Here is a 55,492-nt window from a genome sequence, read left to right as displayed (position 1 = left end):
CTCCTCGCCGCACCCCGGGACGCCGTGATCGAGACGAAGGCCCTGCTGCGCGGGGCCCAGGAGCGGTCGTACGAGGAGCAGCGCTCGGCCGAGCGGGCGTCCCAGGCCCGCAGGCTCCGCGACCTCGCGGGCGTGGGCGAATAGGCCTCCGGCCTCGAACCGGGCCTCCGTCCCCTCTGCTCCCTCTCCCTCCGGCTCTTCGCGCCGCGGGCCGTCCCGCGAGCCCGGGCCTGCCGCCGCACGGCCGCCGCGCGCGCCGGCCCGTGGTGGTCACCGTCCCCTGAGCTCGCGGTCGTCACGTTCCCGGAGAGGGGGCGACCCGGCTCACGGCGGTCACCAGTACCGCCACGGACGGGGTGTCCCGGGCGGCATCGGCGATCGCGGCTCTGACCGCCCGTGCCACGTCGACCGCCCGCTCGTCCCCGGAGACCTCCAGCTCGACGCGGATGTGGCGGCGCGGCAGGGCCGGATCCGAGGCGGGCGCGCTCTCCACGTGGACCGGCCGGCCCAGTACGTCCGTCAGACGGGTGACTCCTGGCACGGCCAGCGCGGCCGCCGCGATCCGGACCCCCTCGGGATCCTTCGGCACGGACGCCGTCCGTACGTCGTCGGCCGCCCCGGCGCCGGCCACGTCCCACGCCCCGGTGGCCGCCCCGCCTCCGGGGCTCTCCCGCAGGCCGTCGGCCGGTGCCGTGGCCCGCTCCCGCGCGCCGTCGGCCGTGACGGTCCCTGTCTCCCGCGGGCCGCCGGTCCCGTGATGCCGCACGTCGGCGGCCGGGACCGCCACGGGCGCACCTCGTTCCCCGTCCGCCGGGTCCGTCGCGGTTGCCCCGTCCTCCTCCAGCAGGTCCGTCACCCGCAGGTCCACTTCCGCGACGTCGAGCCCCAGGAGCCGTGTCGCGGCGGACACCACGCTCAGACGCAGCCGGGCCGCGACGGCCGGTAGGGGTTCGCCCCCGGGGGACACGGGATCCGCCGAGGCCCGGAACTCCGCGGTGACGCGCAGCGGACCGGGCGGCAGCGCGCTGGGCGGGGGCGGCACGGCCGGTGTGCCGGCCCGGTCCGGGTCGGCGAGCGCGATCCGCAGCGCCCCGAGCCGTACCCCCTCCAGGGCCGCCGCCTCCCGTCGCAGTACCGACTCGGCCGCCTCCTCCGTGATCCACGCGCCGTCGAGCGCGAGACCCAGCGGCAGGAGCCTGCCGAGCCCGAGCTGATGCCGTACCACCTGCGTCCACCGGTCCGCCGTCATTGCTCCAGCGTGCCGCATCCACGGCGCGCGACCGCGCGACCCGACCTACTGTGAGCAGAAGAGGACGACCGAAAGGGACGTACGGCGATGACCGACATGACCGAGCGGAACCGGACGGACAGCCCCGACACCGAGAAGGAGCCGCAGCAGACCCGTAAGCCCACCAGGCGCGGCGGCGGCGATCCCGCCACACGGGGACGGACCACGATCGCCGACGGTGTCGTGGAGAAGATCGCCGGGCTCGCCGCCCGGGACGTGGTCGGTGTCCACACGATGGGCAGCGGGCTGAGCCGGACCTTCGGAGCGGTCCGCGACCGGGTGCCGGGCGGTTCGACCAAGTCCGTGACGCGGGGTGTGAAGGCCGAGGTCGGAGAGCACCAGACGGCACTCGACCTGGAGATCGTCGTCGACTACGGCGTGTCGATCTCCGACGTGGCCCATGCCGTGCGCGAGAACGTCATCTCCGCCGTCGAGCGGATGACGGGGCTCGAAGTGGTGGAAGTCAACATCGCGGTGAGTGATGTGAAGCTTCCCGAGGAAGAGGACGAGGAGCCGGAGTCACGACTCCAGTGACCCCCGGGCCGGCGGAAGGCCCCGGACACCGAGGCCACCGCACCATGAGTGATCACGCGGCCACCGACTGCTGAGGAGCGCATCATGAGCTTGGCCGTGATCGGCATGATCGCCGGAATGGCGCTGGGCTTCGCCGGGTACTTCGGCGGCTTCGGCGCCTTCCTCCTGGTGGCCGCCCTGGGGGCCGTCGGGTTCGTCGTCGGACGGCTCCTGGAGGGGGACCTGGACATCGGCGACTTCTTCCGCTCCCGCGACGACCGGCGGCGGTGACGCGTGCCAGGTCATGCCGACCCGCCCGGTGAGAGCCGGCCGGGCCTCGCGGCCGTCCCGTCGCCCGAGCGGGGCGCCACCCGGATCGCCGACCGTGTCGTCGCGAAGATCGCGTCGCAGGCGGCGCGCGAGGCACTGCCCCCGCTGCCAGCCGACGCCGTGCCCCCGCACGCGACGGTCGTCGTGCGGCGGCAGGCCTCGGGCTCCGGGGGGACGGACGGCACCCCTACGCACAGTGCCCGGGTCCGGGTCAGTGTCGAACTCGGCTATCCCACCGACATCGGTGCCCGGTGCGGCGAGGTGCGTCGTCATGTCACCGAGCGGGTAGAGACGTTGGCGGGGATGGAAGTGCCCGAGGTGGCCGTCCAGGTGGAGCGGCTCCATCTGACGCACGAGTCCGGCGCGGTAAAGGGGGGGACGCAATGAGCGAGCCCCAGGGCTCCGAGGACACCCGCAAGACGCCCGTACTGGAGAAGGCGGAGGGCGGGGGCGACGCGGGCGCCCTCGGGCAGTCCGCCTCGGCCGCCGCCTACGAACCGCTGGGCACCGCAGGCGACGAGGACGGCCGCCAGGGCAGGTTCTGGTCCGCGCGCCGCGTTCCCGCGGGCATCCTCGCGTTCCTGCTCCTCGTGGCGGCGGGCGCCTTCCTGTACGACGTCGTGGCCGTGCGCGCCGGACGCTCCGCGCTGCGCTGGCGCACCTGGCTGGCCCGGCAGCTCGCCGAACGGCCGCTCGACGACACCGCGGTCCTCGTCGGCGCGGGCATCGCCGCCGCGATCGGACTCTGGCTGATCGTCCTCGCGGCCACACCGGGACTGCGGGACGTGCTGCCGATGCGGCGCACCCACGCCGACGTCCGGGCCGGACTGCACCGGGGCGCCGCCGCGATGGCGCTGCGCGACCGGGCCATGGAGGTCGCCGGGGTGCAGTCGGTCCGCGTGCGCGTGAAGCGACGGAAGGTGGACGTCCGCGCCAGGTCGCACTTCCGGGAACTCGACGATGTGCGCGCCGACCTCGACACCACGCTCGCCGACGGCATCAAGGGACTGGGACTGGCCCGATCGCCCGCCCTGTCGGTGCATGTCGCGCGCCCCGGACGGAAGGGGTGAGGTCCGTGCTGCGGATCGTCAACCGTGTACTGATCGGCTTCGTCGGGCTCGTACTGCTCGTGCTCGGCGGCTCCGTGCTCGCCGTCGGACTCGGCGTACGGCCGCCGTCGTGGTGGATCCACGACGGGCGGCACGACGTGCTGCTCAGCACCGCCGAACGGACCAAGTGGCGGGACCAGGGCTGGTGGTGGCCCGTGGTCATCGCCGCGCTCGCGGTGCTCCTGCTGCTCGCCCTGTGGTGGCTGGTCGCCGTCGTGCGGCGGCGTCGGCTCGCCGACGTGCTCGTCGACACCGGGGACGGCGCCGGCGCGCTGCTGCGCGGACGGGCCCTGGAGAGTGTGCTGGCGACCGAGACGGCCCGGCTGGCCGGCGTCGACCACGCGAACGTCCGGCTGACCGGCCGGCGCAGTCTGCCCGAGGCGCGGGTGCGGCTCCTGCTGGAACCGCATGTGGACCCTGGGCAGGCGCTGCGGCTGCTGACCGTGGAGGCCCTCGCGCACGCACGGGACTCGGCCGGCCTCGCGTCGCTCCCGGCGGAGGTGAGGCTGCGCGGCGTCAAGCACCGGGCCGAGCGCGTCACCTGACGCCGCGGGGCGGACGGGAACTGTCGGACAGGCCCTGGTGCCGCGGCACTTAGAACCCGCTGCGCATCCCGCCGTCCACCGGGAGCATGATGCCCGTGAGGTACGACGCGGCGGGGGAGAGCAGGAACGCGGCCGTGCGGCCGAACTCCTCCGGATGCCCGTAGCGGCGCAGCGGGATGCGGGCCTCGCCCGCGGCGCGAGTGGCCTCGGGGTCGGCGGACAGGCCGTCCAGGTGGCGGACGCGGTCCGTGTCGATGCGGGACGGCAGCAGTCCGACGACGCGGATGCCGCGCGGGCCCAGCTCGTCGGCGAGGGACTTGGCGAACCCCGCGAGGCCCGGACGCAGACCGTTGGAGATGGTGAGCCCGGGGATCGGCTCGTGCACCGAGCCGGAGAGCACGAAGCCGATGACACCGCCCTCGCCGAGTTCCCCGGCGGCCGCGCGGGCCAGGCGCACCGCACCGAGGAAGACCGACTCGAACGCCACCATCCACTGTTCGTCGGTGTTGTCCGCGGCGAACCCGGGCGGCGGTCCGCCGACGCTGATCAGGATGCCGTCGAAGCCGCCGAAGTGCTCACGGGCGCCGGCGATCAGGCGGGCCGGGGTCTCGGCGGCGCCGTTGTCGGCCGCGATCCCGACCGCGTTCGGGCCGAGAGCGGAGGCGGCGCCGACCGCGCTCCGCTCGTCGCGTCCCGTGACGACCACCTTCGCGCCGTCGGCGACGAGTTCGCGCGCGGCGGCGTTGCCGAGGCCCCGGGTGGCTCCCGTGACGACGTACACACGATCCTTCAGTCCAAGATCCATGGCCTCATCCTCCCTCATCCGGGTGGCATGGCCCCGTCCGCTCCGCCGCTCTCGTCGACGCCGAACAGGCTGAGGGCGGACACCACGAGACCGATGTGGCTGAAGGCCTGCGGGAAGTTGCCGAGCTGGCGGCCCGCGACCGGGTCGTACTCCTCGGACAGCAGTCCCAGGTCGTTGGAGAGGCCGACCAGCCGCTCGAACAGCTCGCGCGCCTCCTGTGTACGGCCCGTCAGATGCAGTGCGTCCGCGAGCCAGAACGAGCAGACGACGAAGGTGCCCTCGTCGCCCGGGAGCCCGTCGACGCCGGTCTCGGCGGCGCTGTAGCGGCGCACCAGGAAGCCGTCAGGTGCGAGTTCCGCGCGGACCGCGTCGACCGTGCCGATCACCCGCGGATCGTCGGGGGGCAGGAAGCCCACACGCGGGATGAGCAGCAGGGAGGCGTCGAGTTCGGTCGATCCGTAGGACTGCGTGAAGGTGTTGCGGGCGGGGTCGAAGCCGCGTTCGCACACCTCACGGTGCACCTCGTCGCGCATCGCCCGCCAGGCCTCGATGTCGCCGTCGAGCGTCGGGTCGTCCTCCAGGGTGCGCACCGCGCGGTCGGCGGCCACCCAGGCCATCACCTTGGAGTACACGAAGTGCCGGCGCGGGCCGCGCACCTCCCAGATCCCCTCGTCCGGCTGCCGCCAGGCCACCCGGAGGAAGTCCATCATGGCGCACTCCACCCGCCACATGTGGGGCCGGGACGGCAGGCCCGAGCGCCGGGCGAGCGACAGCGAGTCGATGACCTCGCCGTACACGTCGAGCTGCAACTGTTCCACGGCGCTGTTGCCGACCCGGACGGGCGAGGAGTCCGCGTAGCCGGACAGCCACGGGATCTCGTACTCCGACAGCCGGCGTTCCCCCGAGAGGCCGTACATGATCTGAAGGGCCGCCGGGTCGCCCGCCACCGCGCGCAGCAGCCAGTCGCGCCAGGCCTCGGCCTCCTCGTGGTAGCCCGCCGACAGGAGCGCGCCGAGGGTGAGGGTGGAGTCGCGCAGCCAGCAGTAGCGGTAGTCCCAGTTGCGGACGCCGCCGAGCACCTCGGGCAGCGAGGTGGTGGGGGCGGCCACGATGCCGCCGGTCGGCGCGTAGGTGAGGGCCTTGAGGGTGATCAGGGAGCGGACGACGGCGTCCCGGTGCGGTCCGTCGTAACGGCAGCGCGCCGCCCACGCCCTCCAGTCCTGGACGCTGGTCTCCAGCGCCTCGAAGGGATCGCACAGGGGCGGCCGGGGCCGGTGGGAGGGGTGCCAGGTCAGGACGAAGGCGACCTTCTCGCCCGCTTCCACGGTGAACTCGGAGTGGGTGCGGAAGTCCTTGCCCCAGGTGTGCACGGGCGGTTCGCTGCGCAGCCACACCGAGTCGGGACCCGCGACCGCGACCCGGTGGCCGTCCGAGCGTCGCATCCACGGCACGACCGAGCCGTAGTCGAACCGCAGCCGCAGCAGACTGCGCATCCGGACCCGGCCGCTGAGGCCTTCGACGACGCGTACGACATCGGGGGCGTGCTCGCGCTGCGGCATCAGGTCGGTCACCATGACCGAGCCCTCGGCGGTGTCCCACTCGGTGTCGAGCACCAGGGTGTCCGGGCGGTAGGCGCGCCGGGAGCACACGTCCGCGCCCTCGGGCGCGATCCGCCAGTGGCCGTTGTCCTCGTCGCCCAGCAGGGCCGCGAAGCAGGCCGCGGAGTCGAAGCGGGGCAGGCACAGCCAGTCGACGGAGCCGTCGCGGCTCACCAGCGCGGCGGTCTGTTCGTCCCCGATGAGCGCGTAGTCCTCGATGTGTCGGTGCACGGTGGACGGGTTCCCGAACGGGGCAACGGCCAATCGGGCCGCCAGAGTGGCGTGATGTCCTCGCCGGGCGGGACGGGGCAGTCGCGGCCCGCGCCGTGTCGCCGTGCGCCTGTCGCCGCGGGCCCAGGCCCCCGCTAGACGCCCGCCGGTTCCGCCTCCGGAGAGGTCTCCGCGGCGGCGGCCTCCGCCCGGTCCCGGCGCTCGCGGCGGACCAGGACCACGAAGCCGACGGGGACGCCCGCGGCGAAGAGCCACCACTGGATCGCGTACGCCATGTGCGGGCCGATGTCGCTGTGCTCGGGGTCAGGGATCAGCTCGGGGGAGCCGCCCTTGGGCGCCGGCGCGGTCTGCTCGACGTAGCCGCCGAGCACCTCCTTGCCGAGCCGCCGTGCCTCCTGGCCGCTGCCGATCAGCATGACCTGACGGTCGGGCAGGCCCCGGACGTTCTTGATGCCGCTGGCGGCGGTCGTCTGGTCGGCCATCAGCCGGCCGGTGACGGTGATCTCGCCCTGGGCGGGGGCCGGGATCTTCGGGAAGGCGGTCTGCGCGCCGTCCGCCGGGACCCAGCCCCGGTTGACCATGAGGACCCGGCCGTCGTCCAGGACGAACGGGGTCAGGACGTGGTAGCCGACCTCGCCGTCGGCGTTGGTGCGGCGGCGGACGACCTCTTCGTGCGCGGTGTCGAAGTGGCCCTTCGCGGTCACCCGGCGGAACAGGTCGGCGTCCCGGATCTGCCTGCCAGGCACGGTGACCGTCTCGGCGGGCACCGGATTCGCGGCGAGCGAGTCGGAGATCACCGTGTTCAGGGCGACCTTGTGCTCGTGCCGGTGGAGCTGCCAGAAGCCCAGCTTGATCATCGTCGGGATGAGGGCGAGGGCCACGAGGGTGAGGATCACCCACTGCCGGGACAACAGGAAGCGGTACACCCCATTCACGGTACTCGGCACGATTCGGCCCCCGACGGGAGGGTCCCGCCGAGGGCCGCGCGATGCCCTGTCCGGGCCGGGCCGGGACTCAGACCTTGTCGACGATCCCCGCCCTCCCCTCCGCGCGGGCGCAGTGCGCGCCGCAGTACCAGTGGCCGTCGACCTCGACACCCTGGCCGATGACCTGGACGCGACAGTGCTCGCAGATCGGGGCCATCCGGTGGATGGCGCAGGAGAAGCAGTCGAATACGTGCACGGCACCCTGTGCGTGCACTTCGAAGGTCATTCCGTAGTCATTGCCGCATACTTCGCATCTCGCCATGCGCCACAGGGTGGGGTGCCCGGGCGGCGCGGGCGAGCGGGCGCGGGGCGAGTCGCCCGTCAATCACCCGTACGCCCGTCACCTTTCCGACGCGGGTTCGACGTCACGCAGGAGCTGTCCGAACGCGGCCTCGTCGACCACCGGTGTCCCGAACTGCCGGGCCTTGACCACCTTCGACGTGCCGGAGTCCGGGTCGTTGGTCACCAGCAGGCTGGTGAGCCGGGACAGGCTCGTCGCGACGTGCAGCCCGGCCTCGACCGCCCGGTCCTCCAGCAGTTCACGGTCGACGGACGTGTCCCCGGAGAACGCGATCCGCATACCCTGTTTGAGAGGTTTGTCCGCCGCGTACCGCCCGGGGTTCGGATGGGGGCACGCGGGACGCTTGCGGGAGGGACGCCAACTCCCCGACGGGTAACCGCCGGACCCGTAGCCCGAGGACTGCCGTCCGATCCGCGGAGCCGCGGCGCTGTCCGACCACTCCTTGAGCGGCAGGCACTCCAGGAGCGGCAGGCGCACCCCGCCGTGCGCGGCGGCCCGCAGACTCGGCCGGAACGCCTCGGCCAGCACGCGCGCGTCGTCCAGCGCGTGGTGCGCCCGCTGCTGTACGACACCGAAGTGCGCGGCCAGCGACTCCAGCTTGTGGTTGGGCAGCGGCAGGCCCAGTTCCTTGGAGAGGGCGATGGTGCACAGGCGCTGGCGCACCGGCGCCTCGCGCTCCGCGCGCGCGTACTCGCGGGCGATCATCGACCAGTCGAAGACCGCGTTGTGCGCGACGAGCACCCGGCCGTCGAGCCGGGCGGCGAACTCCTCGGCGACGTCCCGGAAGAGCGGCGCGCCCTCGAGCATGTCGCTCGTCAGGCCGTGGATCCACACCGGGCCCGGGTCCCGCTCCGGATTGACCATCGTGTACCAGTGGTCCTCGACCTCGCCGCGCGCGTCCAGCCGGTAGACGGCCGCGGAGATTATCCGGTCGTCGCGGGCCAGTCCTGTGGTCTCCACGTCGACGACCGCGTATCCCTGCGGATACGCGGCCGGCCAGGAGGCAGGGGACGCTGCGGTCGTGAGGTCTTCGAGCATGGTCAATGAGGATACGGGCCCCGACCGACATCCCGGCCCCCGCCTTCCCGGATCCGGCGCCCTCGAAGGCCCGCCGCCGGACCGCCCCCGCGCGGACGCCGCAACCAGGCGCGGCGGTCCGGGCGTTGACACGCTCAGCCCAGCGCCGTCACCAGGTCCCCGGCCGTCAGGGCGTCCGGACCGCAGCCGTCGACGGGTCCGGGAAGCAGCGGGTGAACGGATCCGCTCGCTCCCTCGGGGTCGACCTCGCCGTGCACCGGCGCCGGCAGCACACGCCTCTTCGCGACCGCCTCGGCGCCGAACCCCGCCGCGTCCTCGGCCGGGCGGGGCAGCGAGCGGAAGCGGCGCAGCTCGATCAGGTCGGCCTCGCCACCCGACCGGACGTGCGGCAGCCGCAGCGCGTCCGTCGCAGTGGTGAGGTGCGCGGCGAGCGGCAGGCGCACGATGTCGCGCGTGCGCCGGTCCAGCAGGAGGCTGCCGAGCCGCCGGTTCTCGGGGCCACCGAATGGTCCTGTGGCCGGGGTGCCCGGGGTGCATGCCGAGTCGCTCTGTCGCCGTGTCACCGGGCCCGGACGTCCCGCCGGATGCGGTCCGGGGCCGTGTCCGGGTGTCCGGGCCGCCCCGGTCCGGGGCCGTATCCGGGTGTCCGGGCCGCGCACGGCTATGGACCTTTCGGCCGTGTGGTGCAAGCGTGCTGGCGCCCCAGCAGGTAGCGCCTACGAAGGGCGGTACGGACATGGCACGAGTGAGGTACGGCGCGCGGACCGAGGCGGAGATCACCGCGTCGCGCACCGCGAGCTCCGAACTCCCCGACATCTGGTCCACCGGTCTGGTGGCCGTCTGGGAGAGCGACCCGGACGCGGTAGCGGCGGTCCTGCCGCCTCCGCTGAAACCCACCGCACGGCCCCTGGTCCGGGTGAGCATCAGCAAGGTGGATCTGCCCGGATACCCGCTGGGCGCGGGCTCGTTCGCCGTCGCGGCCGCACACGGGGACGTCGAGGGCTGGTATCCGCTGGTCATGCCGATGACCCACGAGCGGGCCCTGATCGGCGGCCGTGAGGTGTTCGGGGAGCCCAAGAAGCTCGGCGAGGTGACCGTCGAGCGCGACGGACTCGTCGTGCGGGGCGTGCTCGCGCGGCACGGCATCGCCTTCGTCGAGGTGCGCGGCGCGGTGAGCGGATCCCTGCCGCTGCCCGAGCCCGCGCAGAAGACCGACTTCTACTTCAAGTTCCTTCCCGCGGTGGACGGTTCGGGGTTCGACGCCGATCCGGTCCTCGTGCACTGCCTGCGTGACGAGAAGGTCCGCAGGCTGGAGCGCGTCACCGGGGACGTCGTCCTGCGCGAGTCAATGTACGACCCGGTCGCCGATCTGCCCGTCCGCGGGCTGGTGGAGATCACCTTCGGCGAGAAGACCTCCGGCCAGCGGGGCAGGGTCGCCGAACGTGTCAGCGCGCAGGCCCTGTTGCCGTACATCCACCAGCGCTACGACGATCCGCGGCAGATCCTCGACGGTCCGCCCGAGGGGAGCGTGTGATGGAGCTGCGCGCGGGGCAGGTCGCGGTCGTCACCGGCGCGGCGAGCGGCATCGGGCTCGCGATGGCCCGGCGGTTCGCGGCCGACGGCCTGAAGGTGGTCCTCGCCGACGTCGAGGAGGGCGCGCTGGAGAAGGCGGCCGGACAACTGCGCGAGGACGGCGCCGACGTCCGCGCGCGCGTGGTCGACGTCTCGGAGCGCTCCGAGGTCCTCGCGCTCGCCGAGGACGCGTACGACACGTACGGCGCGGTGCACGTCCTGTGCAACAACGCCGGTGTCGGCTCCGGCGCCGAGGGCCGCATGTGGGAGCACGACCCGAACGACTGGAAGTGGGCCTTCGCCGTCAACGTGTGGGGCGTCTTCCACGGCATCCAGGCGTTCGTGCCCCGGATGCTCGCCGGGGGAGAGCCGGGCCACGTCGTCAACACCTCCTCAGGCGACGGCGGGATCGCCCCGCTGCCCACCGCCTCCGTGTACGCCGTCACCAAGGCGGCCGTGGTCACGCTGACCGAGTCGCTGTACGCGCATCTGAAGGCGGAACACGCGCGCGTGGGCGCCTCCGTGCTGTTCCCCGGGCCCCACATGCTCCGCACCGGCCTGTGGGAGTCGCACCGCAACCGGCCCGAGCGGTACGCGAAGGAGCGGCCCCGCAGGACCCCGTACCGCAGCCTCGCCCAGTGGGAGGCAGCGATGAACGAGGCGGGCCACGAGGTGCGGTTCACCCCCGTCGAGGAGGTCGCCGACCTCGTCGCCGAGGGGATCCGCGAGGGCCGCTTCTGGCTGCTGCCCGAGAGCGAGCACAGCGACCGGCAGATCCGGGCACGGTCGCGCTCGATGCTCGACCGGGCCGATCCGTCGTACCTGGAAAGCTTCATCCTCGACTGAGGGGGCGCGGTGACCGAACAGGACCCGTATCTGATCATCTCCTCCGACTGCCATGCCGGACTTCCCACCGAGGAGTACCGGCCCTACCTGGACCCCCGGTTCCACCGGGACTTCGACGAGTTCCTCGCGGGCCAGGGCCGGCGCCGCGAGGAGATGAACCGCCTCGGCATCCGCAACGAGGCCTTCGCGGACAAGTGGTTCCACGACAACGAGGAGGGCCTGCGCGGCGGTTGGGACTCCGCGCAGCGGCTCAAGGAGCTGGACGGCGACGGAGTGGCGGCCGAGGTCGTCTTCCCCGACGCGGACGCCGTGGACAGCCGCACCGCGGCCCCCTTCGGCGTGGGCCTCGGCCTCTCCGGCGACCAGGACCCGCAGCTCGGCATGGCGGGGGCGCAGGCCCACAACCGCTGGCTCGCCGACTTCGTCTCCGAGCACCCCGAACGGCACTGCGGGGTCGCCCTGTTGCCGGTGACCGGCGAGACCGACCGGGTGGTCGCCGAGGTGTACCGGGCCAAGGAGTCCGGTCTCGGTGCCCTGATGATCCCCTCCATGTGGGTCGACAAGGAGCCCTACCACGACCGCCGCTACGACCCCGTGTGGGCGGCCGCCGCCGAGTGCTCGATGCCCGTGCTCACCCATTCCGGCGCGGCCCCGCGCCACGAGTACGGCGACCACCTGGGGATCTACGTCTCCGAGGTCACCTGGTGGCCCGCGCGTCCCCTGTGGTTCCTGCTCTGGTCGGGGGTCTTCGAGCGGCACCCCGGACTCCGGTTCGGTGTCGCGGAGTCGGGCTGCTGGTGGCTCCCCAACCTGCTGTGGTTCATGGACCGGCTCTACCTCGGCGCCCACGGCGGCAAGAAGCTGTCGCCCTTCGCCGAGCTGAAACGGCCCCCGCACGAGTACCTGGACCGCCAGGTCTTCGTCTGCGCGACCAACACCAAGCGCCGCGAACTCGCCCAGCGTTACGAGATCGGCGTCGACAACATCCTCTGGGGCAGCGACTTCCCGCACCCCGAGGGCACCTGGCCCGACACCCGGACGTGGCTGGCGAAGACCTTCCACGACATCCCGGTGGCGGAGACCCGCCGCATGCTCGGTCTGGCGGCGGCCGAGGTGTTCGGCTTCGATGTCACCGAACTCGCCCCGCTCGCCCGGAGGATCGGCCCGACCCCGGCCGAACTGGGCCAGGACGAGGACCAGTCGGCGGTCGAGGCGTCCTGGGCGCGCTCGCGAGAGGTGGGCCGCCACTGGCTGACGGACCACGACTTCCCCGTGCTGGGAGTGAGCCCGTGACCGCCGCCGGTGCCGGGGACCGCTACACCGTCATCTCCGCCGACTGCCACGCGGGCGCCGATCTCCTCGACTACAAGCCGTACCTGGAGCGCCGGTACCACGACGACTTCGACGCCTGGGCGGCCGGCTACGTCAACCCGTACGAGGACCTGCTCGCCGACACCGCCGACCGGAACTGGAACTCCGCGCGGCGGATCGCGGAGCTGGAGGAGGACGGCATCGTCGCGGAGGTGGTCTTCCCGAACACCATCCCGCCGTTCTTCCCGTCAGGCTCCCTCATGGCACCGGCCCCGACGGCGGCGGAGTTCGAACACCGCTGGGCGGGGCTGCGGGCCCACAACCGCTGGCTCGCCGACTTCTGCGCGGCGGCGCCCGGCCGACGCGCGGGTGTCTTCCAGATCCTCCTGAACGACGTCGACGCGGCGGTCGAGGAGATCCACCGGGCGGCGGGCGCGGGCCTGAGGGGCGGGCTGCTGCTGCCCGGCACACCCCCCGGCTCGGGTCTGCCCGAGCTGCACGCACGGGCGTACGACCCGATCTGGGCGGCCTGCGCCGAACTGGGCGTCCCGGTGAACCATCACGCGGGCTCCGCCTCGCCGCCGCTCGGGGACGAACCGGCCGCCCGCGCGGTCTACATGGTGGAGACGACCTGGTTCTCGCACCGGGCGCTGTGGCACCTGGTGTTCGGCGGCGCATTCCGCCGGCACCCCGGCCTGAGGCTGGTGCTGACCGAGCAGGGCTCGGGCTGGATCCCCGGGGTGCTCGACATGCTGGACTACTACCACGGCCGGCTGGTCGCGGCGGCGGGCAGGGCGTCGACGGCCGAGTCGAAGTTCGGCGCGGGGCTGGCCGCGACGATGGGCGAACGCCCCTCCGAGGTCTGGCGCGAGCACTGCTTCGTCGGCGCCAGTTTCATGCGCCCCCACGAGGTGCCGCTCCGCGGACGCATCGGCCTCGACAAGATCATGTGGGGCAGCGACTACCCGCACGACGAAGGCACGCACCCCTACACCCGCGAGGGACTGCGGTTCGCCTACGCGGGGCTGCCGCGCGACGAGATCGCCGCCATGGTCGGCGGCAACGCGGCCCGCGTCTACGGCTTCGACCCGGCGTACCTCGACGGGATCGCCGCCAAGGCCGGTCCCACGGTGGCCGAGATCGCCGAACCCCTGGAGACCCCGCCCGCCGACGCGACGAGCCCGGTGTTCGCGAGAGGAGGCTCGGTGCGCGTGTGGTGAGGGGCGCGGGCCGCCTCCGGGATGCGATCCTCCCCGTGTGACGGAACCGACGCACGACGAGGCGGACGGCGAGGCGGACGGCGACGAGGAGAGCGACGCGCACCGCGAAGCCCACGGCGGCGCCCTCGGCTCGCGGCTGAACTGGCTGCGGGCCGCCGTCCTGGGCGCCAACGACGGCATCGTCTCCACCGCGGGCCTCGTCGTCGGCGTGGCCGGCGCCACGGGCGAGCGCACGGCGCTGTTCACCGCGGGCATCGCGGGACTGCTCGCCGGGTCGATGTCCATGGCGGCCGGCGAGTACGTCTCGGTCTCCACCCAGCGGGACTCGGAACTGGCGGCCCTCGCCACCGAGAAGCGGGAACTCAAGGAGCAGCCGGAAGCCGAACTGGAGGAGCTGACCGAACTCCTGGAGCAGCGCGGCCTGTCCCGGGAGGTGGCCCGCGAGGCGGCCGGGCAGCTCACCGAACGCGACGCGCTGCGGGCCCACGCCTCGGTGGAACTCGGCATCAACCCCGACGACCTGACCAACCCGTGGCACGCGGCCTGGGCGAGCTTCCTCGCCTTCACCGCCGGAGCCCTGCTGCCCCTGCTGGCCATCGTGCTGCCGCCCGAGAAGTGGCGGCTCGGCGTCACCGTGGTCTCGGTCCTGGCCGCGCTCGCCCTCACCGGCTGGAGCAGCGCACGGCTGGGCGCGGCGGACCCGAGGCGCGCGGTGCTGCGCAACACGGCCGGGGGAGCGCTCGCCATGGCGGTGACCTACGCGGCCGGAGCCCTGCTCGGAGCCGCCGGCCTCTGACCGTACGGCCCGGACGGGCGGCGGTTCCTGTCGGAGTTCACCAAGAAGCAAGCGCGTACCCCCGGTAATACTTAGTGGTGACAGCCTCTGTACGCGGCCGACCAGCGCATCTACGGTTCACCCATGCCGAACCTGCCCGACGTCGTGCTCCTGTCGATACCCGCCTTCGTCCTCCTCGCCGTGATCGAGATGGTGAGCGTCCGGATCCATCCGGACGACGACGCGGCGGGATACGAGCCGAAGGACGCCGCGACGAGTCTCGGCATGGGACTGGGCAGTCTGCTCTTCGACGCCCTGTGGAAGATCCCGATCGTCCTGGTCTACACGGCGGTCTATTCGCTGACGCCGCTGCGGGTGCCCGTCCTGTGGTGGACGATCCCGCTGATGCTGCTCGCGCAGGACTTCTTCTACTACTGGTCCCACCGCGGCCACCACGTGATCCGCCTCCTGTGGGCCTGTCACGTCGTGCACCACTCCAGCAGGAAGTTCAACCTCACCACCGCGCTGCGCCAGCCCTGGACCGGCTGGACGTCGTGGCCGTTCTACCTGCCGATGGTCGCCCTCGGGGTGCACCCGGCGGCGCTCGCCTTCTGTTCGTCGGTGAGCCTCGTCTACCAGTTCTGGATCCACACCGAGCGCATCGACAAGCTGCCCCGCTGGTTCGAGTTCGCCTTCAACACGCCCTCGCACCACCGTGTCCACCACGCCTCCCAGGGCGGCTATCTGGACCGCAACTTCGGCGGCATCCTCATCGTCTGGGACCGGCTCTTCGGATCGTTCGTCGCGGAGACCGAACGGCCCGTCTACGGGCTCACCAAGAACATCACGACGTACAACCCGCTGCGCGTGGCCACCCACGAGTACACCGCCATCGCCCGGGACCTGCGGGCGGCGGCGAACTGGCGCGAACGAGCCGGGCGGGTCCTCGCCGGCCCCGGCTGGCAGCCCACGCCGACGGACGGCGCGCGGAGCCCGGCCGCGGAGCCCGCCGCGCAGGGCCCCGTCACGGAGCCCGTCGCGCAGACCCCGGTCACGGAGTCCGTCGCGTGAGCCCGCGTTCAGCGCGCGTCCTGCTCGTCTGCTTCGCGCTGGCGGCGGCCGTCGACCTCATCTCGCTGCTCGCCGGAATCGACCCCGCGCACCGGATCGCCAAGGCGCTCCTGATGCCGCTGCTCGCCGCGTACGCCGGTGTGCGCGGCGCACCCCGGCTGCTCCTCGCGGCCCTGCTGCTCGGCTGGTGCGGTGACCTGGCGCTCCTCTCCGACGCCGACCCGGCCTTCCTCGTCGGCATGGCCTGCTTCGCGGCCGGGCACGTGTGCTACCTCATGCTCTTCCGCCGGACGGCACGCGTACGGGACGCACGGCTCGTCCTCGTGTACGCCACGGCCCTCGTCGCGCTCGTCGTCCTGCTGTGGCCCGGACTGCCGGCCGGCCTGCGGATCCCGGTCGCCGGCTACAGCCTGCTCCTGACCGCGATGGCGTACGGGGCCACGCGCCTCGGGCCCGTCGCGGCGCTCGGCGGCGCTCTCTTCATGCTCTCGGACACGCTGATCGCCACCGGCGTCGCCGACTGGCCGCAGCTGCCGAAGGCGGCCTTCTGGATCATGCTCACGTACATCGCGGCCCAGTTTCTGCTGGTCCGAGGTGTGCTCGGCCCCCTCGGCGCGCGACGCGCGCCCGTGGCGGCGTACGGTGAGATGCGCTCAACCACCCCCTGAGCGCATCTCACCCACGCCCCCCACGAGAGGGACCTCGCCATGCGCGCCACCACCATCCACGCTCCGTTCGACATGCGCGTGGAGGACGTTCCCGAGCCCATGGTGCAACTGCCCACCGACGCGATCGTGCGTGTGCTGCGCTCCTGCATCTGCGGCAGCGACCTGTGGGCGTACCGCGGCGAGGCGGCCCGGCAGCCGGGCCAGCGGATCGGGCACGAGTTCCTCGGCATCGTCGAGGAGACGGGCTCCGAGGTGACCGGCGTGCGGCGCGGCGACCTGGTCGTGGCGCCCTTCATGTGGTCCGACGGCGTCTGTGACTACTGCCGGGACGGGCTCACCACGTCCTGCCGCCACGGCGGCTTCTGGGGTGCGGTCGGCTACGACGGCGGCCAGGGCGAGGCCGTCCGCGTCCCCTTCGCCGACGGCACCCTCGTACAGCTGCCCAAGGAGGCGGCCTCCGACGACCACCTGCTGTCGGCGCTGCTGACCCTTTCCGACGTCCTCGGCACCGGCCACCACGCGGCCCTCGGCGCCGGCGTCCGCAAGGGCTCGACCGTCGCCGTCGTGGGCGACGGGGCCGTCGGCCTGTGTGCCGTTCTCGCGGCCAAGCGGCTCGGCGCCGAGCGGATCATCGCGCTCGGCCGCCACCAGGTCCGCACCGACATCGCGCTCCGCTTCGGCGCCACGGACGTCGTCGCCGAGCGCGGCGAAGCGGCCGTCGAGGCCGTCCGCGAGCTGACCGGCGGCCAGGGCGCGCACTGCGTCGTCGAGGCGGTCGGCACCGAGCAGTCCATGAGCACGGCGGTGAACATCACCCGAGACGGCGGTGCCATCGGCTTCGTGGGCGTGCCCCACGGCAGCGGTACGGGCCTCGACCTCGGCGTCATGTTCGACCGGAACATCGCCCTGCGCGGCGGGGTCGCCCCGGTGCGTTCGTACATCCCCGAGCTGCTGCCCGACGTCCTCGACGGCACCATCGACCCGTCGCCGGTCTTCGACATGACCGTCGGCCTGGAGGGCGTGCCCGAGGGCTACAAGGCGATGGACGAGCGAACCGCCCTGAAGGTCCTGGTCACCGGCTGACACGAACTCCGCCCGGCGGCACGGGGAGAGGATCCCCGGGCCGCCGGGCGCCTCGGCCTCTCAGGCCCACCGCGCGGGGTCCGTTCCCCAGCGGCCAGGCGGGCGGGACCAGTCGGTGGGGCCGCCCGCGAAGGAGACCGGGGGCAGGGCGTGGCCGAGGCGGCCGAGAGGGCCGGCCCGCTCGGAAAGCCAGGCGTCGGCGCGGTCGTACGGTTCCCCCGCCGAGGGGTCAGGTACGCCACCAGGTTGGCCCGCCGATGGGGTCGGCACGCTGCCGGGTTGCCTCGCCGAGAGGTCCGGTGCGCCACCGGGTTGCCCCGCGGAGGGGGTCGGCGCGCCGCCAGGTCGGCCCGCCGAGGGATCCGGCGCCGTACGGGGTGAGGTGGTCGGCGCCGCGCCGGGTTCAGCCTTCGAGGGGTCCGGCGTCGCGCCGGGTCCGCCCTTCGAGAGATACGACGTCGCGTCGGGTGCCTTCTGTCGCTCGATACCGGTCGTCAGCCACATAGCCGTGCGCGCCAGCGCCAGCCGTACGACGCGGCCTCGGCCCGACTCCGCCCGCTCGGTCAGTGCCCGCAGGACGGCCGCCGCCAGCAGATACCCGGTGCCGTGGTCGAGCGCCTGTGCCGGCAGGGCGCCCGGCCGCCCGGGCGATCCCTCCGTCACGGCGATCCCGGTGGCCACCTGCACCAGGCTGTCGAAGCCCCGCCGCCCGCCCCAGGGCCCGTACGTCCCCCACGCCGACACCTGGGCCACCACGAGGCCCGGATCACGCTCGGCCAGCGCCTCGGGGGAGAGCCCGAACCGGTCCAGTGCGCCGGGCCGGTAGCCAGTGACGACCACGTCGGCAGACGCCAGCAGTTCGTCGAAGGCGCGCCGGTCGGCCGTCAGGTCCAGCACGGTCGACCGTTTGCCGAAGCCCGTGTCTGCGTGCGCGTCCGGGTCCTCGGGCAGCAGCGGCCCGTCCACCCGCAGCACGTCGGCGCCCAGCAGGGCGAGCGTGCGGGTGGCCACCGGGCCCGCGATGACCCGGGTCAGATCCAGGACGCGTACCCCGGCGGCGGGCAGCAGCGGAGCGCCGGCGGGCAGCGGGGAGAGGACACGAGGGCGCGCACCGGACCCTCCGGCCGGCCCGTCCCACTCGATCAGCGGCCGCCGCGCCAGGGCGAGCCCCTGCTCGTGCGCCGCCCACTCCTGCGGTGTGCGCAGCGCCACGGCGAGCCCGCCTGCGCTGTACACGGTCTCCTCGACCTCCCGCGCGGACCGCCCGGCGAGCAGGGAGGCCACGTCCTCGGCGCTCGCGTCGTCCGCCGCCCCCAGCGCGTCCAGCAGCCTGGACCGGTGATGCGGATAGTTCGCGTGCGTCCGCACCCAGCCGTCCGCCGTCCGCCAGAACCGCGACAGCGGAGCGAAGCCGACCGGCGCGCGCCCGTCGATCCGCAGATGCCGTTCGCTGACGAAGGCCGTGGCGACGGCACCGTCGTCCACGCTCACCCGCGGCGAGCGCGCGAGCCCGGCCCGCCGGGCCCCCAGCTCGGCGGCGGCCAGGGCGCAGGCGCCCACGCAGGCGCGCGCCAGCTCCCGTACGGGCAGGGCGGCTTCCAGCGCGCCCGCCCGCGCCACGGTCGAAACCCCGGGAAGCAGCGCCGGGTCTCCCCCCAGCTCGTCCCACACAGCGGCCATCGGTGCATGCGTCATACCGGCACTATGCAGCGTGGACGCGATCAACATACGAGGCGGCCCGCGGCGGCGTGGCCCCGGCCGTCGCACAGGACGGCCGGGGCCACGAGCCAACAGGACTGCGGTGAGTGTTACTTGACCGCCCGCAAGGCGTTGACGATGCCGAATCCGTAGAAGCCGTTCACGTGCTTGCCGCCCGCGCAGGTCGCGTCGACGACGCCGTCGCCGTTCCCGTCGTAGGGCGCCGTCGGGCAACCCGGGTTGTCGGCCTGGGCCTTGAGGAAGAGCTGGAGCTGAGCGGGCGTCGCCCAGGGGTACTTGGACTTCAGCAGCGCGGCGACGCCCGCGACGTGCGGTGTCGCCATCGAGGTGCCCTGGAGGAAGCCGTACGTGTTGTTCGGCAGCGTGGAGAGGATGCGGCCGTTCTGCGAGGGCGTGTCCGGGATCTGGTAGCGGTCGCCGCCGGGTGCCGCGACGTCGATGACGCCGTCGCCGTAGCTGGAGAAGTAGGACTTGCCGCCCTTGACGCCGGTCGAGGCGACCGTGACGACACCGGGCAACTGGGTCGGGATGTCGAAGCACTTGTGCGGGTCGACGGTCCGGGTGGTGGCGGTCGAGTCGTCGGGGCTGGACGCGTCGGTCAGCGCGTTCGAGTCGAGGTCGTCGTTGGAGTTGCCCGCCGCGGCGACGTTCAGCGTGCCCTTCCGCTGGGCGTACAGCTGGGCGCGGTTGACGGCGTCGACGATGGCCTTCTGGTCCGGGTCGTCGAGGCAGTTGTACAGCCACGGGTCCACGTAGTAGCTGTTGTTGGTGATCTCGACGCCGTGGTCGGCGGCGAACACGAAGGCGCACACGACGCTCTCCGGGTAGAACAGCTGCGTGGAGTCGGGCTCGGCCACCGTGATGCCCGAGACCTTCACACCGGGGGCGACCCCCGCGACGCCGATTCCGTTGCGGGCCGCCGCGATCTCGCCCGCGACGTGCGTGCCGTGGTAGTGGTCGGCGTCCACCGGACGCCAGGAGCCGTACGTCGTGTCGGGCTTGCCGCCCACACAGTTCGCGGACTGCGAGGCGGAGAAGTTCGGCGCGATGTCGGGGTGCGTGTCGTCGACGCCGACGTCGATCACCGCGACGGTCACCTTCTTGCTGCCGGGGTTGATCGCGGCCGCCTTGTCGGCGCCTATCGCGCGCAGATCCCACTGGTCGGCCTCGAGAGGCTCCTGGCCCGCGTCGGCGGTCTTCGCGACCTTGGCGGCCTCGGCCGCGGACAGCACCTGCACCGCGCCCTCGTCCGTCGTGCCCGCGGCCTTCAGCGGCGAGGTGCGGGTGGCACCGGCCGACTGCACCCCGCGTACCGTCCGGATCTGCCGGCCGAAGTCCGGGTTCGCCGAGTGGACGACGATCACGCCGATCTGCTCGTACGCGATCACGACACTGCCGCCGGCCGACGCGATCGCCTTCTTCACCGACGCGATCGTCCGGTGGTCCGTCGTCGTGTTGACCACGTACGAGAGGTTCGGCCCGTCCGCGCTCGTCGCGGCGGGCGCGGCGAGAGGTGTGGCCGACGCGGCGCCCGGCAGGAAGCCGAGCGAGGCGGTGAGCGAGAGAACGACCGGCACGGCGAGCGCGAGACGGTGTCTGGAACGCAGATGAGCCATGGGATCTCCACATCATCCGGAAAACGGAGCTGCCCGAACACGGATGGTGCTCGGGCAGGTACATGACGGAATGGTGCAGGCCGAAGCTATCCCGCCGCCGACCGGGCCAGCAATGACTTGCGGCGACGACTTCCGAAAGAAGCCCGGGACTCGCGACGGCGACTTGCGAAAGAAGCAGGCCGGGTTGAACCGGTCCACGCGTGGCGCCGTGACCTGGGGCAGGGAGCCCGTGGACGATCGAGCCCCCAGTTCGAATCACGGAACGGATGCAATCGATCGCATTCCGTCACGTGACGCACGTCGATGTGAGGCCGAAGTCCCATGCCCGTACCCGAACCGTCCCCGTCCGCGGGCCCCGACCCGCTCCCGTCCACCGTCGCAACCGCACCAGCAACGCGAGGAGACACCGTGGCCACCGACGCACCACCACCCGCGCAAACCGGAGCCCAGCTCCCGTCCACCGAGAAGTTCGTCGAGATGCAGGAGAGTGCCGAGTTCGGTGAACTCCGCAGCTCCCACCGCTCCTTCGCCTTTCCGCTGACCGTCGGATTCATCCTCTGGTACCTGCTGTACGTGCTGCTCTCGAACTACGCGGGCGGCTTCATGGGCACCAAGCTGTTCGGCAACGTCAACGTCGCCCTGGTTCTCGGCCTCGGCCAGTTCCTCACCACCTTCCTCATCGCCTGGTGGTACTCGCGGCACGCGGCCGCTCACCTCGACCCCAAGGCCGACGCCATCAAGTCCCGGATGGAGGGCGGCGCATGAGCCCCGCACGGACCACCGCGCACCAGGCAGTACTGGCCGCGGGCGAGGCGAGCCAGCACCGCCCGCTGATCATCACCCTGTTCGCGGTGTTCGTCGCCGCGACCCTCGTCATCACCGTCTGGGCCGGCCGCCAGACCAAGGACGCCGCCGACTTCTACGCGGGCGGCCGCCAGTTCACCGGCTTCCAGAACGGACTCGCCGTCTCCGGCGACTACATGTCCGCCGCCTCCTTCCTCGGTATCGCCGGCGCGATCGCCCTCTTCGGCTACGACGGCTTCCTCTACTCCATCGGCTTCCTGGTCGCCTGGCTGGTGGCCCTGCTCCTGGTCGCCGAACCGCTGCGCAACTCCGGCCGGTACACGATGGGCGACGTCCTCGCCTACCGCATGCGCCAGCGCCCGGTCCGTACCGCCGCCGGCACCTCCACCATCGTCGTGTCGATCTTCTACCTGCTGGCCCAGATGGCGGGCGCGGGCGTCCTCGTCTCGCTGCTGCTGGGCATCACCAGCGACGGCGGCAAGGTCGGCATCGTCGCGCTCGTCGGCGTCCTGATGATCGTGTACGTCACCATCGGCGGGATGAAGGGCACCACCTGGGTGCAGATGGTCAAGGCGGTCCTGCTCATCGCGGGAGCCGTGCTGCTCACCTTCCTGGTCCTGCTGAAGTTCCACTTCAACATCTCCGACCTGCTCGGCAAGGCGGCCGAGAACAGCGGCAAGGGCTCGCCCTTCCTGGAACCAGGGCTCAAGTACGGCGCCACCTCGACCACCAAGCTGGACTTCATCTCTCTCGGCATGGCACTGGTCCTCGGCACTGCGGGCCTGCCGCACATCCTGATCCGTTTCTACACCGTGCCCACCGCCAGGACCGCGCGGAAGTCCGTCAACTGGGCGATCGGGCTCATCGGCGTCTTCTACCTGATGACCCTCGCCCTCGGCTTCGGCGCCGCCGCGCTCATCAAGCCGGACGAGATCATCGCCTCCAACAAGGCGGGCAACACGGCGGCACCCCTGCTCGCCCTGCACCTCGGCGGAGTGGACTCCAGCTGGGGAGCGATCCTGCTCGCCACCATCTCCGCCGTCGCCTTCGCCACGATCCTCGCGGTCGTCGCGGGACTGACGCTCGCCTCGTCCTCCTCCTTCGCGCACGACATCTATGCGAACGTCATCAAGAGGGGGCAGGCGTCGGAGAAGCAGGAGATGAAGGCCGCCCGGTACGCGACGGTCGGCATCGGCGCCGTGTCCATCCTGCTCGGAGCCCTCGCCCGCGACCTCAACGTCGCCGGTCTGGTCGCCCTCGCCTTCGCGGTCGCGGCCTCCGCCAACCTGCCGACGATCCTCTACAGCCTGTTCTGGAAGAGGTTCACCACCGCGGGCGCGCTCTGGTCGATCTACGGCGGCCTGGTCACGGCGGTCGGACTGGTGCTGTTCTCCCCGGTCGTCTCCGGCAAGCCGTCCTCGATGTTCCCCGACGTCGACTTCCACTGGTTCCCGCTGGAGAACCCGGGCCTCATCTCCATCCCGGTCGGCTTCCTGCTGGGCTGGCTCGGCACCGTCCTCTCCAAGGAGGAACCGGACGCCGGCAAGTACGCAGAGCTGGAGGTCCGCTCCCTGACCGGCACCGGAGCGCATTAGGGCAGGCCCGGAGCCCCGGCATCGCGCGGGCCCGTCGCAGGCCGCCGGTGGATCACCACTGGTAGGTCCCTACGACGGGCCCGCGCCGCGTCTCGTGTGATCGGGCCGCTGTTGTTGTCCGTCCCGTCACGTAGGCTCGCAGGTATCCGGACAACGAGATCGGCGACGAGGGAGGGGGCCCACGTGCTCATCGACACCTACGGCCGAGTGGCCACCGACCTGCGTGTGTCACTGACGGACCGGTGCAACCTCCGCTGCACGTACTGCATGCCCGAAGAGGGCCTGAGCTGGCTCGCCAAGCCCGATCTGCTCACCGACGACGAGATCGTCCGCCTGATAGGGATCGCGGTCACCCGCCTCGGCATCGAGGAGGTCCGCTTCACGGGCGGCGAGCCCCTGCTGCGACCGGGCCTGCCCGGCATCGTCGAGCGGGTCGCGGCCCTCGCCCCCCGCCCCCGGATGTCCCTCACGACCAACGGCATCGGCCTCAAGCGCACCGCGGCCGCCCTGAAGGCCGCCGGACTCGACCGGGTGAACGTCTCCCTCGACACCCTGCGGCCCGACGTCTTCAAGACGCTCACCCGCCGCGACCGGCACAAGGACGTCATCGAGGGCCTCGAAGCCGCCCACGCCGCCGGCCTGACCCCCGTCAAGATCAACTCGGTCCTGATGCCGGGCCTGAACGCCGACGAAGCCCCGGACCTGCTGGCCTGGTCCATGGAGCACGAGTACGAACTCCGCTTCATCGAGCAGATGCCCCTGGACGCCCAGCACGGCTGGAAGCGCGACGGCATGGTCACCGCCGGCGACATCCTCGCCTCGCTGCGCACCCGCTTCAGGCTCACCGGGGAAGGCGCCGACGAGCGGGGTTCCGCCCCCGCCGAGCGCTGGATCGTCGACGACGGCCCGCACCGCGTCGGCGTCATCGCCTCGGTCACCCGCCCGTTCTGCGCGGCCTGCGACCGCACCCGGCTCACCGCCGACGGCCAGATACGCACCTGTCTGTTCGCCACCGAGGAGACCGATCTTCGCGGCGCACTGCGCTCGGGCGCGCCCGACGAGGAGATCGCCGACGCCTGGCGCGCCGCGATGTGGGGCAAGAAGGCGGGGGCGGGCCTGGACGACCCGTCGTTCGTGCAGCCCGACCGCCCGATGTCGGCGATCGGCGGCTGACGGGGGCTGTTCCCCGCCGGACGACGGGACGGTCGTGCGGCCGCTATTCCCCGCCGCGCTCCGCGGGGGACGCCTGATCCGCGGGCCGGGCGGCCTCCCACTCGTCGAGGGTCACGACGTCCTTGAGGAACCCGCGCACCCCGAGGAACTGCGACAGGTGCTCACGGTGTTCGTCGCACGCGAGCCAGGTCTTGCGGCGCTCGGGCGTGTGCAGCTTGGGGTTGTTCCAGGCGAGCACCCACACGGCGGCCGCACGGCAGGCCTTGGCCGAGCAGACGGGGGAGGCGGGTTCGGAGCCGGGGGCGTTCACAATCACTCTGCCGACCCTAGCCGAGGCTTCTCGGCACGCGCTCCGCGCGGTGGACGGACCGTTCGCGGGCCGGGCTCCGAGTGCGCACAAAGGCGACGCCGAGCAGCCACGGGGGGAGCTGCCCGGCGTCGGTCCGTCGCTCCGACGGGGGATGCGGAGCGCGTACGAAGTATGTCACGGGTAACCCGCCGCCCGGCACTGGAACAACATGATTGATCTGAGCTTTTCTTGAGCTTGCCGGCGCGCCGATATTCCGTTTCCGGCGAGGCCGAAGGCGTCCGTCCGGAGCTGAACGGGCCATGTCCCGGGGCGAGTTCGCGAGCGGATCGGCTCCGGTCCGGCCTCAGTCCGAGTCGTGCGGCTCGGCCCCCGGACGCGTCCCGGGACCACTCGCGGCGTCCTCGGGGGACGGCTCCGGCGAGCCGTCCTGCCGGGGCCCCGTGATCATCGGACGCAGCGGGGCGGTGACGAATGTGGAGGGAAGGGAAGGCGCGTTCTCACGTCCGGCGTTGGCGATGACCACGGCGACGTACGGGAGGAGAATCCCGAGGACCAGAGCGACCAGAGCGACGGGCCGTTCGACGTTCCACAGGGTGGCTGCAAGGATCACCGACACCGTGCGGACGGACATCGAGATGACATAGCGGCGCTGCCGGCCGCGCACGTCGTCGTCCAGACTCTGTCTGGCTCCGGTGATCCGGAAGACCTGGACGTTGCTCTGCTTCCTGATCACACTCCACCACCCGCCTGCGTCGGACACTCCCGGCCCGTACCCGGCCCGTACCCGTCGAGGAAGCGGGCCCGGACTGCTTCCACGTTACGCCGCGTCTGCGCCGCCTTCGAGACCGGGGCACATCCGGTCCGGGTGGACATGGTGCGCCGTAGCGCGTACGGCCGCGCCCGACATGCGCCGTATGGCGGACAGCCAGAGACTGGCGGTACCGCTCACGGGGAGCGGTACGAGGAGGCGGACATGGGCTGGCTTTGGGCGATCATCGTCGGGTTCGTGCTGGGCCTGATCGCCAAGGCGATCATTCCGGGCAAGCAGCACAGCCCGCTGTGGCTGACCACCATCTTCGGCATCCTCGGAGCGATCGTCGGCAACGCGATCGCCCGGGGCTTCGGCATCGCCGAGACGAGGGGCATCGACTGGGGACGGCACGCGCTTCAGCTGGCCGCCGCCATCGTCATCGTCTTCCTCGGCGACATGCTCTACATGGCCCTGCGGGGCGACAAGGTGAAGACCTGAGACCGAGAGCCGGCCGCCCGGCCTCCCCGGCAGCGGCGGCACGACGAAGGGGCGGCTCCGTCGCGGAGCCGCCCCTTCGTTCGCGCGTCCGGTGACGCGGGAGGCCTCAGCCGCCCGTGACCTCGACCGCGGCCAGGCTCTTCTTGCCCCTGCGCAGCACCAGCCAGCGCCCGTGCAGCAGGTCCTCCGCGGCCGGCACCGCGTCCTCGGCGGCGACCTTCACGTTGTTCACGTACGCGCCGCCCTCCTTGACCGTGCGGCGTGCGGCGGACTTGCTGGCCACCAGGCCGACCTCCGCGAAGAGGTCCACGACCAGGCCCGCCTCGGCGACCTGGATGTGCGGCACCTCGGACAGGGCCGCGGCGAGCGTCCGCTCGTCGAGCTCGCCCAGCTCGCCCTGCCCGAAGAGGGCCTTGGACGCGGCGATCACGGCGGCCGTCTGGTCGGCGCCGTGCACCAGCGTCGTCAGCTCCTCGGCCAGCGCGCGCTGGGCGGCACGGGCCTGCGGACGCTCCTCGGTCTGCTTCTCCAGCTCCTCCAGCTCCTCGGGGGACCTGAAGGACAGGATGCGCAGGTACGTCGAGACGTCCCGGTCGTCCACGTTCAGCCAGAACTGGTAGAACGCGTACGGCGTCGTCATCTCGGGGTCGAGCCAGACGGCACCGCCCTCGGTCTTGCCGAACTTGGTGCCGTCCGCCTTGACCATCAGCGGCGTCGCCAGCGCGTGCACCTGGGCCCCGGGCTCGAGGCGGTGGATCAGGTCCAGGCCCGCCGTGAGGTTGCCCCACTGGTCGCTGCCGCCCTGCTGGAGGGTGCAGCCGTGGCGTCGGTACAGCTCCAGGAAGTCCATGCCCTGGAGCAGCTGGTAGCTGAACTCCGTGTAGCTGATGCCCTCCTCGGACTCGAGGCGGCGGGCCACGGAGTCCTTGGTGAGCATCTTGTTGACGCGGAAGTGCTTGCCGATGTCCCGCAGGAACTCGATGGCCGACAGTCCGGCCGTCCAGTCGAGGTTGTTCACCATGAGCGCGGCGTTCTCGCCCTCGAAGGACAGGAACGGCTCGATCTGTGAACGCAGGCGCGTCACCCAGTTCGCGACCGTCTCCGGGTCGTTCAGGGTGCGCTCGGCCGTCGGGCGGGGGTCACCGATCTGGCCCGTCGCCCCGCCCACCAGGGCGAGCGGCCGCAGCCCCGCCCGCTGGAGCCGGCGCATCGTGAGCACCTGCACCAGGTGACCGACGTGCAGGCTCGGCGCGGTCGGGTCGAAGCCGCAATAGAACGTGACGGGACCGTCCGCGAGCGCCTTGCGCAAAGCATCTTCGTCGGTGGACAGGGAGAACAGGCCCCGCCACTTCAGCTCGTCGACGATGTCCGTCACGGTTCTCGTATCTCCTTGGGTGGTCTCGTGAATCAGGTACGAGGTTATACGCCCTGGCTGACAGAGCTCATATTGAAGTCCGGTACGCGCAGCGCGGGCATCGCGGCCCGGGTGAACCAGTCGCTCCACTCCCGGGGCAGCGTCTTCTCCGTCCGCCCCGCCTCCGTGACCCGTCCCAGCAGGCCCACCGGCGACTCGTTGAACCGGAAGTTGTTCACCTCGCCCACGACCTCGCCGCCCTCCACGAGGTAGACGCCGTCCCGGGTGAGCCCGGTCAGCAGCAGCGTCGCCGGGTCGACCTCGCGGATATACCACAGGCAGGTCAGCAGCAGACCGCGCTCCGTGGCGGCGACCATCTCCTCCAGGGAGCGGTCCTCACCGCCGTCGAGGACGAGGTTCCCGATCGACGGCGTCACCGGCAGCCCGGTCAGCCCGGCGCTGTGCCGGGTGGTGGACAGATGCCGCAGCTCGCCCTCCCGGATCCAGTCGGTGGCCCCCAGCGGCAGCCCGTTGTCGAACACCGAGGCGTCGTCGCCCGAGGAGTGCGCGAGGACGAAGGGAGCGCACTCCAGGCCCGGCTCGTTCGGGTCGCTGCGCAGCGTCAGCGGCAGTTCGCTGAGGCGCTCACCGATGCGGGTGCCGCCCCCGGGCTTGCTGAAGACGGTCCGGCCCTCGGCCGCGTCCCGGGCGGCCGCCGACCACAGCTGGTAGATCAGCAGGTCCGCGACCGCGGTCGGCGGCAACAGCGTCTCGTAGCGCCCGGCGGGCAGTTCGACACGCCGCTGGGCCCAGCCCAGCCGCACCGCCAGCTCCGCGTCCATCGCGGCCGGGTCGACGTCCTTGAAGTCCCGCGTCGAGCGTCCCGCCCAGGCCGAACGCGTACGGTCCGGTGACTTGGCGTTGAGCTCCAGCGTGCCGTTCGGCTGGTCGTGCCGCAGCCGCAGCCCCGTCGACGTACCGAGGTAGCTGGAGACGAGCTCGTGGTTGGCGAATCCGTACAGCTCGCGGCCGCCCGTACGCGCGCGGGCGAACGACTCTCCGAGCGTCGGCGCGAAGTCGGCGAAGACGGCGGAGGAGGTCTCGGTGGGCGCGTCCGTGAAGTCCGGCGACTCCGGCACGCCCGTCACCAGGGGCCGGCCGTCCTCGGCGGGGCCGGCGCCCCGTGCCGCGGCCTCGGCCGCCCGCACCAGGGGCTCCAGCTCGTCGGCGGTCACGGCCGAGCGCGAGACGACACCGGACGAGGTGCCCTCGCGGCCGTCGACGGTGGCGATCACGGTGAGCGTGCGCCCGCGCGTGACCCCGTTCGTGGTGAGTGCGTTGCCCGCCCAGCGGAGGTTCGCGCTGGACCGCTCGTCGGCGATCACCACACAGCCGTCGGCCCGCGACAGGGCGAGGGCGCGCTCGACGACCTCGTGCGGCTTGCTCGTACGGGCGCTCATCGACCGGCCTCCGACGTGGTGTTGAGGATGTTGACACCCTTGAAGAGGGCGGAAGGACAGCCGTGCGACACCGCCGCGACCTGGCCCGGCTGGGCCTTGCCGCAGTTGAAGGCACCGCCGAGGACGTACGTCTGGGGGCCGCCGACGGCGGCCATCGAACCCCAGAAGTCGGTGGTCGTCGCCTGGTACGCGACATCACGGAGCTGGCCCGTGATCCGGCCGTTCTCGATCCTGAAGAAGCGCTGGCCGGTGAACTGGAAGTTGTAGCGCTGCATGTCGATGGACCAGGACCGGTCGCCGACGACATAGATCCCGCGGTCGACACCCCCGATCAGGTCCTCGGTGGACAGCCCGCCGGGGTCGGGCCTGAGCGAGACGTTGGCCATCCGCTGCACGGGCACATGCCGGGGGGAGTCGGCGTAGGCGCAGCCGTTGGAGCGCTCGAAGCCGGTCAGGTTCGCGATCCGCCGGTCCAGCTGGTAGCCGACGAGCGTGCCCTCCTTCACGAGGTCCCAGGACTGGCCCTCGACGCCCTCGTCGTCGTACCCGATGGTCGCCAGACCGTGCTCGGCGGTGCGGTCACCGGTCACGTTCATCAGATCGGAGCCGTACCTGAGCTTGCCGAGCTGGTCGAAGGTGGCGAACGAGGTCCCGGCGTACGCGGCCTCGTAACCGAGCGCGCGGTCCAGCTCGGTGGCGTGCCCGATGGACTCGTGGATCGTCAGCCAGAGATTGGACGGGTCGACGACGAGGTCGTACACCCCCGCCTCCACGCTCGGCGCCCGCATCTTCTCCGCGAGCAGCCCGGGAATCCGCTCCAGCTCGGCGTCCCAGTCCCAGCCGGTGCCCAGCAGGTACTCCCAGCCGCGCCCGGCCGGCGGCGCGATCGTCCGCATCGAGTCGAACTCGCCGCTGGAATCGTCGACGGCCACCGCGGTGAGCTGCGGGTGCAGCCGAACCCGCTGCTGCGTGGTCACGGTCCCGGCGGTGTCCGCGTAGAACTTGTTCTCGTGCACGGTCAGCAGGGACGCGTCGACGTGGTTGACGCCGTCGGCCGCCAGCAGCCGCGCGCTCCAGTCGGCCAGCAGCCCCGCCTTCTCCTCGTCCGGCACGGAGAAGGGATCGATCTCGTACGACGAGACCCACGTCTTCTCCGCGTGCACCGGCTCGGAGGTCAGCTCGACCCTCTCGTCGGACCCGGCCGCCTTGATGACCTGGGCCGACAGCTTCGCCATCGCCACGGCCTGCGAGGCCACTTTCGCGGCCGCGTCCATCGTCAGGTCGACGCCCGACGCGAACCCCCAGGTCCCGCCGTGCACGACCCGTACCGCGTACCCCAGGTCCGTGGTGTCCGACGATCCGGCAGGCTTGGCGTCGCGCAGCCGCCAGGACGCGCTGCGCACCCGCTCGAACCGGAAGTCCGCGTGATCGGCGCCCAGCGCCCGCGCCCGCGCGAGCGCGGCGTCGGCGAGTGCGCGCAGCGGTAGCGCCGTGAAGGCTTCGTCGATGGAATGAGGCACCGAGGTCTCCCTGCTGTCGTGGCCCGTCGGGTCCGATCATGTCGCGCGGGCGGGTCCGGCGGCCACGCCTTTCCCGTCACCGGGCGCGTCTTTCGGCCGCGGCAGGTCCGCCTTCCGGACGTACGGCCTCGCCTTTCTGTAGGGATCCGACAGCAGTCACCCGAACCCACTGTCGGTGCCCGATTCCCTGGGAGGCCGGGCGGACCGATAGGTTTTCGAGGAAGGCGCCTGTATTGCAGGGGTTTCAGTCCGCTAACGAAAGGGTGATCCGTTGAGCCGCTCGGTTCTCGTCACCGGAGGCAACCGGGGCATCGGCCTCGCCATCGCCCGCGCATTCGCCGACGCAGGCGACAAGGTCGCGATCACGTACCGGTCCGGTGAGCCACCGGCTGGCTTCCTGGCGGTCAAGTGCGACATCACCGACAGCGAGCAGGTGGAGCAGGCCTACAAGGAGATCGAGGCCGAGCACGGCCCGGTCGAGGTCCTGATCGCCAACGCGGGCGTCACCAAGGACCAGCTGCTGATGCGCATGTCCGAGGAGGACTTCACCTCGGTCATCGACACGAACCTCACGGGCACCTTCCGCGTGGTCAAGCGTGCCAACCGCGGCATGCTGCGGGCCAAGAAGGGCCGCGTCGTGCTGATCTCCTCGGTCGTCGGGCTGCTCGGCTCGGCGGGGCAGGCGAACTACGCCGCGTCGAAGGCCGCCCTCGTCGGCTTCGCGCGTTCGCTGGCCCGCGAGCTGGGCTCACGCAACCTCACCTTCAACGTCGTCGCGCCCGGCTTCGTCGACACCGACATGACGCAGGCGCTCACCGACGAGCAGCGCGCGAAGATCGTGTCGCAGGTACCGCTGGGCCGTTACGCGAAGCCCGAGGAGATCGCCGCGACGGTGCGGTTCCTCGCCTCGGACGAAGCCTCGTACATCACTGGAGCCGTCATCCCGGTTGACGGCGGACTGGGAATGGGTCACTGATCACCATGAGTGGAATTCTTGAGGGCAAGCGCGTCCTGATCACCGGTGTGCTGATGGAGTCCTCCATCGCCTTCCACACCGCCAAGCTGGCCCAGGAGCAGGGTGCCGAGATCATCCTGACGGCGTTCCCGCGGCCCACGCTGACCGAGCGCATCGCCAGGAAGCTGCCGAAGCCCACCAAGGTCATCGAGCTCGACGTCACCAACGAGGAGCACCTGGCCCGTCTCGCCGATATCGTCGGCGAGGAGCTGGGCGGCCTCGACGGCGTCGTGCACTCCATCGGGTTCGCGCCGCAGGACGCCCTCGGCGGCAACTTCCTGAACACGCCGTTCGAGTCGGTGGCCACGGCCATGCACGTCTCGGCGTTCTCCCTGAAGTCGCTGACCACGGCCTGCCTGCCGCTGATGCAGAACGGCGGGTCCGTCGTGGGCCTCACCTTCGACGCGCAGTACGCCTGGCCGCAGTACGACTGGATGGGTCCGGCCAAGGCCGCCCTGGAGGCCACCAGCCGCTACATGGCGCGTGACCTCGGCAAGCAGAACATCCGCTGCAACCTCATCTCGGCGGGCCCGATCGGCTCCATGGCCGCCAAGTCCATCCCGGGCTTCAGCGACCTGGCCGCCGTCTGGGACAGCCGTTCTCCGCTGGAGTGGGACCTCAAGGACCCGGAGCCGGCGGGCAAGGGCGTCGTCGCCCTCCTGAGCGACTGGTTCCCGAAGACCACGGGCGAGATCATCCACGTCGACGGTGGCCTGCACGCCATCGGCGCGTAAACGCTTACGCCCGGTTCCGACGCCCCGTTCCCCGCAGCGCGCGGGGAGCGGGGCGTCGCCCGTTCGGCCCAGTCGGCCGGGCGGCCGGGCCCTCGTGACCGGCACGCTGGAAGCACGCACCGCCCGCCCCGCAGCCGTACGGCCGAGGAGGTCCCCTTGTGCGCCTGTCCCGCCGCTTTGCTCCAGTGTTCGCCGCTGTCGCCCTGGTGACGGCCGTTCCGTACGACGCGATGTCCCACCCGCGCGCGGAGAGTGCGAACGCGACACCCCGGCCGGCCGCCGGGAGCGAGGCGGCACGGCGGCCCGCCGTACCCCAGCCGTTCGGCGCCGACTGCCGGACCACCGTCACCGGCTCCCATGCCGTCGCGTACTGCCACAACCCCTATGTGGGCACCGACCGTGTCGCTCTGCACGTCGAATGTGCCCGCTGGTGGGACATCGACAGTGACAGCGCCCCGGTCGACGTCGGGCCCGCGATGACGGTCCGGCTGACCGGCCGCTGCTGGAAGGAGATCCGCAGGGTCTGGATCACCCACGAGGACTGACGCCCCGCGCCCCGAACCGACGGGCCCGGAGGGCACCCGTGGCTACTGCCGGCCACCCTGCGGGCCGGGCCGGCACTGGAAGGGATAGCCGGCGGCCTCCGTGGCCGCCGCCTCCGCGTCGCCCGTCCTGATCGCGTCGACGAGCCGGGCGTGGTCCATGTACGTCTCCGGCGTCAGCTCCTTGCCGACGTCCTCGCGCAGCCAGTCGCGCAGCACCTCGCCCAGATCCGCGTACATCGCCGTCATGACGTCGTTGCGGGACGCGGCCACCACCGCCATGTGGAAGGTCGCGTCGGCGGTCACGAAGGCCTCCGCGTCACCCGACTCCCAGGCCTCCTCCCGGCGTACGAGGAGCGCCTCCAGCTGCTTGAGATCGCGCTCGGAGCGCCGCTCGGCGGCCAGCCTCGCGGCGCTCGACTCCAGCGTGGACCGCAGTTCGGCGATGTGCCGCGGGTCGGCGTCCGCGAACCGGCGGTGCATCACGCCCGCCAGCTCGCTCGTCGCCACGACGTACGTCCCCGATCCCTGCCGGATGTCGAGCAGCCCGTTGTGGGCGAGCGCCCGGACCGCCTCGCGCACGGTGTTGCGGGCCACACCCAGCTGGTCGACGAGCTCCGGCTCGGTGGGGATACGGGAGCCCACCGGCCACTCGCCCGAGGTGATCTGGTTCCGCAGCTCGGCGATGACCTGCTCGGACAGGGCCGAACGGCGGGGATGGCTCAGCGGCATGACGGTCCTTCGTACGGGCCCGGGTGTGATCGTTCGCGCGGGGCCGGAGGCTCCGGAGATTAACGCAGCGGGATTGGACAGCCAATCATCCCATGATTCTATGATGGGGAGCATGGCCCCCGAGGAATCCCGGACGACGATGACGTCCCCAGAGATACGCCGCCCCACCGAGAGCACGGCACCCGAGACGCCCGCCACGCGCGCGTGGGCGACGCGGCTCGTGGTCGCCGGCATCGTCCTCGCCGCCCTCAACCTGCGCCCCGCCATCACCAGCCTCGGAGCGCTCCTCGAAGAGGTGCGCGACGGCCTCGGCATGAGCGGCAGCGTCGCCGGACTGCTCACTTCCGTGCCGCCCCTGTGCTTCGCCGTCTTCGGCGTGACGGCCCCGCGGCTCGCCCGCCGTTTCGGGCCCGCGGCCGTCGTGTGCGCCGGCATGGTCGCCATCACCGCGGGCCTGGCTATGCGCCCGTACATCGGCGGCACGGCCGGCTTCCTGGCCGCGAGCGCGCTCGCCCTCATGGGCATCGCCGTCAGCAACGTCCTGATGCCGGTGATCGTCAAGCGCTGGTTCCCCGACAGGGTCGGCTCCATGACGGGCCTGTACTCGATGGCCCTGGCACTCGGCACCTCCGTCGCCGCCGCCGCGACCGTCCCCATGACCGACGCCCTCGGCGGCGACTGGCGCTCAGGCCTCGTGGTGTGGGCCGGCCTCGCGGCGGCGGCCGTCCTGCCGTGGATCCTGCTGGCACGGGCGCGGGGCGCCGGTCCCGGTACCGGCGACCGCGAACCGTCGGCATCGGGCACGGCCCGCGCCGCCGGCCGTACAGCTGCCGCCGCCACAGGCCCCGCAGCCACCTCGTTCCGCACCGGCAGTCCGAAGTCGGCCGCCGCCACCGAGGCCCTCACCGGCACCTCGGAGCCCCCCGCCACGACAGCCGCCGCCCGCCACGAGCCCGACGGCGACGGCCTGCGCATCACCCGCAGCCGTACCGCCTGGGCCCTCGCCGTCTTCTTCGGCCTCCAGGCCACCGCCGCCTACATCACGATGGGCTGGATGGCGCAGATCTTCCGGGACGCGGGCGTCGCCGCGGGCACCGCGGGACTGCTCCTCGCCGTCACGATGGTGATGGGCGTACCGCTGGCCTTCGTGATCCCGCGCCTCGCCACCCGCCTGCCCCGGCAGGGGCCCATCGTGGTCGTCCTCGGCCTCTGCGGCCTCGCCGGATACACGGGCCTCTATCTGGCCCCGGCGGCGGGTGCCTGGGCCTGGGCCCTGCTGCTGGGTGTCTCCAACTGCGCCTTCCCGCTGGCACTGACCATGGTCGGCATGCGCGCCCGGACCGGCGCCGGGGTGGTCAAGCTGTCCGCGTTCGCCCAGAGCGCCGGCTATCTGATCTCGATCCCGGGCCCGCTGCTCGTGGGCGTGCTCTACCAGCAGAGCGGCGGCTGGGGCCTGCCGCTCGCGCTGATGGCCGGGCTGATGATCCCGCAGATCGGGGTCGGCATCCTGGCGGGCCGCGACCGCACGGTGGAGGACGAGGCCGCCGGCTGACCCCGGCTCCGGAAACCGGGCCCCGGCCGAGTCACGGCGGACGAAGGGTGCGAGACTGAGCCCATGCCTGTGCTCGACCCGAACCCCCAGAACGGCCAGAAGAAGCTGCTCATCGTGCTCGGCGCGATGCTGGCCATCACGGTGATCATCGGCATCATCGCGTCCATCGCCTCCCCGTGACCGACCGGGCCCCGAGCCCGCCGTCGTCACGCCGACCGTCGCCGCCCGTGCACCGGGGGTGGGGATAACCCCCCGACCCCTAGGGGGTGAGTGTCAGGGTCAAGTGGGTGGATCACCGGATGGGCCGGAGACGGCGGATTCCGTAGCTTCGAATCGTGACCGCGAACCGCGGCACGGGGACACTCGAAGACTCACGGAGGCGGCATGTCGGCCCCTACGCACACCCGGCTCCACCCGGCGACCACGGGCCGCGTCGACATCCGGCTGCCCTGGTGGGCCCTCGCCCTTCCCGCACTCGCCTTCGTCACCCTGCTGCTCATGATCCTCAACCCGGTGGACGCGCACGCCGCGACCGGCGACCCGGCGATCGCCCACCTGTTCGAGCGAGTCCAACAGGCGGTCCAGCACAACGCCCCGTGAGCCGATGCCCCCGGCCTGCCACCGCAAGCCCGGGAGCCGGGCCCCCGCACCCCCGAGAGGGCACCATCACCCCTGACGGGGCAGGGCGTCACCCTCGCCGGGGGACCACATCAACTCCCTGCGCCCCATGGCATGTTTCGTGCGAAGCTGGGACGCATGAGCGTCGCAGAACCCCGCAGGATCGTCCTCTTCCGGCATGCGAAAGCCGACTGGCCGCAGATGTCCGACCATGAGCGGCCGCTCGCCGACCGGGGCCGCATGGACGCGGCCGTCGCCGGACGCAGGCTGGCCGACAGCGGCATCCCCCTGGACCTTGCCCTGTGCTCCACCGCGATCCGGACCCGCGAGACATGGAAGCACGCCGTCCAGGAGCTTCCGCACCGGCCGAAAACGGTCTATGAGGAGCGGATCTACGATGCCTCCCCCGGCGAGCTGATCGCCGTCCTCAACGAGATCCCGGACGACGCGCACAACGTGATCCTGATCGGTCACAACCCGGGTGTCCACGGGCTGACCGAGGTTCTGGCGGGCCGGGCCGAGGGCGACACCCGCGCACGCATGAACGCCCACGGCTTCCACACCGCCGCCTTTGCGGTGCTCTCCTTCGACGGCCCCTGGAAGTCCCTGGAGCCCGGATCGGGCGGCCTGACCGAATACTGGGCTCCGACGGAGTAGACCTGCCAGGGCGACGGAAGGGGGTCCGGCACCGTGGCGGTGCCGGACCCCCTTCCGTCGCGGAAGCGAACCCTCAGTGAGCGATGTCGTCCTCGTTCATGTCCGCCGCCTCGACCTCTTCACGGGTGACACCCAGCAGGTAGAGGACCGTGTCGAGGAACGGGAAGTTCACCGCGGTGTGCGCGGCCTGCCGTACGACGGGCTTGGCGTTGAACGCGACCCCGAGGCCGGCGGCGTTGAGCATGTCGAGGTCGTTGGCACCGTCGCCGATCGCCACGGTCTGGGCCAGCGGAACCCCGGCCTCGGCCGCGAACCGGCGCAGCAGCCGGGCCTTGCCCGCCCGGTCCACGATCTCGCCCGTGACCCGGCCGGTCAGTTTCCCGTCGACGATCTCCAACGTGTTGGCCTGGGCGAAGTCGAGCCCGAGCCGCTCCTTCAGATCGTCGGTGACCTGGGTGAACCCGCCGGACACGACACCGACTTGGAAGCCGAGCCGCTTCAGCGTACGGATCAGGGTCCGCGCGCCCGGCGTCAGCCGCACCTCCTCGCGCACCTTCTGCACCACCGAGGCGTCCAGCCCTTCGAGGAGCGCCACGCGCGCGTGCAGGGACTGCTCGAAGTCCAGCTCACCGCGCATCGCGGCCGCGGTGACCTCCGCGACCTCGTCCTCGCACCCGGCGTGCGCGGCGAAGAGCTCGATCACCTCGTCCTGGATGAGCGTGGAGTCCACGTCCATCACGACAAGACGCTGGGCCCGCCGGTGCAGGCCCGCGGCCACGACCGCGATGTCGACACCGAGTGCCGAGGCCTCGGTCACCAGCGCGGTGCGCAGCTCCTCGGTCTCCGTGCCGGACACCGCGAACTCGACCGCGGTCACCGGGTACTTGGCCAGGCGGAAGATGCGGTCGATGTTGCCGCCGGTCTTCGTGATCCGCGCGGCGATGGAGGCCGTCGACTCCGCGGTGAGGGGATGTCCGAGCACCGTGACCAGCGAACGTCCCAGGCCGCGCGGGCGGTTGTCGCCGAGGCCGGAGATGATCTCCGCCTGCATCTTCATCGACTCCGCCCAGCTGTGGACGGTCGACCGAAGATCGCCTTCGAGGCCTGCGGGCGGCTCGGTCACGAGCGCGCACAGCACGATCCGGCCCCGGGTGACGACCTGCTCGATGTCGACCACGTCGACGGAGTAGGCGGCGAGGGTGTCGAAGAGTCCGGCGGTGATGCCCGGCCGGTCCTTGCCGAAGATCTTGACAAGAAGAGTGGGCACATCAGGGGTATGTGAAGCGCTCATGGTATTTCCCACCGTATCCGGCACCCAGTGCCTCCCGCCCGCCCGGTCCGCCTAGCGGACACGGAACACTGGGTGACACCCCGGCGCCCCACGAGTGACGAACACCCACCAACCCGCCCGAGCCCCTCCGCCGCACCTCCGCACCCTCCGGTTCGGCCCCCGCACCGTCCGCTTCTGCCCCCGGCACCCTCTGTCGCGCGCCTCCGCACCTTCCGGTTCTGCCTCCGGCACCCTCTGTCGCGCGCGCCCCCGTACTTCTCCGGTTCTGCCCCCACTTCGGGTGCTGCGGCCCTCCCACCTTCCTTTCGCCCCCTCCGCCCCTACCCTTCCCACCCCTGGGGCTCCGCCCCAGACCCCCGCTCCTCAAACGCCGGAGGGGCTGAAACTCACCCCGCAGTCGAAAGGCGGCCCAGAGGGGCCGAATCTCACGCCTGTGAGGCGCCGCACCCAAGCCGGCATCCACCCGCACCCGGGATCCTGCGGGAGGGGCCGTGCCGGTACATCGCATGCCCGTCGCTTACGCCCGGATCGAGCAGCGGCTCGCCATCTCACTAACGTCTGATCCAACGGCGACGGGCGGATGTACCGGCACGGCCCCGACCCACCCACCGGAGCGGAACCCGCGACGCCGGCGCGAGCGACCCCGCACGGCCCCGACCCACCCACCGGCCGAAACCGCTATCGCCGACGCGGAGCCGGCGGCGGCCCCTCGCCCGGTGGCGGAACCGACGGCGGAACCGGCGCCGGAGGTGGAGGCAGCGGCTGCGGCCCGTCCGGCCTCCGCTTCGGCGACGGTCCGGGTCCGATCGGCCCCACCATGGTGGGAGCCCCGTACACATCACCCGGCGCCCGATCCTCCGGTTCCCGCAACGCGTCCGGCACCTTCAGATACGGATTGGTGTCCGGGTTCGGCGCCCGGTACGACCCCCGAGGCCGATAAGGCCCGGCCCCCACACCACCAGGACCCGCACCCACACCCGCCTGCGAACCCGCACCCACACCCACACCGCCAGGCCCCCCGGCCCCCCCACCCCCCAAGTCACCCCGTGCCACCCCGGCAAGCCCCGCCACCCTCCGCCCCGCAGCGCCGCAAGCCCAGGCGAGCAACGCCCCCACACCCCCGGCCCCCGCTCCCCAGAGCGCACCCAGCACCAGTGCCACCCCCTGACGCCCCCGCAACTCGATCCCGGCGCCGAACGCGTCGAACCCGAACACGGACAGGGAGGCGTCCACGGAGACCTCCGTCAGCCGCGCGAGCAGCGGCAGAGCCAGCGCCGTCACGACCCCCAGCCGAAGTGCGCAGCGTCCGGCGAACCGCAGCGCGCTGTCGCCCCGTACGTCCGGCTCACCCGCCGCACCCCCGACCGCCGCACTCCCGCCCCGTACGAATGGCGTACGCGCGGCAGTCAGGACGCCCGCGTACAGCATCATCAGGGCGGCGGCGAGCGCCAGCAGCCATACGCGCCCGTCGAGTTCGGCGAGACGCCCGAGGGTGACGGGCCGGGACGTGTCGGCGGTCAGCAGCTTGTCGAGGGGGTCGGGCAGCAGCTTGGCGAGCTCACCCGTGGCCTTGCCGTCCCAGGGGACGAAGAGTCCGAGGGGGACACCGAGCCACACCCCGTTGGGCGCGCCGAGCAGCGCCGCCCCCGCGATCCGCTTCGGGTGGGCGTCGCCGATCGCGGCGTACGCGGCCGCCGCGAGCCCGGCGAGGACGGCGACCAGCAGGACGGCAACGAGTGAGGAGACGGCCGGCCGCACCGCGCGGTGCACGGCGTTCCAGCCGTGCGGCAGCGGCGTACGCCGGGAGGCCAGCAGCGCGATCAGCAGCACCGAGGCGGCCCACGCGGCCCCGCCGAGCAGGGTCGGAACGGTGTCGACGGAGAAGCCCACGGCCGCCTTCGCCCGCACGAGGTCGCCGATCTTGCCGGGCAGCAGACCGCCGAGGTCCCCGAGCCCGCCCGGGAGCTTGTCCGTGATCCTGCCGAGCCCGCCGCCACCGCCGGTGACCTTGTCGAGCCCGAGCTTGTCGCCGTTGATCGTGATGACGTCGTGTCCGGCCCAGGCGAGCCCGCCCAGGGTCGCGACGAACAGGGCGATCACCGAGCCCGCCCGCGCCAGGAGTTCGGCCGGCGTGACGACAACTCCCGCTCCGCGCAAGGAGCGCAGGAAGAACCACGACAGCAGCAGGGCGCCGGCCAGCCCGACACCCAGGGGCGTGATCTGGATGGCGGTGTGCGCCTGCGCTCCCTTCAGCCCGAAGGCGGAGACGTTCCCGGACGGCGTCACGGTGCCGCCGGCTCCGAGAGCCACCATCGCTGCGGTCATGGGGCCGAGCGAGGCCGCCGTGTCCGCCCCGAGCAGGTGCAGACCGAGCGCGGCGGTGCCCGCCATGCCGATCAGCGCCCAGCTCACGGAGGCGATCGCGGACAACAGCACGTCCCCCCACGGCACGCCTTCGCCGCTTCCGCCGTGGTGCGTGGTCCCGTTGCTCATCGCCAGACCCCCCGATCAGCGCCGCGGTGATCCCGCGCATGTCCCCCTCGTGTGGGATTACCACTCTCCGGGCCGTTTTCAACCCCGTCAACGGATGCGGACAACCCGCCCGTTGCCATCGTTCACAAGGCCCGACTTTCGGTCAGGGGGCCTGAACTGAAATAGTTCCCCACGATGTTCGACATCCCTAGACTCCCTGTGACGGGGGTAACTCGGGGGACAACTCAGTGGGGCTGGAGTGCCGGAACTCGTACTGGAATTGAATGGACGGACCTGGACGCTTGACGCGTCCAGGCCTCACACCCTCGGACGTGATCCGCAGGGAGACATCGTGCTCGATGACGCCAGGGTCTCCTGGCGGCACGCCACGATCAGCTGGAACGGCCGTAGTTGGGTCATCGACGACCACGGGAGCACCAACGGCACGTTCGTACAGGGTCAGCGGATCCACCAGTTGGAGATCGGTCCCGGTTCGGCCGTGCACCTGGGCAACGCGACCGACGGTCCGCGCCTGAGCGTGGCCGGAGCCGCGGCCCCGGTGGCGCAGCCGCAGCAGCAGCCGTTCGCGGCGCAGGGCGCCGGCCCCGGCTGGGCCCAGCCGGCGCCGGCGCCTCCGCAGAACGCGCAGCAGGCGGGGGGCATTCCGCAGCAGCAGGGAGCCGGTGGTGGCGCGGGGGCACCGCCGGTCTACGGCGACCGCAGCCCGACGACGTTCCACCAGTTCTCGCTGGGCCGCGTGATGCGCATCGGTCGTGCGCTGGAGAACGAACTGGTGGTCTCCGACCTCCAGGTCTCCCGCCACCACGCGGAGTTCCACGCGACGCCGGACGGCCGCTTCGAGATCCGTGATCAGGGCTCGCACAACGGCACGTACGTCAACGGTATGCCGATCGCCAAGGGCGGCTCCGCGCTGCTCGGCCCGCACGACATCGTCGGCGTCGGCCACTCGACGTTCCGCCTGGTCGGGGACCGGCTCGAGGAGTTCGTCGACACCGGTGAGGTCTCGTTCTCGGCCCGCCATCTGACGGTCACCGTCGAAGGCGGCAAGCAGATCCTCAAGGACGTCTCCTTCGGCGTACCCGAGAAGTCGCTCGTCGCGGTCATCGGCCCGTCGGGTTCCGGCAAGTCGACGCTCCTGAAGGCGCTCACGGGCTACCGCCCCGCCAACCAGGGCGACGTGCTCTACGACAACCGGAACCTGTACAAGCAGTTCGCCGAGCTGCGCCAGCGCATCGGTCTGGTCCCGCAGGACGACATCCTGCACAAGGAACTGACCGTCAAGAAGGCCCTCAAGTACGCGGCCAAGCTGCGCTTCCCCGCCGACACCACGGGCGCGGAGCGCGACGCGCGCATAGACGAGGTGCTGCGCGAGCTGAAGCTGGACATCCACAAGGAGAAGAAGGTCACCTCCCTCTCCGGTGGCCAGCGCAAGCGCGTCTCGGTGGCTCTGGAGCTGCTCACCAAGCCGTCGCTGATCTTCCTGGACGAGCCGACCTCCGGTCTCGACCCGGGCATGGACCGCGATGTCATGCAGTTGCTGCGCGGCCTCGCCGACGACGGCCGTACGGTCCTCGTCGTCACGCACTCGGTGGCGGAGCTCGCGATCTGCGACAAGCTCCTCGTGATGGCGCCCGGCGGTTCCGTCGCCTACTTCGGTCCGCCGGAGGAGGCGCTGAACTTCTTCGGCTACGAGACCTGGGCCGATGTGTTCTCCGCGTTCGAGAACTACCGCGACTACGACTGGGCGGGCCGCTGGAAGGGCTCGCAGCACTACCAGATGTACGCGGCGGACATCGACGCGGTGGCTCCGCAGTCGACGCAGATGCCGCCGCCGCAGGCGATGAAGCCGCCGAAGCCGCAGGGCTGGGGTTCCCAGCTGATGACGCTGATGCGCCGCTATGTCTCGGTGATCGTGTCGGACAAGGGCTTCCTGGCGCTGACGGTGATCCTGCCGGCGGTCCTGGGCTCGGTCAGCCTGCTCATCGACAACGGCAAGACACTGCTCGTCAACGCGAAAATACTGCCGTCGGGCGCCCATGTCGCGAACGGCACGGCCACGACGGTGCTGCTGATCCTCGCGGTAGGAGCCTGTTTCGCGGGCGCAGCCAACTCGGTCCGTGAGCTGATCAAGGAACGGGTGATCTACGAGCGGGAGCGGGCGACGGGTCTGTCGCGCTCGGCGTACCTGATGTCCAAGGTGATCGTCCTCGGGGTGATCACCATGCTGCAAGGTGCGCTGGTCGGTGCCATCGGCTTCGGCAGCCGAGAGGTTCCGGCCCAGGGTCTGATCCTCAAGAGCCTGCCCAAGGTCGAGCTCACGCTGCCGATCATGGCTCTGGGCTTCGTGTCGATGATGTTCGGCCTGATCATCTCTTCGCTGGTGAAGACCGCGGAGAAGACCATGCCGCTCCTGGTCATGTTCGCGATCGTCCAGGTGGTCTTCACCGGCTGCCTGTTCATCCTGAACGGCACGGTGGGTGTCAACCAGTTCTCGTATCTGATGCCGGCCCGCTGGGCGGTGGCCGCGTCCGGGGCCACGCTGGACCTGAACAACATCTTCCCGAACCAGGACGATCCGACGAGCACGGACCCGCTGTGGAACCACACGGCCGGGGCCTGGACCGTGGACATGATCGCGCTGGTCGTCCTCGGTGTGGTCTGCGGATTCTTCGTGGCCCGCTTCCTGCGCCGCCACGAGCCCGAGGTCATGCGCAAGTAGACGCCCGGGAACAGCGCGAGGGCGGCACCCCGGATCGGGGTGCCGCCCTTCGGCGTCTGTGTGAGCGCTCCGCGCTGAACCCTCAGTAGGCGCTGTTGACGTTGTCCATCGAGCCGTACTTGTCGGCCGCGTAGTTGGCGGCGGCGGTGATGTTGGCGACCGGGTCGTAGATGTTCCACGAGGTACCGGCCACGTGGTACGCCTTGAACGTCGGCGGGATGACCTGGAGCAGGCCCTTCGACGGGATGCCGTTGATGGCGTTGATGTCCCAGTCGTTGATGGCCAGCGGGTTGCCCGAGGACTCCCGCATGATGTTCTTGTGCAGCCCGTGGTACGAACCCGGGATGCCCTTCGACTTCATGATGTCGAGGGACTGGCGGATCCAGCCGTCGAGGTTGTTGGCGTACGTCTTCGCGGCGACCGTCTGCATCTTGATGCGCTGCGTGGAGCGGCTCGCGGTGGCGGCCTTGGCACGCGACGCGGCGGCCTTCTTCTTCGCGGCGGCCTGGGCGGCGGCCTTCTTCTTGGCGGCGGCCGCGGCGGCGGCCTTCTTCTTCGCCGCGGTCGCGGAGTCCGCCGCCGCCTTGTGCTTGGCGGCTATCGACTCCGCCTTCAGGGCGGCGCCGCTCGTGCCGGCGACGCCGGCCTCGACGCCCTTGATCTGCTGACCGGTGTAGGCGACCGGCGCCGTGGGGGCGGCGGCGTCGGTGGTGGTGTGGGAGCCGCTCGGCGCCAGCGAGAACGCGAGGGTGGCGGCACCGAGGGTGGCCACACCGGCGACTGTGAGCTTGTGGAGCTTCGTCAGCTTCGGACTATGACCACGAGCGGCAATGTTCTTGGACATAACTGAGACCTCTTCGAATAGCGCGGAGGTCGCTCATTCGTCCCGGTAGGGGACTGTGTTTCCGGAACAAACGCCCCGGGGGAGAACCCGAGGCGCTGAGCGACATGAGCAATTCTTAGCGGCCGCAAAATGCCCTGGCAAAGGTGTGACCTACGAAGCCAGGTAGTGGAGACGGATGGGGCAAATCGGGGCATAGTGGCACGTCTTCCCTGTTCACCTTGTCCCTTTTATCTCCTATGCTCCTTCGTACGTGACCTGGACCCTATGCGCGGGCTCACAGGGGTCCTCGATCAATCTGACGTGGAGTTGCGAGAGCAATGCTCAGAGTGAGGCTCTGTCGGCGGAGAGGAGGAGGTGCACGTCGCCGAACTCGTGCCAGAGATAGCGCCTGCGCAGCGCCTCGGCGTAGCCACGGTCGATCGCCGCTTCCCCCGCGATCGCCTCCAGCATCAGCAGATGCGAGGCCTCCGGCTCGTGCAGCCCGGTCAGCAGCCCGTCGACGGCCCGCACGCCCCGCTCCGGAGTCACCACGAGACCGGTCCACCCCTTCGCCGCCCGCACCAGCCCGTCCTCACCGGCCGCCGACTCCACGGCCCGCACCGCCGTCGTACCGACCGCGATGATCCGGCCTCCGCCGGCCCGGGCCGCGTTGATCAGCCGGGCCGACACCGCCGGAACCTCGTACCGCTCCGGATACGGCGGCTCGTGCGCCTCCGCCGAGGCGACCCCCGTGTGCAGCGTGACCGGCGCGAACTGCACACCCCGGCTCACCAGCTCCGTCACCAGCCGTGAGGTGAAGGGGCGCGCGGCGCTCGGCATCTCCGCGCTTCCCGCCCCGTCGTCCGACGGCAGCGCGAACACCGTCTGGTACACGGACAGCGGCTGGTCCCGGTCCGTGTAGGAGTAGCGGATGGGCCGCCCGTACCGCCGCAGCAGCCCCAGCACGTCCAGGTCCGCGACACGCCCCCACCACAGCCGCCGCCCCCGCGCGGTCAGCGGCTCCTCCAGAACGAGGCGCGCATCCCCGGGCAGGCACACCACTGTTCCCGTGGGCCCGCCCGCACGCGCGCGTGTGGTCCCCCGTCCGTCGGGCTCCCGCAGCTCGACCGCCCACCGCCCGTCGTCGCCGCGCGTGGAGAAGTGCACCACCACGCGCGCGTGCCCGATCCGCCCGTCCACGGCCGCCGCCAGCGTGGCCGAGGTGTTGACGATCAGCAGATCCCCGGCCTTCAGCTGCCGGGGCAGCTCCGTGAACGCGTGATGCGACACCTCGGTACCGCGCGACACCAGCAGCCGTACGGAATCCCGGTCACGGCCGGGACCGCGCTGTTCCGCGGGCACCCGCGCCGACAGCTCCTCCGGAACGCTTCCCCACTCCCGGCCGCGCCCAGCGCGGCTGACCCCCATCGCCGTCGTCACCGCTCCTCCAGCAGATCCGAAGCCGCGTAGCGCCCGCTGGCCGGCCGTTCGTCGAGCAGCCGCAGGAAGGCCGGAACCACACTCTCCGGCGCCGGTCGCGGACCGTCGTCCCCGGGTACGGCCGCCGCGTACAGGTCCGTGCCCATGTCCCCCGGGTCCACCGCCCACACCCGCAGACCGGGCTCCTCCTCTCCGAGCACCGCCGACAGCCGGTCGAGCGCGGCCTTCGAGGCCCCGTAGCCGCCCCAGGTCTCGTACGCCTCGGCCGCGGCGTCCGAACTGACGCCGACGACCGCGCCCGCCCCGGCCGCCCTCAGCAGCGGCAGCGCCTCCTGGACCAGGCCCAGCGCGGCGACCACGTTGACCTCCAGAGCCCGCCGCAGTCCCTCCAGAGCCAGGGCCTCCAGCCGCACCAGAGGCTCGGCGCCCAACGCGCTCGCGTTGTTCACGAGCAGATCGACACCGCCCAGTTTCCGGGCCGCGGCCACCAGGCCCGCACGGTGACCGGCGTCCGTCACGTCCCCGGGCAGGGCCTCCACACGTGTCCCGTACACGGAGAGCGCCCGCGCGGTCTCCTCCAGCGCCCCCGCCGTCCTGGCGTCGAGCACCAGATCCCAGCCGCGCTCGGCCAGAGCCGCGCCGAGCGCCCTCCCCAGCCCCTTCGATGCCCCCGTGATGATCGCTACCGGCATGACATCCGTCCCCTCGCTCAGACCGCCTTCCCGGCGGGTGCCCTCACGGTAGGAACGCGGCCCGTCCGGCCGCCTCGTGCGCGGGCCGCAATGATCAGGGGCCCTTCGTCCTAGGCCCAATGGCCCGGTGGGCGAGGCCACCGGTCCGATACGCGGTGTCACACCCCGCCGGTAGTTTGGGGTCATGAATCACGGACCCCGGTCGGGCCTGTACGCGGTGAGCTCCGCACTGCTGGCCATGAGCAGGCATCTCGAAGTGCGCGACGTCCTCAAGACGATCGTCGCTTCGGCCCGCGAGCTGCTCGACGCGCAGTACGCGGCCCTCGGGGTGCCCGACGACCACGGCGGCTTCGCCCAGTTCGTCGTCGACGGGGTCAGCGACGCGCAGTGGAAGGCCATCGGACCGCTCCCGCGCCAGCACGGCATCCTCGCCGCGATGCTGCGCGAGGCCCGTCCCGAGCGCCTGGCCGACGTGCGCAAGGACCCCCGCTTCGAGGGCTGGCCGGCGGCCCACCCCGACATGTCCGATTTCCTGGGCCTGCCCATCCGCGACGGCGACGAGATCATCGGCGCGCTCTTCCTCGCGAACAAGATGCGGCCCGAGGGAGCGCCGCCGTGTACCGAGCCGGACGGCCGCTGCGGCTTCACCGAGGACGACGAGGAACTCCTCACCATCCTCGCCCAGCACGCGGCGATCGCCCTGACCAACGCCCGGCTCTACGAACGCAGCCGCGAGCTCACCATCGCCGAGGAGCGCTCCCGGCTCGCGCACGAACTGCACGACGCCGTCAGCCAGAAGCTGTTCTCCCTGCGTCTGACCGCGCAGGCCGCGGCCACCCTGGTCGACCGCGACCCCTCCCGCGCCAAGGGCGAACTCCAGCACGTGGCGGCGCTTGCCGCGGAGGCCGCCGAGGAACTGCGCGCCGCCGTCGTCGAGTTGCGCCCCGCCGCCCTCGACGAGGACGGCCTCGTCGCCACCCTGCGCACCCAGATCCAGGTCCTCGACCGCGCCCATTCCGCGCGCGTGACCTTCTCCGGCCACGGTGTACGAGCACTTCCCGCCTCCCAGGAGGAGGCCGTGCTGAGGGTCTCCCAGGAGGCCCTGCACAACGCGCTGCGGCACTCGGGCGCCACCCGCGTCGACGTCACCCTGGACCGGCGCGGCCCCGGCGCCGTCCTGCACGTCCGTGACGACGGCAGCGGCTTCGACCCCACCGCGATACGCAGCGCCGGCCGCCATCTCGGCCTGGTGTCGATGCGGGACCGGGCGAGCGGGGTCGGCGGCACACTCACCGTGGAATCGGCGCCCGGGAAGGGCACCGTGATCGAGATGGAGGTTCCTGGTGGCTGACGCAATCAAGGTGCTGCTCGTCGACGACCATCAGGTCGTCCGCCGGGGGCTGCGCACCTTCCTCGAAGTGCAGGACGACATCGAGGTCGTCGGAGAGGCGTCCGACGGAGCCGAAGGCGTCGCGCGGGCCGAGGAGCTGAAACCGGACGTCGTCCTCATGGACGTCAAGATGCCGGGAATGGACGGCGTCGACGCGCTGCGCAAGCTCCGCGAACTCGCCAACCCCGCGCGCGTGCTGATCGTCACCAGTTTCACCGAGCAGCGCACGGTGGTGCCGGCGCTGCGCGCGGGCGCCGCCGGGTACGTCTTCAAGGACGTGGACCCCGACGCGCTGGCCGGAGCGATCCGCTCGGTCCACGCGGGCCATGTCGTCCTGCAACCCGAGGTCGCGAACGCCCTGTTGTCCCAGGAAGAGGTCAACTCGGTCCAGGGGAGAGGTGTCTCGCTCACCGAACGGGAGCGGGAGGTGCTCGGTCTGATCGCTGACGGCCGGTCCAACAGGGAGATCGCCCGTGCCCTCGTCCTCTCCGAGAAGACGGTGAAGACCCACGTCTCGAACATCCTGATGAAACTCGACGTCGCCGACCGCACCCAGGCCGCGCTCTGGGCCGTACGGCGCGGGATCGCGGACTGACCGTCAACTCGGAGGGTCCCGCTCCGGGATGAGATTCATACCGTCGTGTGTATGTCACCCGGATGGCGCATCCTCCGTGGGTCCCGGCCGTTCTCCAGTGCGCCGCGGCTGTCCGCCGCGGTGTTCACCAGGAGGGGTTTCGCAAGTGAAGAACCTGAAGAAGTTCACGGCTGTCGCGATGGTGGCGGGCGGCCTGGTCGCCGCCGGTGCGGGTATGGCCTCGGCGGCGGACGGCGCGTCGGCGGGCGGCAAGGCCGTGGGCTCCCCGGGCGTCGTCTCCGGCAACCTCGTCCAGGCCCCGGTCGACGTACCGGTGAACGTCGTCGGGAACAGCGTGAACGTCATCGGCGCCCTGAACCCGGCTTTCGGCAACCTAGGCCTCAACCGCTGAGGTTCCCCGCGACGACGACCACGACCACCGGCCTTCCAGGGAGTCCCTGGGGGCCGGTCGGCTTGTCGGCTCATCCGCGGACTGAACCGGACGGGGCAATCCGTACGGCCTCCCCGTGCCGTCCCAGGCTCCCCGGCGTTGCTCAGCGTACGACCCGCGGCAGGGTCGGATCCATGAACGCAGGAGGAACGCTTCCCATGAACATCGCCAAGAAGGCCGCCCTGGCCGTCACCGTCGCCGGTATCGCCGCGGGCGCCTGTGCCGGTGCCGCTGTCGCCGACTCGGGTGCCGAGGGCGCGGCCGCGCAGTCACCGGGCGTCGCCTCGGGCAACGTCGTACAGCTCCCCGTCCACGTCCCCGTCAACGTCGTGGGCAACTCCGTCAACGTCGTCGGCCTCCTGAACCCGGCGTTCGGCAACACGGGCGTCAACGGCTGAGCCGGTCCCACCTGAAGGGGCCCCGCGAACGGAAACGTTTCGCGGGGCCCTTCCGCATGCCATCCCCGGTACTACGCACGAGCTACGAAAGCCCCCGAGACCGAAATCCCCCCGGCGCTTCGGCCGTAGCGAGGCTTTCGCCCCCCCGCCCCTGCCCTTCCCACCCCTGGGGCTCCCGCCCCGGACCCCGCTCCTCAAACGCCGGAGGGGCTGAAAAATCCCCCGCAGCCGAAAGGCGGGCTGGGGGCGGCCACCACGATGCACTCGCAGCCGAAGGCGGCTAGCGGTGAGGGTCACCACGATGCACCCGCGGCCGGGATCCGGCGTGAGGGGACGGGCCGGTACATCAAATGCCCGCAGGCCGGACGGATCGTCACCCACCCGCGCTCCACGACCCCGCTGGGATCCGTCCGGATGCGGGCGGATGTACCGGCGCGGCCCCGCCCCCCACCGGAGCCGAACCGCGACCGCGACCGCGACCGGAGCCGCACCGCGACCGCGACCGCGACCGGAGCCGAACCGCGACCGCGACCGGAGCCGAACCGCGACCACGAACCGCCAGAGGCGAGCTCAACGCTCGCGTTCCTCCACGAAGGCGTTGTACGCCGCCACCTGCGCCCGCCGCGCAGTCCGCTCCACCGGCCGCAGCGCCTCCGCCCGAGCGGCGATCTCCGACGCGCTCACCGCGCCGCCGTGCCCGCTCTCGTACGCCACGGAGATCAGCATCCCGACCCGCTGCGCCAGCTCCAGCACGCGTACCGCACGCGGCGGGTACCCGGGGGCCAGCACCTCCCGCCCCCGCTCGGAGCGCGCCCGGTACGCGTCGATCGCCGCCGCCGCGACCGGCCCCGACCCGGCCACGTCCAGCCGCGACAACACCTCCGTCGCCTCGCGCAGCGCCTCCGCCAGCTCCCGCTCGGCCTCCCCGAGCGAGGGCACGTCGGCGGGCGGCGCCTCGCGTACGGCGAGACAGTTCCAGACGACCTCGACGTGCACATCGCCGGCGGGCCCGGCCTCGTACACCTCGGGCACGAGCCCCAGCGCCGCTCCGTGGCAGACCACGGCCTCCTCGGCGTCGAGGGCGCGCGCGTTGAACGCGGGCGGCCCGCTGAGCCCGAGCGGATGCCCCGGCGCGGGCAGCGCGACCCGCAGTCCCGTCACCCCGAGCGTGCGCAGCCGGCCGAGGGCGAGCGTGAGCCCGACGGGCCCCGACTCGCCGGGCAGCCCCTCGACCCGGTGCACCGCGTCGTCCCCGACGATGGAGAGCACGGCGTCATCCGGAGAAACAAGTCCGGCCAATAGGGCATTTCCCCAAGCGGCCAACTGTCCTGAGCGTGGTTCCGAGAGCATGCCCCCACCCTAAGGACCGGGCGATGGATCGGTGCGGCCGACCGGTGGCGTAGGTTTTCCCCGGGGGCTTCGTCCACAGACGCAAGCGACGGCCGAGACTGCAATGGGAGACAACGCGCTCATGAGCGATGTACTGGAACTGGTGGACGTATCCGTGGTCCGCGAGGGCCGGGCTCTGGTGGACCAGGTCTCCTGGTCGGTCAAGGAGGGGGAGCGCTGGGTCATCCTCGGCCCCAACGGCGCCGGGAAGACGACCCTCCTGAACGTCGCTTCCAGCTACCTCTTCCCCAGCGCGGGCACCGCCACGATCCTCGGTGAGACCCTCGGCCAGGTCGACGTCTTCGAGCTGCGTCCGCGCATCGGTATCGCCGGTATCGCGATGGCCGAGAAGCTCCCCAAGCGCCAGACGGTCCTCCAGACCGTCCTCACCGCCGCGTACGGCATGACCGCCGGCTGGCACGAGAACTACGAGGACATCGACGAGCGGCGCGCCCGCGCCTTCCTCGACCGACTCGGCATGAGCGAGTACCTGGACCGCAGGTTCGGCACCCTCTCCGAGGGCGAGCGCAAGCGCACCCTGATCGCCCGCGCCCTGATGACCGACCCCGAGCTGCTGCTCCTCGACGAGCCCGCGGCCGGCCTGGACCTCGGCGGCCGCGAGGACCTCGTACGCCGTCTCGGCCGGCTCGCCCGCGACCCGATCGCCCCCTCCATGATCATGGTCACGCACCATGTCGAGGAGATCGCCCCCGGCTTCACCCACGTCCTGATGATCCGTCAGGGCAAGGTGCTCGCAGCCGGCCCGCTGGAGCTCGAACTCACCTCGCGCAATCTCTCCCTCTGCTTCGGTCTCCCCCTCGTCGTCGAGCAGGTCGGCGAGCGCTGGACCGCGCACGGACTGCCGATGGGCTGAGTCCCCCTGGACTCCGCGGTGGCCTGATCCGTCGCGACGCGCGGACGCGTGCCCGTCACCCGGCGTACCCGACTTGATCGCGCGCTCTGTCCGCCGGGGGAGCGCGGTCCTACCATGACCATGTGAACGACATCAACGCATGGGTGTGGTGGCTGGTCGGGGCGGCCGGGCTCGGCATCCCGCTCGTGGTGACCGCGATGCCGGAGTTCGGCATGCTCTCCGTGGGCGCCGTCGCCGCGGCGGGCGCCGCCGGTCTCGGAGCCGGTGTCGTCCTCCAGGTGCTCGTCTTCGTGGCCGTGTCGGTCGCGCTCATCGCCGTCGTCCGCCCCATCGCCGCCCGGCACAGCGCCCAGCGTCCTCAACTCGCCACCGGCATAGAGGCGTTGAAGGGCAAACAGGCCATCGTCCTTGAACGCGTGGACAGTTCGGGCGGCGGCCGCATCAAGCTCGCCGGAGAGATCTGGTCGGCGCGCTCCCTCGACGGCGGACAGGCCTACGAGGTGGGCCAGGAAGTGGATGTCGTCGACATCGACGGAGCCACGGCGATCGTCATGTGACCTCGTACAACGCAAGTGAACCGAACGCCCCACGTGGCAGACGACGTTCTGTCAGACTCGTCCAGCAAGATCTTCAACACCCATGAGATCTTTCGGAATTGCCGAGCGGAGAAGGGTACGGGGAGCATCGATGGAACCGATCATCATCGTCCTGATCATTCTGGTGGTGTTGGTCTTCATCGCCCTGATCAAGACCATCCAGGTCATCCCACAGGCCAGCGCGGCCATCGTCGAGCGCTTCGGCCGCTACACGCGGACACTGAACGCCGGACTCAACATCGTCGTCCCGTTCATAGACTCGATCCGCAACCGCATCGACCTGCGTGAACAGGTGGTCCCCTTCCCGCCGCAACCGGTGATCACCCAGGACAACCTGGTCGTGAACATCGACACGGTCATCTACTACCAGGTCACCGACGCGCGAGCCGCGACGTACGAGGTCGCCAGCTACATCCAGGCGATCGAGCAGCTCACCGTCACCACGCTGCGCAACATCATCGGCGGCATGGACCTGGAGCGGACCCTGACCTCCCGCGAGGAGATCAACGCGGCCCTGCGCGGCGTCCTCGACGAGGCCACCGGCAAGTGGGGCATCCGCGTCAACCGCGTCGAACTGAAGGCGATCGAACCGCCCACCTCCATCCAGGACTCGATGGAGAAGCAGATGCGCGCCGACCGCGACAAGCGCGCCGCGATCCTCACCGCGGAAGGCATCCGCCAGTCGCAGATCCTCACCGCCGAGGGCGAGAAGCAGTCCTCGATCCTGCGCGCCGAAGGTGAGGCCAAGGCCGCGGCCCTGCGCGCCGAGGGCGAGGCCCAGGCCGTCCGTACGGTCTTCGAGGCCATCCACGCCGGAGACCCGGACCAGAAACTCCTCTCGTACCAGTACCTCCAGATGCTCCCGAAGATCGCCCAGGGCGACGCCAACAAGCTCTGGATCGTGCCGAGCGAGATCGGCGACGCGCTCAAGGGCCTCAGCGGCGCCATGGGCAACTTCGGCGGACCGAGTGCCGGTTCGGGCAACGGAAGCTCCTCAGGAGGCTCCGGCGGCGGCAGCGAACGCCGCGAGAAGCCGTCCATCACGGACTGACGCGTACGGCACTACGAGGATGGGGCCCACCTCCCGCGGGAGGTGGGCCCCATCCTCGTAGTGCCGTACGGGCTACGCGGCCGGCTGGACCAGCCACTCCGGCAGCGCGTCGAAGTCGTCCTGACCGAGCGCCAGAAGCATGGCGTCCGCGGGCGTCGGCTCGAACGGCTGCCGCAGCAAGGGCATCTGGGCCTGCTCCGGCGTACGGGCGGCCTTGCGGTGATTGTCCTCGGCGCAGGAGGCCACGGTGTTCAGCCAGGAGTCCTGACCACCCTGTGCCCGCGGCACGACGTGGTCCACGGTCGTGGCCCGGCGCCCGCAGTACGCGCACCTGTGCCGGTCACGTACCAGCACACCACGCCTCGACCACGGCGCTTGTCTTCGGAAAGGCACCCGGACGTAGCGGCAGAGCCGGATCACCCGGGGCACGGGTATGTCCAGCGCCGCTCCGCGCATACGCAGTTCGGGGTGGGCCTGCTCGACGACGGCCTTGTCCTGAAGCACCAGAACGACGGCTCGGTTCATCGTCACCGTCGAGAGCGGCTCAAAGCTCGCGTTCAGTACCAGTGTGTCCCGCATCCAGCCCACCTCCTCCGCGCACCGGCCCACCCCACGGTGGCGGGCTGGGATCAACTCTCGCCGGGCACGCCGAGATGGACAACGCAATAAAAAGTGCCCGCCTCTGATCACTTCCATGACCAGAGGCGGGCAAACGTTCGGTGAACGTCAGTCTGCGGCGGGAGCGGCGTACTCACCGATCAACTGGGCGCGCGCCAGCGTGTGGAACCGCAGATTGAAGCCCACCACGGCGGGCGACACCTCCGCGTCGGGCCCGAGCTTCTCCTGATCCACGGCGTACACCGTGAAGACGTACCGGTGCGCGGGGTCCCCGGCCGGCGGCGCGGCGCCGCCGAAGTCCCGGGACCCGTAGTCGTTGCGCACCTGCACGGCACCCTCGGGAAGGCCCTCGAACTTGCCGCTGCCCGCACCCGTGGGCAGCTCCGTCACCGAGGCCGGGACGTCGAACACCACCCAGTGCCAGAACCCGCTCCCCGTAGGGGCGTCCGGGTCGAAGCACGTCACGGCGAAGCTCTTGGTCTCCGGCGGAAAGCCTTCCCAGCTCAGCTGCGGCGAGGTGTTCCCGGCCGCGTGGACCTGCGCGTCCTTCAGCGCCGCACCCGGCTCGACATCCTCACTGGTGAGGGTGAACGCCGGCACCGGCGGATGGAAGTCGTGCGGAAGCGGCGGCCTCTTGGACTCGGTCACGTCAGTACCTCCTGAACGGCGGATTCCGTGCGTCGAGCCTAGAACCAGCTGCGCTTGCTGCCGACCTCCGACAGCCAGTGGTTCAGGTATCCGGCCCAGTCGGTGCCGTGGAAGTCGTGCAGACCCACCTCGAAGGAGCGGTAGGAGTCGCTGCCCTCACTGAAGATGCCCGGCTTCTTGTCCATCTCCAGGATGACGTCCATCGCGCGGTCGTCCGCGACGAAGCTCAGCTCGACCTGGTTCAGCCCGCGGTACTGCGACGGCGGGTAGAACTCGATCTCCTGGTAGAAGGGCAGCCGCTGACGGGTGTTCCGGATGTGGCCGCGCTCCATGTCCGCGTTCTTGAAGCGGAAGCCCAGCTGGATGAAGGCGTCGAGAATCGCCTGCTGCGCCGGCAGCGGGTGCACGTTGATCGGGTCGAGGTCACTCGAGTCGATGGCGCGTGCGATGTCCAGCTCGGTGGTCACACCGATGTGCATCCCGCGCAGGCTCTGCCCGTCGATCATGGTGACCGGCGTCTCCCACGGAATCTCCAGCCCGAACGGGACCGTGTGCACGCCACCGGCCTGAAGGTGGAAGGCCCCGCCGAGCCGCAGCTTCGTGAACTCGATGTTCTGCTTGTACTCCTGGTCGTCGTGGCCCTCGACCTCGACCCGGGCCTGGAGACCGACCGACAGTCCCTCGATGGCCTGGTCGACGGAACCACCCTGGATCCGCACCTCACCCTGGACGACGCCTCCCGGAACGGTGTTGGCCTCGGTCAGCACCGTCTCGACCGAAGCCCCACCGGCCCCCAGGCTCGCAAGCAGCCGCTTGAACCCCATGTCGCACTTCCTCCCCAGGCGATGCCTGTTCGTCCTCTGTCTGTATGGATCCCTTGATCCCTACAAACGCGATCCGGCCCCGACCGGTTCCGCGCCCTCACCCTTGCAAGGGAGAGGAGTCCTGACCACCCCGCGGGCAGGCATCCGTGCGGACCGCTCCGGACTCCGCCGCGCTCGCGGGACCGAGGTACTAAGCTCGTACGCCATGATCGCGGCCCCTGACCGTACGCCCCTGACGCGGGACTTCTTCGACCGCCCTGTCCTGGACGTCGCCCCCGACCTGCTGGGGCGTGCCCTCGTACGCGTCACCCCGGACGGTCCGATCGAGCTGCGCCTCACCGAGGTCGAGGCCTATGACGGCCCGAACGACCCCGGCTCGCACGCCTACCGCGGCCGCACGGCCCGCAACGGCGTGATGTTCGGCCCGCCCGGTCATGTGTACGTGTACTTCACCTATGGCATGTGGCACTGCATGAACCTGGTGTGCGGTCCGGAGGGCAGACCCAGTGGGGTGCTGCTTCGGGCCGGCGAGGTCACCAGGGGTGCCGATCTCGCGCGCAAACGTCGACTCTCGGCCCGATACGACAAGGAACTGGCCAAAGGGCCGGCGCGCCTCGCGACGGCCCTGGGGGTGGACCGGTCTCTCGACGGAGCGGACGCCTGTGGCCCCGAGGGCTCGCCCCTTACTCTGCTGTCGGGGACTCCCGCCCACGCCGACCAGGTACGCAACGGTCCGCGCACGGGAGTCTCCGGCGACGGAGGCGTCCATCCCTGGCGTTTCTGGATCGCCGACGACCCGACGGTGAGTCCTTACAGAGCCCATGCGCCACGCCGCCGTTCAACTTGACGCGCCCCATGGGGATCCGTAATGTAGCCCGAGCCGCTTGAACCGGTTACGGCGTTCAGCCAGCAGCCGAGAGCGGCCAATCCACTACCTACGACTTCCCCGCAGCGGGGGCTTATTCGGCGTGCTCGCACGTCTGAATTTCGAACCTGCGGAACTCGATTATGAGTCACCGAGGGAATCGGCTAGCGTAGTGAAAGTCGAAAGGCCACGAAACGCGAAAGCGCTGAAAGGCTTGAAGACAACCCCGCTGACTGGGAGTCAGGCCCGAAAGGATCTGATAGAGTCGGACTCGCCGGAAAGGGAAACGCGAAAGCGAAAACCTGGAAAGCGCCGAGGAAGTCGGATACGGAAACGGTCTGATAGAGTCGGAAACGCAAGACCGAAGGGAAGCGCCCGGAGGAAAGCCCGAGAGGGTGAGTACAAAGGAAGCGTCC

The 55,492-nt window shown here is 71.4% G+C and carries 58 protein-coding genes (1 of these 58 cut by a window edge); 34 read left to right on the top strand and 24 right to left on the bottom strand.

Annotated features, from left to right (window positions below; all coding sequences use genetic code 11):
* Positions 1–144 carry the 3' portion of an enoyl-CoA hydratase/isomerase family protein gene (locus ABZV42_RS10830; protein ID WP_355985633.1) on the top strand. It extends 660 nt beyond the left edge of the window, so only the last 144 of its 804 coding nucleotides appear in the window; its start codon lies beyond the left edge, outside the window; the stop codon is at positions 142–144.
* A gap of 151 nt (positions 145–295) precedes the next feature.
* On the opposite strand, the gene ABZV42_RS10825 is transcribed toward ABZV42_RS10830, so the two are convergent.
* Entirely contained in the window at positions 296–1,249 is a 954-nt protein-coding gene (locus ABZV42_RS10825) for a nucleopolyhedrovirus P10 family protein (RefSeq protein WP_356051658.1), read from the bottom strand.
* An 87-nt stretch (positions 1,250–1,336) separates the two neighbouring features.
* Between ABZV42_RS10825 and ABZV42_RS10820 the strand changes: the two genes are divergently transcribed.
* From ABZV42_RS10820 to amaP, 5 genes are all read left to right on the top strand, one after another.
* The gene (locus ABZV42_RS10820; protein WP_355985629.1) at positions 1,337–1,822 is read left to right on the top strand and encodes an Asp23/Gls24 family envelope stress response protein; all 486 of its coding nucleotides are present in this window, start codon (positions 1,337–1,339) and stop codon (positions 1,820–1,822) included.
* 84 nt (positions 1,823–1,906) lie between these two features.
* Positions 1,907–2,092: a hypothetical protein gene (locus tag ABZV42_RS10815; RefSeq protein ID WP_355985627.1), complete on the top strand. Its 186-nt coding sequence runs from the start codon at positions 1,907–1,909 to the stop codon at positions 2,090–2,092.
* Positions 2,093–2,095: 3 nt separating this feature from the next.
* Entirely contained in the window at positions 2,096–2,518 is a 423-nt protein-coding gene (locus ABZV42_RS10810) for an Asp23/Gls24 family envelope stress response protein (protein WP_356051656.1), read from the top strand.
* A complete protein-coding gene (locus ABZV42_RS10805) occupies positions 2,515–3,201 on the top strand; it encodes a DUF6286 domain-containing protein (protein ID WP_355985623.1) in 687 nt (228 codons plus the stop codon). Before ABZV42_RS10810 ends, ABZV42_RS10805 begins: the two co-directional genes overlap by 4 nt.
* A 5-nt stretch (positions 3,202–3,206) precedes the next feature.
* The gene (gene amaP / locus ABZV42_RS10800; RefSeq protein ID WP_355985621.1) at positions 3,207–3,785 is read left to right on the top strand and encodes an alkaline shock response membrane anchor protein AmaP; all 579 of its coding nucleotides are present in this window, start codon (positions 3,207–3,209) and stop codon (positions 3,783–3,785) included.
* A 49-nt stretch (positions 3,786–3,834) separates the two neighbouring features.
* Here amaP and ABZV42_RS10795 read toward each other — a convergent pair whose 3' ends face one another.
* From ABZV42_RS10795 to ABZV42_RS10770, 6 genes are all read right to left on the bottom strand, one after another.
* Positions 3,835–4,590 carry an SDR family oxidoreductase gene (locus ABZV42_RS10795; RefSeq protein WP_355985619.1) on the bottom strand — a complete coding sequence of 252 codons (756 nt, stop codon included), beginning with the start codon at positions 4,588–4,590 and terminating at the stop codon, positions 3,835–3,837.
* 14 nt (positions 4,591–4,604) lie between these two features.
* Positions 4,605–6,419, bottom strand: a complete 1,815-nt coding sequence (locus tag ABZV42_RS10790) for a glycoside hydrolase family 15 protein (protein ID WP_356051654.1) — start codon at positions 6,417–6,419, stop codon at positions 4,605–4,607.
* A 134-nt stretch (positions 6,420–6,553) separates the two neighbouring features.
* Positions 6,554–7,345 (bottom strand): SURF1 family protein, encoded by a 792-nt coding sequence (locus ABZV42_RS10785; protein WP_355985615.1) that lies wholly within the window; start codon positions 7,343–7,345, stop codon positions 6,554–6,556.
* 88 nt (positions 7,346–7,433) lie between these two features.
* Complete coding sequence (locus ABZV42_RS10780; RefSeq protein WP_355985614.1) at positions 7,434–7,667, bottom strand: hypothetical protein; 234 nt, start codon at positions 7,665–7,667, stop codon at positions 7,434–7,436.
* A gap of 78 nt (positions 7,668–7,745) precedes the next feature.
* Positions 7,746–8,744 carry a DEDDh family exonuclease gene (locus ABZV42_RS10775; protein WP_356051652.1) on the bottom strand — a complete coding sequence of 333 codons (999 nt, stop codon included), beginning with the start codon at positions 8,742–8,744 and terminating at the stop codon, positions 7,746–7,748.
* Between the two features lie 134 nt (positions 8,745–8,878).
* Entirely contained in the window at positions 8,879–9,307 is a 429-nt protein-coding gene (locus ABZV42_RS10770; protein ID WP_356051650.1) for a hypothetical protein, read from the bottom strand.
* Positions 9,308–9,480: 173 nt separating this feature from the next.
* On the opposite strand from ABZV42_RS10770, the gene ABZV42_RS10765 reads away from it, so the two are divergent.
* From ABZV42_RS10765 to ABZV42_RS10730, 8 genes are all read left to right on the top strand, one after another.
* Complete coding sequence (locus tag ABZV42_RS10765) at positions 9,481–10,278, top strand: acetoacetate decarboxylase family protein (protein WP_356051649.1); 798 nt, start codon at positions 9,481–9,483, stop codon at positions 10,276–10,278.
* Complete coding sequence (locus ABZV42_RS10760; RefSeq protein WP_355985606.1) at positions 10,278–11,162, top strand: SDR family NAD(P)-dependent oxidoreductase; 885 nt, start codon at positions 10,278–10,280, stop codon at positions 11,160–11,162. The genes ABZV42_RS10765 and ABZV42_RS10760 overlap by 1 nt, the downstream gene beginning before the upstream one ends.
* A 9-nt stretch (positions 11,163–11,171) precedes the next feature.
* Complete coding sequence (locus ABZV42_RS10755; RefSeq protein WP_356051647.1) at positions 11,172–12,455, top strand: amidohydrolase family protein; 1,284 nt, start codon at positions 11,172–11,174, stop codon at positions 12,453–12,455.
* Positions 12,452–13,693: an amidohydrolase family protein gene (locus ABZV42_RS10750; protein ID WP_355985604.1), complete on the top strand. Its 1,242-nt coding sequence runs from the start codon at positions 12,452–12,454 to the stop codon at positions 13,691–13,693. The genes ABZV42_RS10755 and ABZV42_RS10750 overlap by 4 nt, the downstream gene beginning before the upstream one ends.
* Positions 13,694–13,829: 136 nt before the next feature.
* Positions 13,830–14,489, top strand: coding sequence for a VIT family protein (locus ABZV42_RS10745; protein WP_355985716.1), 660 nt, complete (start codon positions 13,830–13,832; stop codon positions 14,487–14,489).
* 123 nt (positions 14,490–14,612) lie between these two features.
* A complete protein-coding gene (locus ABZV42_RS10740) occupies positions 14,613–15,539 on the top strand; it encodes a sterol desaturase family protein (RefSeq protein WP_355985603.1) in 927 nt (308 codons plus the stop codon).
* Positions 15,536–16,207: a lysoplasmalogenase gene (locus tag ABZV42_RS10735; protein ID WP_355985602.1), complete on the top strand. Its 672-nt coding sequence runs from the start codon at positions 15,536–15,538 to the stop codon at positions 16,205–16,207. Before ABZV42_RS10740 ends, ABZV42_RS10735 begins: the two co-directional genes overlap by 4 nt.
* Before the next feature lie 39 nt (positions 16,208–16,246).
* Positions 16,247–17,290 carry a zinc-dependent alcohol dehydrogenase family protein gene (locus ABZV42_RS10730; protein ID WP_355985601.1) on the top strand — a complete coding sequence of 348 codons (1,044 nt, stop codon included), beginning with the start codon at positions 16,247–16,249 and terminating at the stop codon, positions 17,288–17,290.
* 60 nt (positions 17,291–17,350) lie between these two features.
* Here the strand turns inward: ABZV42_RS10730 and ABZV42_RS10725 are convergent, their stop codons facing one another.
* The gene (locus ABZV42_RS10725) at positions 17,351–18,985 is read right to left on the bottom strand and encodes a CoA transferase (RefSeq protein ID WP_356051644.1); all 1,635 of its coding nucleotides are present in this window, start codon (positions 18,983–18,985) and stop codon (positions 17,351–17,353) included.
* Positions 18,986–19,098: 113 nt separating this feature from the next.
* Entirely contained in the window at positions 19,099–20,625 is a 1,527-nt protein-coding gene (locus ABZV42_RS10720) for a S8 family serine peptidase (RefSeq protein ID WP_355985599.1), read from the bottom strand.
* A 408-nt stretch (positions 20,626–21,033) separates the two neighbouring features.
* Here ABZV42_RS10720 and ABZV42_RS10715 point away from each other — a divergent pair, with 408 nt between their 5' ends.
* From ABZV42_RS10715 to moaA, 3 genes are all read left to right on the top strand, one after another.
* Positions 21,034–21,390 (top strand): DUF485 domain-containing protein, encoded by a 357-nt coding sequence (locus ABZV42_RS10715; protein ID WP_355985597.1) that lies wholly within the window; start codon positions 21,034–21,036, stop codon positions 21,388–21,390.
* On the top strand, positions 21,387–23,024 hold the full coding sequence (locus tag ABZV42_RS10710; protein ID WP_355985595.1) for a cation acetate symporter: 1,638 nt from the start codon (positions 21,387–21,389) through the stop codon (positions 23,022–23,024). The genes ABZV42_RS10715 and ABZV42_RS10710 overlap by 4 nt, the downstream gene beginning before the upstream one ends.
* A 183-nt stretch (positions 23,025–23,207) precedes the next feature.
* Positions 23,208–24,197 (top strand): GTP 3',8-cyclase MoaA, encoded by a 990-nt coding sequence (gene moaA / locus ABZV42_RS10705; RefSeq protein WP_355985593.1) that lies wholly within the window; start codon positions 23,208–23,210, stop codon positions 24,195–24,197.
* 43 nt (positions 24,198–24,240) lie between these two features.
* Here moaA and ABZV42_RS10700 read toward each other — a convergent pair whose 3' ends face one another.
* Both ABZV42_RS10700 and ABZV42_RS10695 read right to left on the bottom strand, forming a co-directional pair.
* Complete coding sequence (locus ABZV42_RS10700; protein WP_355985591.1) at positions 24,241–24,513, bottom strand: hypothetical protein; 273 nt, start codon at positions 24,511–24,513, stop codon at positions 24,241–24,243.
* A gap of 337 nt (positions 24,514–24,850) precedes the next feature.
* Positions 24,851–25,237: a DUF3099 domain-containing protein gene (locus ABZV42_RS10695; RefSeq protein WP_355985714.1), complete on the bottom strand. Its 387-nt coding sequence runs from the start codon at positions 25,235–25,237 to the stop codon at positions 24,851–24,853.
* 243 nt (positions 25,238–25,480) lie between these two features.
* Here ABZV42_RS10695 and ABZV42_RS10690 point away from each other — a divergent pair, with 243 nt between their 5' ends.
* Positions 25,481–25,756 carry a GlsB/YeaQ/YmgE family stress response membrane protein gene (locus tag ABZV42_RS10690; RefSeq protein ID WP_355985589.1) on the top strand — a complete coding sequence of 92 codons (276 nt, stop codon included), beginning with the start codon at positions 25,481–25,483 and terminating at the stop codon, positions 25,754–25,756.
* A gap of 106 nt (positions 25,757–25,862) precedes the next feature.
* On the opposite strand, the gene tyrS is transcribed toward ABZV42_RS10690, so the two are convergent.
* From tyrS to ABZV42_RS10675, 3 genes are read right to left on the bottom strand one after another with little or no spacing between them, the layout of a single operon-like run.
* Positions 25,863–27,131 carry a tyrosine--tRNA ligase gene (tyrS, locus tag ABZV42_RS10685; RefSeq protein ID WP_355985587.1) on the bottom strand — a complete coding sequence of 423 codons (1,269 nt, stop codon included), beginning with the start codon at positions 27,129–27,131 and terminating at the stop codon, positions 25,863–25,865.
* A 44-nt stretch (positions 27,132–27,175) separates the two neighbouring features.
* A complete protein-coding gene (locus ABZV42_RS10680) occupies positions 27,176–28,570 on the bottom strand; it encodes a metallopeptidase TldD-related protein (RefSeq protein WP_355985585.1) in 1,395 nt (464 codons plus the stop codon).
* Positions 28,567–30,090 carry a TldD/PmbA family protein gene (locus ABZV42_RS10675; protein ID WP_355985583.1) on the bottom strand — a complete coding sequence of 508 codons (1,524 nt, stop codon included), beginning with the start codon at positions 30,088–30,090 and terminating at the stop codon, positions 28,567–28,569. The genes ABZV42_RS10680 and ABZV42_RS10675 overlap by 4 nt, the downstream gene beginning before the upstream one ends.
* Positions 30,091–30,361: 271 nt before the next feature.
* On the opposite strand from ABZV42_RS10675, the gene fabG reads away from it, so the two are divergent.
* The 3 genes from fabG to ABZV42_RS10660 all read left to right on the top strand — a co-directional run bounded on the left by fabG (position 30,362) and on the right by ABZV42_RS10660 (position 32,384).
* Positions 30,362–31,066 carry a 3-oxoacyl-[acyl-carrier-protein] reductase gene (gene fabG / locus ABZV42_RS10670; RefSeq protein WP_355985581.1) on the top strand — a complete coding sequence of 235 codons (705 nt, stop codon included), beginning with the start codon at positions 30,362–30,364 and terminating at the stop codon, positions 31,064–31,066.
* 5 nt (positions 31,067–31,071) lie between these two features.
* Positions 31,072–31,839, top strand: coding sequence for an enoyl-ACP reductase FabI (fabI, locus tag ABZV42_RS10665; protein ID WP_355985579.1), 768 nt, complete (start codon positions 31,072–31,074; stop codon positions 31,837–31,839).
* A 158-nt stretch (positions 31,840–31,997) separates the two neighbouring features.
* Entirely contained in the window at positions 31,998–32,384 is a 387-nt protein-coding gene (locus ABZV42_RS10660) for a hypothetical protein (protein WP_356051642.1), read from the top strand.
* A gap of 42 nt (positions 32,385–32,426) precedes the next feature.
* Here the strand turns inward: ABZV42_RS10660 and ABZV42_RS10655 are convergent, their stop codons facing one another.
* Positions 32,427–33,113 (bottom strand): FadR/GntR family transcriptional regulator, encoded by a 687-nt coding sequence (locus ABZV42_RS10655; protein WP_356051639.1) that lies wholly within the window; start codon positions 33,111–33,113, stop codon positions 32,427–32,429.
* 112 nt (positions 33,114–33,225) lie between these two features.
* Here ABZV42_RS10655 and ABZV42_RS10650 point away from each other — a divergent pair, with 112 nt between their 5' ends.
* From ABZV42_RS10650 to ABZV42_RS10635, 4 genes are all read left to right on the top strand, one after another.
* Positions 33,226–34,665: a CynX/NimT family MFS transporter gene (locus tag ABZV42_RS10650; protein WP_355985573.1), complete on the top strand. Its 1,440-nt coding sequence runs from the start codon at positions 33,226–33,228 to the stop codon at positions 34,663–34,665.
* 63 nt (positions 34,666–34,728) lie between these two features.
* Complete coding sequence (locus ABZV42_RS10645) at positions 34,729–34,845, top strand: SGM_5486 family transporter-associated protein (protein WP_107059069.1); 117 nt, start codon at positions 34,729–34,731, stop codon at positions 34,843–34,845.
* A gap of 204 nt (positions 34,846–35,049) precedes the next feature.
* Complete coding sequence (locus tag ABZV42_RS10640; protein ID WP_355985572.1) at positions 35,050–35,265, top strand: hypothetical protein; 216 nt, start codon at positions 35,050–35,052, stop codon at positions 35,263–35,265.
* Between the two features lie 156 nt (positions 35,266–35,421).
* Entirely contained in the window at positions 35,422–35,940 is a 519-nt protein-coding gene (locus ABZV42_RS10635) for a histidine phosphatase family protein (RefSeq protein ID WP_355985570.1), read from the top strand.
* Positions 35,941–36,013: 73 nt separating this feature from the next.
* Here the strand turns inward: ABZV42_RS10635 and serB are convergent, their stop codons facing one another.
* Entirely contained in the window at positions 36,014–37,231 is a 1,218-nt protein-coding gene (serB, locus tag ABZV42_RS10630) for a phosphoserine phosphatase SerB (protein WP_355985568.1), read from the bottom strand.
* Positions 37,232–37,909: 678 nt separating this feature from the next.
* On the bottom strand, positions 37,910–39,724 hold the full coding sequence (locus tag ABZV42_RS10625) for a streptophobe family protein (RefSeq protein WP_356051637.1): 1,815 nt from the start codon (positions 39,722–39,724) through the stop codon (positions 37,910–37,912).
* A gap of 238 nt (positions 39,725–39,962) precedes the next feature.
* On the opposite strand from ABZV42_RS10625, the gene ABZV42_RS10620 reads away from it, so the two are divergent.
* Positions 39,963–42,443, top strand: a complete 2,481-nt coding sequence (locus ABZV42_RS10620) for an FHA domain-containing protein (RefSeq protein ID WP_355985564.1) — start codon at positions 39,963–39,965, stop codon at positions 42,441–42,443.
* Between the two features lie 82 nt (positions 42,444–42,525).
* On the opposite strand, the gene ABZV42_RS10615 is transcribed toward ABZV42_RS10620, so the two are convergent.
* The 3 genes from ABZV42_RS10615 to ABZV42_RS10605 form a co-directional block, all read right to left on the bottom strand.
* Positions 42,526–43,287 carry a transglycosylase SLT domain-containing protein gene (locus ABZV42_RS10615; RefSeq protein ID WP_355985562.1) on the bottom strand — a complete coding sequence of 254 codons (762 nt, stop codon included), beginning with the start codon at positions 43,285–43,287 and terminating at the stop codon, positions 42,526–42,528.
* A gap of 321 nt (positions 43,288–43,608) precedes the next feature.
* Positions 43,609–44,694, bottom strand: a complete 1,086-nt coding sequence (locus tag ABZV42_RS10610) for an S-adenosylmethionine:tRNA ribosyltransferase-isomerase (RefSeq protein ID WP_355985712.1) — start codon at positions 44,692–44,694, stop codon at positions 43,609–43,611.
* An 8-nt stretch (positions 44,695–44,702) separates the two neighbouring features.
* Positions 44,703–45,398 (bottom strand): SDR family NAD(P)-dependent oxidoreductase, encoded by a 696-nt coding sequence (locus ABZV42_RS10605; RefSeq protein ID WP_355985560.1) that lies wholly within the window; start codon positions 45,396–45,398, stop codon positions 44,703–44,705.
* Between the two features lie 184 nt (positions 45,399–45,582).
* Between ABZV42_RS10605 and ABZV42_RS10600 the strand changes: the two genes are divergently transcribed.
* The 4 genes from ABZV42_RS10600 (at position 45,583) to ABZV42_RS10585 (ending at position 48,211) form a co-directional block, all read left to right on the top strand.
* Entirely contained in the window at positions 45,583–46,749 is a 1,167-nt protein-coding gene (locus ABZV42_RS10600) for a GAF domain-containing sensor histidine kinase (protein ID WP_355985558.1), read from the top strand.
* Positions 46,742–47,383 carry a response regulator transcription factor gene (locus ABZV42_RS10595; RefSeq protein ID WP_355985556.1) on the top strand — a complete coding sequence of 214 codons (642 nt, stop codon included), beginning with the start codon at positions 46,742–46,744 and terminating at the stop codon, positions 47,381–47,383. The genes ABZV42_RS10600 and ABZV42_RS10595 overlap by 8 nt, the downstream gene beginning before the upstream one ends.
* A 145-nt stretch (positions 47,384–47,528) precedes the next feature.
* The gene (locus ABZV42_RS10590; protein ID WP_326788611.1) at positions 47,529–47,774 is read left to right on the top strand and encodes a chaplin; all 246 of its coding nucleotides are present in this window, start codon (positions 47,529–47,531) and stop codon (positions 47,772–47,774) included.
* A gap of 197 nt (positions 47,775–47,971) precedes the next feature.
* Positions 47,972–48,211: a chaplin gene (locus ABZV42_RS10585; protein ID WP_355985710.1), complete on the top strand. Its 240-nt coding sequence runs from the start codon at positions 47,972–47,974 to the stop codon at positions 48,209–48,211.
* Between the two features lie 570 nt (positions 48,212–48,781).
* Here the strand turns inward: ABZV42_RS10585 and ABZV42_RS10580 are convergent.
* Complete coding sequence (locus ABZV42_RS10580; RefSeq protein WP_355985553.1) at positions 48,782–49,561, bottom strand: hypothetical protein; 780 nt, start codon at positions 49,559–49,561, stop codon at positions 48,782–48,784.
* A gap of 121 nt (positions 49,562–49,682) precedes the next feature.
* Between ABZV42_RS10580 and ABZV42_RS10575 the strand changes: the two genes are divergently transcribed.
* The 3 genes from ABZV42_RS10575 (at position 49,683) to ABZV42_RS10565 (ending at position 52,121) form a co-directional block, all read left to right on the top strand.
* Complete coding sequence (locus tag ABZV42_RS10575) at positions 49,683–50,474, top strand: ABC transporter ATP-binding protein (RefSeq protein WP_355985551.1); 792 nt, start codon at positions 49,683–49,685, stop codon at positions 50,472–50,474.
* Positions 50,475–50,596: 122 nt separating this feature from the next.
* The gene (locus tag ABZV42_RS10570; protein ID WP_355985549.1) at positions 50,597–51,031 is read left to right on the top strand and encodes an NfeD family protein; all 435 of its coding nucleotides are present in this window, start codon (positions 50,597–50,599) and stop codon (positions 51,029–51,031) included.
* Between the two features lie 130 nt (positions 51,032–51,161).
* A complete protein-coding gene (locus ABZV42_RS10565; RefSeq protein ID WP_355985547.1) occupies positions 51,162–52,121 on the top strand; it encodes an SPFH domain-containing protein in 960 nt (319 codons plus the stop codon).
* Positions 52,122–52,193: 72 nt separating this feature from the next.
* Here the strand turns inward: ABZV42_RS10565 and ABZV42_RS10560 are convergent, their stop codons facing one another.
* The 3 genes from ABZV42_RS10560 to ABZV42_RS10550 form a co-directional block, all read right to left on the bottom strand.
* The gene (locus ABZV42_RS10560) at positions 52,194–52,700 is read right to left on the bottom strand and encodes an HNH endonuclease (RefSeq protein WP_355991935.1); all 507 of its coding nucleotides are present in this window, start codon (positions 52,698–52,700) and stop codon (positions 52,194–52,196) included.
* A gap of 147 nt (positions 52,701–52,847) precedes the next feature.
* The gene (locus tag ABZV42_RS10555; RefSeq protein ID WP_355991937.1) at positions 52,848–53,387 is read right to left on the bottom strand and encodes a YbhB/YbcL family Raf kinase inhibitor-like protein; all 540 of its coding nucleotides are present in this window, start codon (positions 53,385–53,387) and stop codon (positions 52,848–52,850) included.
* Positions 53,388–53,425: 38 nt separating this feature from the next.
* Positions 53,426–54,211 (bottom strand): sporulation protein, encoded by a 786-nt coding sequence (locus ABZV42_RS10550; RefSeq protein WP_355991940.1) that lies wholly within the window; start codon positions 54,209–54,211, stop codon positions 53,426–53,428.
* Between the two features lie 205 nt (positions 54,212–54,416).
* Between ABZV42_RS10550 and ABZV42_RS10545 the strand changes: the two genes are divergently transcribed.
* Entirely contained in the window at positions 54,417–55,058 is a 642-nt protein-coding gene (locus ABZV42_RS10545; protein WP_356051635.1) for a DNA-3-methyladenine glycosylase, read from the top strand.
* Positions 55,059–55,492: the final 434 nt, after the last annotated feature.

The organism is Streptomyces sp. NPDC005281, from assembly GCF_040607495.1.
In the GTDB taxonomy this organism is placed as follows: Bacteria; Actinomycetota; Actinomycetes; order Streptomycetales; family Streptomycetaceae; genus Streptomyces.
The sequence above is the reverse complement of the archived record's forward strand: the minus strand, read 5'-3'. Positions and strand labels throughout refer to the sequence as shown.

What these genes read in the sequence shown, in the direction of transcription:
- ABZV42_RS10650 (WP_355985573.1), top strand. Translation starts at nt 33,226, where the DNA reads ATGGCCCCCGAGGAATCCCGGACGACGATGACGTCCCCAGAGATACGC.
- ABZV42_RS10760 (WP_355985606.1), top strand. Translation starts at nt 10,278, where the DNA reads ATGGAGCTGCGCGCGGGGCAGGTCGCGGTCGTCACCGGCGCGGCGAGC.
- ABZV42_RS10565 (WP_355985547.1), top strand. Translation starts at nt 51,162, where the DNA reads ATGGAACCGATCATCATCGTCCTGATCATTCTGGTGGTGTTGGTCTTC.
- ABZV42_RS10615 (WP_355985562.1), bottom strand. Translation starts at nt 43,287, where the DNA reads ATGTCCAAGAACATTGCCGCTCGTGGTCATAGTCCGAAGCTGACGAAG.
- ABZV42_RS10730 (WP_355985601.1), top strand. Translation starts at nt 16,247, where the DNA reads ATGCGCGCCACCACCATCCACGCTCCGTTCGACATGCGCGTGGAGGAC.
- ABZV42_RS10720 (WP_355985599.1), bottom strand. Translation starts at nt 20,625, where the DNA reads ATGGCTCATCTGCGTTCCAGACACCGTCTCGCGCTCGCCGTGCCGGTC.
- ABZV42_RS10710 (WP_355985595.1), top strand. Translation starts at nt 21,387, where the DNA reads ATGAGCCCCGCACGGACCACCGCGCACCAGGCAGTACTGGCCGCGGGC.
- ABZV42_RS10825 (WP_356051658.1), bottom strand. Translation starts at nt 1,249, where the DNA reads ATGACGGCGGACCGGTGGACGCAGGTGGTACGGCATCAGCTCGGGCTC.
- ABZV42_RS10640 (WP_355985572.1), top strand. Translation starts at nt 35,050, where the DNA reads ATGTCGGCCCCTACGCACACCCGGCTCCACCCGGCGACCACGGGCCGC.
- ABZV42_RS10625 (WP_356051637.1), bottom strand. Translation starts at nt 39,724, where the DNA reads ATGAGCAACGGGACCACGCACCACGGCGGAAGCGGCGAAGGCGTGCCG.
- ABZV42_RS10775 (WP_356051652.1), bottom strand. Translation starts at nt 8,744, where the DNA reads ATGCTCGAAGACCTCACGACCGCAGCGTCCCCTGCCTCCTGGCCGGCC.
- serB (WP_355985568.1), bottom strand. Translation starts at nt 37,231, where the DNA reads ATGAGCGCTTCACATACCCCTGATGTGCCCACTCTTCTTGTCAAGATC.
- ABZV42_RS10580 (WP_355985553.1), bottom strand. Translation starts at nt 49,561, where the DNA reads ATGCTCTCGGAACCACGCTCAGGACAGTTGGCCGCTTGGGGAAATGCC.
- ABZV42_RS10765 (WP_356051649.1), top strand. Translation starts at nt 9,481, where the DNA reads ATGGCACGAGTGAGGTACGGCGCGCGGACCGAGGCGGAGATCACCGCG.
- ABZV42_RS10545 (WP_356051635.1), top strand. Translation starts at nt 54,417, where the DNA reads ATGATCGCGGCCCCTGACCGTACGCCCCTGACGCGGGACTTCTTCGAC.
- ABZV42_RS10655 (WP_356051639.1), bottom strand. Translation starts at nt 33,113, where the DNA reads ATGCCGCTGAGCCATCCCCGCCGTTCGGCCCTGTCCGAGCAGGTCATC.
- ABZV42_RS10815 (WP_355985627.1), top strand. Translation starts at nt 1,907, where the DNA reads ATGAGCTTGGCCGTGATCGGCATGATCGCCGGAATGGCGCTGGGCTTC.
- ABZV42_RS10740 (WP_355985603.1), top strand. Translation starts at nt 14,613, where the DNA reads ATGCCGAACCTGCCCGACGTCGTGCTCCTGTCGATACCCGCCTTCGTC.
- ABZV42_RS10585 (WP_355985710.1), top strand. Translation starts at nt 47,972, where the DNA reads ATGAACATCGCCAAGAAGGCCGCCCTGGCCGTCACCGTCGCCGGTATC.
- ABZV42_RS10550 (WP_355991940.1), bottom strand. Translation starts at nt 54,211, where the DNA reads ATGGGGTTCAAGCGGCTGCTTGCGAGCCTGGGGGCCGGTGGGGCTTCG.
- ABZV42_RS10575 (WP_355985551.1), top strand. Translation starts at nt 49,683, where the DNA reads ATGAGCGATGTACTGGAACTGGTGGACGTATCCGTGGTCCGCGAGGGC.
- fabI (WP_355985579.1), top strand. Translation starts at nt 31,072, where the DNA reads ATGAGTGGAATTCTTGAGGGCAAGCGCGTCCTGATCACCGGTGTGCTG.
- ABZV42_RS10605 (WP_355985560.1), bottom strand. Translation starts at nt 45,398, where the DNA reads ATGCCGGTAGCGATCATCACGGGGGCATCGAAGGGGCTGGGGAGGGCG.
- ABZV42_RS10610 (WP_355985712.1), bottom strand. Translation starts at nt 44,694, where the DNA reads ATGGGGGTCAGCCGCGCTGGGCGCGGCCGGGAGTGGGGAAGCGTTCCG.
- ABZV42_RS10805 (WP_355985623.1), top strand. Translation starts at nt 2,515, where the DNA reads ATGAGCGAGCCCCAGGGCTCCGAGGACACCCGCAAGACGCCCGTACTG.
- ABZV42_RS10690 (WP_355985589.1), top strand. Translation starts at nt 25,481, where the DNA reads ATGGGCTGGCTTTGGGCGATCATCGTCGGGTTCGTGCTGGGCCTGATC.
- ABZV42_RS10820 (WP_355985629.1), top strand. Translation starts at nt 1,337, where the DNA reads ATGACCGACATGACCGAGCGGAACCGGACGGACAGCCCCGACACCGAG.
- ABZV42_RS10795 (WP_355985619.1), bottom strand. Translation starts at nt 4,590, where the DNA reads ATGGATCTTGGACTGAAGGATCGTGTGTACGTCGTCACGGGAGCCACC.
- ABZV42_RS10680 (WP_355985585.1), bottom strand. Translation starts at nt 28,570, where the DNA reads ATGAGCGCCCGTACGAGCAAGCCGCACGAGGTCGTCGAGCGCGCCCTC.
- ABZV42_RS10635 (WP_355985570.1), top strand. Translation starts at nt 35,422, where the DNA reads ATGAGCGTCGCAGAACCCCGCAGGATCGTCCTCTTCCGGCATGCGAAA.
- ABZV42_RS10780 (WP_355985614.1), bottom strand. Translation starts at nt 7,667, where the DNA reads ATGGCGAGATGCGAAGTATGCGGCAATGACTACGGAATGACCTTCGAA.
- ABZV42_RS10645 (WP_107059069.1), top strand. Translation starts at nt 34,729, where the DNA reads ATGCCTGTGCTCGACCCGAACCCCCAGAACGGCCAGAAGAAGCTGCTC.
- ABZV42_RS10600 (WP_355985558.1), top strand. Translation starts at nt 45,583, where the DNA reads ATGAATCACGGACCCCGGTCGGGCCTGTACGCGGTGAGCTCCGCACTG.
- ABZV42_RS10725 (WP_356051644.1), bottom strand. Translation starts at nt 18,985, where the DNA reads ATGACGCATGCACCGATGGCCGCTGTGTGGGACGAGCTGGGGGGAGAC.
- ABZV42_RS10560 (WP_355991935.1), bottom strand. Translation starts at nt 52,700, where the DNA reads ATGCGGGACACACTGGTACTGAACGCGAGCTTTGAGCCGCTCTCGACG.